Source organism: Geobacillus sp. YHL, from assembly GCF_022341265.1.
Classification (GTDB): Bacteria; Bacillota; Bacilli; order Bacillales; family Anoxybacillaceae; genus Geobacillus; species Geobacillus thermoleovorans.
This window is the reverse complement of the sequence record NZ_JAEIGB010000003.1, coordinates 226922-281975: the sequence shown is the minus strand read 5'-3', so window position 1 is coordinate 281975 and position 55054 is coordinate 226922. Positions and strand designations below refer to the sequence as shown.

Annotated in this window: 63 protein-coding genes, 1 tRNA gene, 3 pseudogenes, 1 riboswitch and 1 other annotated feature (2 of these 69 cut by a window edge); of the genes and pseudogenes, 26 read left to right on the top strand and 41 right to left on the bottom strand. The window is 52.1% G+C overall.

Annotated elements, in window-relative coordinates; translation table 11 throughout:
• From JCR24_RS05865 to JCR24_RS05830, 8 genes and pseudogenes are all read right to left on the bottom strand, one after another.
• Positions 1-692, bottom strand: the 5' portion of a protein-coding gene (locus JCR24_RS05865; RefSeq protein WP_238980261.1) for an ExeA family protein. Its footprint begins 109 nt before the window's first position; only the first 692 of its 801 coding nucleotides appear in the window; it begins with the start codon at positions 690-692; the stop codon falls past the left edge of the window.
• Positions 685-1938 (bottom strand): IS481 family transposase, encoded by a 1254-nt coding sequence (locus JCR24_RS05860; RefSeq protein WP_238980260.1) that lies wholly within the window; start codon positions 1936-1938, stop codon positions 685-687. Before JCR24_RS05860 ends, JCR24_RS05865 begins: the two co-directional genes overlap by 8 nt.
• Positions 1939-2078: 140 nt before the next feature.
• On the bottom strand, positions 2079-2636 hold the full coding sequence (locus JCR24_RS05855) for a DUF6431 domain-containing protein (protein ID WP_238980259.1): 558 nt from the start codon (positions 2634-2636) through the stop codon (positions 2079-2081).
• A 109-nt stretch (positions 2637-2745) separates the two neighbouring features.
• Positions 2746-2979 (bottom strand): annotated as a pseudogene (locus tag JCR24_RS05850) (UPF0236 family transposase-like protein); the annotation flags it as partial.
• Positions 2980-3464: 485 nt separating this feature from the next.
• A tRNA-Val gene (locus JCR24_RS05845) sits at positions 3465-3536 on the bottom strand.
• 112 nt (positions 3537-3648) lie between these two features.
• Entirely contained in the window at positions 3649-4707 is a 1059-nt protein-coding gene (locus tag JCR24_RS05840; protein WP_011230373.1) for a polysaccharide pyruvyl transferase family protein, read from the bottom strand.
• Positions 4704-5819, bottom strand: a complete 1116-nt coding sequence (locus tag JCR24_RS05835; protein WP_021321893.1) for a glycosyltransferase family 4 protein — start codon at positions 5817-5819, stop codon at positions 4704-4706. Before JCR24_RS05835 ends, JCR24_RS05840 begins: the two co-directional genes overlap by 4 nt.
• Positions 5820-5821: 2 nt before the next feature.
• On the bottom strand, positions 5822-6517 hold the full coding sequence (locus JCR24_RS05830; RefSeq protein WP_021321892.1) for a glycosyltransferase family 2 protein: 696 nt from the start codon (positions 6515-6517) through the stop codon (positions 5822-5824).
• 248 nt (positions 6518-6765) lie between these two features.
• Between JCR24_RS05830 and JCR24_RS05825 the strand changes: the two genes are divergently transcribed.
• Positions 6766-7209 (top strand): hypothetical protein, encoded by a 444-nt coding sequence (locus JCR24_RS05825; RefSeq protein WP_011230370.1) that lies wholly within the window; start codon positions 6766-6768, stop codon positions 7207-7209.
• Positions 7210-7357: 148 nt separating this feature from the next.
• Positions 7358-7567: an LSm family protein gene (locus JCR24_RS05820; protein WP_011230369.1), complete on the top strand. Its 210-nt coding sequence runs from the start codon at positions 7358-7360 to the stop codon at positions 7565-7567.
• Between the two features lie 49 nt (positions 7568-7616).
• On the opposite strand, the gene metC is transcribed toward JCR24_RS05820, so the two are convergent.
• Together metC and JCR24_RS05810 are read right to left on the bottom strand one after the other, a co-directional pair.
• Positions 7617-8798: a cystathionine beta-lyase gene (gene metC, locus JCR24_RS05815; RefSeq protein ID WP_238980258.1), complete on the bottom strand. Its 1182-nt coding sequence runs from the start codon at positions 8796-8798 to the stop codon at positions 7617-7619.
• 3 nt (positions 8799-8801) lie between these two features.
• The gene (locus JCR24_RS05810; protein ID WP_238980257.1) at positions 8802-9905 is read right to left on the bottom strand and encodes a methionine biosynthesis PLP-dependent protein; all 1104 of its coding nucleotides are present in this window, start codon (positions 9903-9905) and stop codon (positions 8802-8804) included.
• Positions 9906-10106: 201 nt separating this feature from the next.
• A riboswitch (SAM riboswitch) is annotated at positions 10107-10217 on the bottom strand.
• 186 nt (positions 10218-10403) lie between these two features.
• On the opposite strand from JCR24_RS05810, the gene JCR24_RS05805 reads away from it, so the two are divergent.
• The 3 genes from JCR24_RS05805 to JCR24_RS05795 all read left to right on the top strand — a co-directional run bounded on the left by JCR24_RS05805 (position 10404) and on the right by JCR24_RS05795 (position 12188).
• Positions 10404-11132 (top strand): alpha/beta hydrolase, encoded by a 729-nt coding sequence (locus JCR24_RS05805; protein ID WP_011230366.1) that lies wholly within the window; start codon positions 10404-10406, stop codon positions 11130-11132.
• 98 nt (positions 11133-11230) lie between these two features.
• Complete coding sequence (locus JCR24_RS05800; protein ID WP_011230365.1) at positions 11231-11752, top strand: YjcG family protein; 522 nt, start codon at positions 11231-11233, stop codon at positions 11750-11752.
• A 1-nt stretch (position 11753) separates the two neighbouring features.
• Positions 11754-12188 carry a GNAT family N-acetyltransferase gene (locus JCR24_RS05795; protein ID WP_013146036.1) on the top strand — a complete coding sequence of 145 codons (435 nt, stop codon included), beginning with the start codon at positions 11754-11756 and terminating at the stop codon, positions 12186-12188.
• Positions 12189-12311: 123 nt separating this feature from the next.
• Here JCR24_RS05795 and spoVIF read toward each other — a convergent pair whose 3' ends face one another.
• The 3 genes from spoVIF to JCR24_RS05780 all read right to left on the bottom strand — a co-directional run bounded on the left by spoVIF (position 12312) and on the right by JCR24_RS05780 (position 13137).
• Positions 12312-12569, bottom strand: a complete 258-nt coding sequence (gene spoVIF, locus JCR24_RS05790; protein WP_011230363.1) for a sporulation-specific transcription regulator SpoVIF — start codon at positions 12567-12569, stop codon at positions 12312-12314.
• 126 nt (positions 12570-12695) lie between these two features.
• Positions 12696-12824 (bottom strand): YjcZ family sporulation protein, encoded by a 129-nt coding sequence (locus JCR24_RS05785; RefSeq protein ID WP_013146038.1) that lies wholly within the window; start codon positions 12822-12824, stop codon positions 12696-12698.
• Between the two features lie 76 nt (positions 12825-12900).
• Complete coding sequence (locus JCR24_RS05780; protein WP_015374185.1) at positions 12901-13137, bottom strand: hypothetical protein; 237 nt, start codon at positions 13135-13137, stop codon at positions 12901-12903.
• A gap of 113 nt (positions 13138-13250) precedes the next feature.
• On the opposite strand from JCR24_RS05780, the pseudogene JCR24_RS05775 reads away from it, so the two are divergent.
• Positions 13251-13586, top strand: a pseudogene (locus JCR24_RS05775) (thioredoxin family protein); the annotation flags it as partial.
• 140 nt (positions 13587-13726) lie between these two features.
• Here the strand turns inward: JCR24_RS05775 and JCR24_RS05770 are convergent.
• The 11 genes and pseudogenes from JCR24_RS05770 to JCR24_RS05720 form a co-directional block, all read right to left on the bottom strand.
• Positions 13727-13897: a hypothetical protein gene (locus JCR24_RS05770; protein ID WP_238980255.1), complete on the bottom strand. Its 171-nt coding sequence runs from the start codon at positions 13895-13897 to the stop codon at positions 13727-13729.
• A 20-nt stretch (positions 13898-13917) separates the two neighbouring features.
• On the bottom strand, positions 13918-14778 hold the full coding sequence (locus JCR24_RS05765) for a DUF421 domain-containing protein (protein WP_013523193.1): 861 nt from the start codon (positions 14776-14778) through the stop codon (positions 13918-13920).
• Positions 14779-14790: 12 nt separating this feature from the next.
• Positions 14791-14997 (bottom strand): DUF1657 domain-containing protein, encoded by a 207-nt coding sequence (locus JCR24_RS05760; RefSeq protein ID WP_011230357.1) that lies wholly within the window; start codon positions 14995-14997, stop codon positions 14791-14793.
• A gap of 12 nt (positions 14998-15009) precedes the next feature.
• Positions 15010-15366: a stage V sporulation protein AE gene (gene spoVAE, locus JCR24_RS05755; RefSeq protein ID WP_013146042.1), complete on the bottom strand. Its 357-nt coding sequence runs from the start codon at positions 15364-15366 to the stop codon at positions 15010-15012.
• A gap of 1 nt (position 15367) precedes the next feature.
• A complete protein-coding gene (spoVAD, locus tag JCR24_RS05750) occupies positions 15368-16381 on the bottom strand; it encodes a stage V sporulation protein AD (protein WP_238980254.1) in 1014 nt (337 codons plus the stop codon).
• A complete protein-coding gene (spoVAC, locus tag JCR24_RS05745) occupies positions 16381-16860 on the bottom strand; it encodes a stage V sporulation protein AC (RefSeq protein WP_094239724.1) in 480 nt (159 codons plus the stop codon). Before spoVAC ends, spoVAD begins: the two co-directional genes overlap by 1 nt.
• 11 nt (positions 16861-16871) lie before the next feature.
• Positions 16872-17348, bottom strand: coding sequence for a YhcN/YlaJ family sporulation lipoprotein (locus tag JCR24_RS05740; RefSeq protein WP_238980253.1), 477 nt, complete (start codon positions 17346-17348; stop codon positions 16872-16874).
• Positions 17349-17445: 97 nt separating this feature from the next.
• Positions 17446-17652: a DUF1657 domain-containing protein gene (locus JCR24_RS05735; RefSeq protein ID WP_011230352.1), complete on the bottom strand. Its 207-nt coding sequence runs from the start codon at positions 17650-17652 to the stop codon at positions 17446-17448.
• A 159-nt stretch (positions 17653-17811) separates the two neighbouring features.
• Positions 17812-18014, bottom strand: a pseudogene (locus JCR24_RS05730) (holin).
• Positions 18015-18041: 27 nt separating this feature from the next.
• On the bottom strand, positions 18042-18272 hold the full coding sequence (locus JCR24_RS05725) for a hypothetical protein (RefSeq protein ID WP_238980252.1): 231 nt from the start codon (positions 18270-18272) through the stop codon (positions 18042-18044).
• 357 nt (positions 18273-18629) lie between these two features.
• Positions 18630-18965 carry a spore coat protein regulator protein YlbO gene (locus JCR24_RS05720; protein WP_238980251.1) on the bottom strand — a complete coding sequence of 112 codons (336 nt, stop codon included), beginning with the start codon at positions 18963-18965 and terminating at the stop codon, positions 18630-18632.
• Positions 18966-19120: 155 nt separating this feature from the next.
• On the opposite strand from JCR24_RS05720, the gene JCR24_RS05715 reads away from it, so the two are divergent.
• Positions 19121-19840, top strand: coding sequence for a BMQ_0737 family morphogenetic spore coat protein (locus JCR24_RS05715; protein ID WP_238980250.1), 720 nt, complete (start codon positions 19121-19123; stop codon positions 19838-19840).
• A gap of 101 nt (positions 19841-19941) precedes the next feature.
• On the top strand, positions 19942-20706 hold the full coding sequence (locus JCR24_RS05710) for a hypothetical protein (RefSeq protein WP_060788640.1): 765 nt from the start codon (positions 19942-19944) through the stop codon (positions 20704-20706).
• A 321-nt stretch (positions 20707-21027) separates the two neighbouring features.
• On the opposite strand, the gene JCR24_RS05705 is transcribed toward JCR24_RS05710, so the two are convergent.
• Positions 21028-21378, bottom strand: a complete 351-nt coding sequence (locus JCR24_RS05705; RefSeq protein WP_013146050.1) for a DUF1360 domain-containing protein — start codon at positions 21376-21378, stop codon at positions 21028-21030.
• Positions 21379-21556: 178 nt separating this feature from the next.
• Here JCR24_RS05705 and JCR24_RS05700 point away from each other — a divergent pair, with 178 nt between their 5' ends.
• The 8 genes from JCR24_RS05700 to JCR24_RS05665 all read left to right on the top strand — a co-directional run bounded on the left by JCR24_RS05700 (position 21557) and on the right by JCR24_RS05665 (position 30690).
• Complete coding sequence (locus tag JCR24_RS05700) at positions 21557-21859, top strand: hypothetical protein (RefSeq protein WP_013146051.1); 303 nt, start codon at positions 21557-21559, stop codon at positions 21857-21859.
• A gap of 161 nt (positions 21860-22020) precedes the next feature.
• Entirely contained in the window at positions 22021-23016 is a 996-nt protein-coding gene (locus JCR24_RS05695) for an aminoglycoside phosphotransferase family protein (RefSeq protein WP_238980249.1), read from the top strand.
• A gap of 6 nt (positions 23017-23022) precedes the next feature.
• A complete protein-coding gene (locus tag JCR24_RS05690; protein ID WP_238980248.1) occupies positions 23023-24102 on the top strand; it encodes a glycosyltransferase in 1080 nt (359 codons plus the stop codon).
• A gap of 276 nt (positions 24103-24378) precedes the next feature.
• Positions 24379-25662: a UDP-glucose dehydrogenase family protein gene (locus JCR24_RS05685; protein WP_238980247.1), complete on the top strand. Its 1284-nt coding sequence runs from the start codon at positions 24379-24381 to the stop codon at positions 25660-25662.
• Positions 25659-26615, top strand: a complete 957-nt coding sequence (locus tag JCR24_RS05680) for an NAD-dependent epimerase/dehydratase family protein (protein WP_238980246.1) — start codon at positions 25659-25661, stop codon at positions 26613-26615. Before JCR24_RS05685 ends, JCR24_RS05680 begins: the two co-directional genes overlap by 4 nt.
• Entirely contained in the window at positions 26612-27766 is a 1155-nt protein-coding gene (locus JCR24_RS05675; protein WP_138188003.1) for a glycosyltransferase family 4 protein, read from the top strand. The genes JCR24_RS05680 and JCR24_RS05675 overlap by 4 nt, the downstream gene beginning before the upstream one ends.
• A 255-nt stretch (positions 27767-28021) precedes the next feature.
• Positions 28022-29116: a CotS family spore coat protein gene (locus JCR24_RS05670; RefSeq protein WP_014195186.1), complete on the top strand. Its 1095-nt coding sequence runs from the start codon at positions 28022-28024 to the stop codon at positions 29114-29116.
• 2 nt (positions 29117-29118) lie between these two features.
• A complete protein-coding gene (locus JCR24_RS05665; protein WP_238980245.1) occupies positions 29119-30690 on the top strand; it encodes a glycosyltransferase family 4 protein in 1572 nt (523 codons plus the stop codon).
• A 155-nt stretch (positions 30691-30845) separates the two neighbouring features.
• On the opposite strand, the gene JCR24_RS05660 is transcribed toward JCR24_RS05665, so the two are convergent.
• Both JCR24_RS05660 and fabI read right to left on the bottom strand, forming a co-directional pair.
• Entirely contained in the window at positions 30846-31256 is a 411-nt protein-coding gene (locus JCR24_RS05660; protein WP_063193775.1) for a CotO family spore coat protein, read from the bottom strand.
• Positions 31257-31374: 118 nt separating this feature from the next.
• Positions 31375-32151: an enoyl-ACP reductase FabI gene (gene fabI / locus JCR24_RS05655; RefSeq protein WP_053414526.1), complete on the bottom strand. Its 777-nt coding sequence runs from the start codon at positions 32149-32151 to the stop codon at positions 31375-31377.
• A 198-nt stretch (positions 32152-32349) separates the two neighbouring features.
• Here fabI and JCR24_RS05650 point away from each other — a divergent pair, with 198 nt between their 5' ends.
• Both JCR24_RS05650 and prpE read left to right on the top strand, forming a co-directional pair.
• Positions 32350-33525, top strand: a complete 1176-nt coding sequence (locus JCR24_RS05650) for an FtsW/RodA/SpoVE family cell cycle protein (RefSeq protein ID WP_238980244.1) — start codon at positions 32350-32352, stop codon at positions 33523-33525.
• Between the two features lie 201 nt (positions 33526-33726).
• Positions 33727-34464 carry a bis(5'-nucleosyl)-tetraphosphatase PrpE gene (prpE, locus tag JCR24_RS05645; RefSeq protein WP_013146062.1) on the top strand — a complete coding sequence of 246 codons (738 nt, stop codon included), beginning with the start codon at positions 33727-33729 and terminating at the stop codon, positions 34462-34464.
• Here the strand turns inward: prpE and JCR24_RS05640 are convergent.
• The 4 genes from JCR24_RS05640 to JCR24_RS05625 all read right to left on the bottom strand — a co-directional run bounded on the left by JCR24_RS05640 (position 34461) and on the right by JCR24_RS05625 (position 37493).
• Entirely contained in the window at positions 34461-35372 is a 912-nt protein-coding gene (locus JCR24_RS05640; RefSeq protein WP_063192221.1) for an RluA family pseudouridine synthase, read from the bottom strand. The genes prpE and JCR24_RS05640 overlap by 4 nt on opposite strands.
• A 156-nt stretch (positions 35373-35528) precedes the next feature.
• On the bottom strand, positions 35529-36344 hold the full coding sequence (locus JCR24_RS05635) for an NAD kinase (protein ID WP_011230331.1): 816 nt from the start codon (positions 36342-36344) through the stop codon (positions 35529-35531).
• Positions 36341-36979, bottom strand: coding sequence for a GTP diphosphokinase (yjbM, locus tag JCR24_RS05630; protein ID WP_011230330.1), 639 nt, complete (start codon positions 36977-36979; stop codon positions 36341-36343). Before yjbM ends, JCR24_RS05635 begins: the two co-directional genes overlap by 4 nt.
• A gap of 136 nt (positions 36980-37115) precedes the next feature.
• The gene (locus JCR24_RS05625; RefSeq protein WP_020278707.1) at positions 37116-37493 is read right to left on the bottom strand and encodes a UPF0738 family protein; all 378 of its coding nucleotides are present in this window, start codon (positions 37491-37493) and stop codon (positions 37116-37118) included.
• A 135-nt stretch (positions 37494-37628) separates the two neighbouring features.
• On the opposite strand from JCR24_RS05625, the gene JCR24_RS05620 reads away from it, so the two are divergent.
• The 5 genes from JCR24_RS05620 to JCR24_RS05600 all read left to right on the top strand — a co-directional run bounded on the left by JCR24_RS05620 (position 37629) and on the right by JCR24_RS05600 (position 40867).
• Positions 37629-38222: a CYTH domain-containing protein gene (locus JCR24_RS05620; RefSeq protein ID WP_011230328.1), complete on the top strand. Its 594-nt coding sequence runs from the start codon at positions 37629-37631 to the stop codon at positions 38220-38222.
• Positions 38219-38842: a lytic transglycosylase domain-containing protein gene (locus tag JCR24_RS05615; RefSeq protein WP_081132972.1), complete on the top strand. Its 624-nt coding sequence runs from the start codon at positions 38219-38221 to the stop codon at positions 38840-38842. The genes JCR24_RS05620 and JCR24_RS05615 overlap by 4 nt, the downstream gene beginning before the upstream one ends.
• Positions 38843-38944: 102 nt before the next feature.
• Positions 38945-39358 carry a globin domain-containing protein gene (locus JCR24_RS05610; protein WP_011230326.1) on the top strand — a complete coding sequence of 138 codons (414 nt, stop codon included), beginning with the start codon at positions 38945-38947 and terminating at the stop codon, positions 39356-39358.
• Complete coding sequence (gene spxH / locus JCR24_RS05605) at positions 39351-40244, top strand: ClpXP adapter protein SpxH (protein WP_011230325.1); 894 nt, start codon at positions 39351-39353, stop codon at positions 40242-40244. Before JCR24_RS05610 ends, spxH begins: the two co-directional genes overlap by 8 nt.
• A 425-nt stretch (positions 40245-40669) precedes the next feature.
• Positions 40670-40867 (top strand): hypothetical protein, encoded by a 198-nt coding sequence (locus tag JCR24_RS05600; RefSeq protein ID WP_011230324.1) that lies wholly within the window; start codon positions 40670-40672, stop codon positions 40865-40867.
• Positions 40868-40880: 13 nt separating this feature from the next.
• On the opposite strand, the gene pepF is transcribed toward JCR24_RS05600, so the two are convergent.
• The 4 genes from pepF to mecA all read right to left on the bottom strand — a co-directional run bounded on the left by pepF (position 40881) and on the right by mecA (position 46506).
• Positions 40881-42704: an oligoendopeptidase F gene (gene pepF, locus JCR24_RS05595; RefSeq protein WP_068894950.1), complete on the bottom strand. Its 1824-nt coding sequence runs from the start codon at positions 42702-42704 to the stop codon at positions 40881-40883.
• On the bottom strand, positions 42704-44032 hold the full coding sequence (locus JCR24_RS05590) for a competence protein CoiA (protein ID WP_011230322.1): 1329 nt from the start codon (positions 44030-44032) through the stop codon (positions 42704-42706). The genes pepF and JCR24_RS05590 overlap by 1 nt, the downstream gene beginning before the upstream one ends.
• 188 nt (positions 44033-44220) lie before the next feature.
• The gene (gene cls, locus JCR24_RS05585) at positions 44221-45729 is read right to left on the bottom strand and encodes a cardiolipin synthase (RefSeq protein ID WP_011230321.1); all 1509 of its coding nucleotides are present in this window, start codon (positions 45727-45729) and stop codon (positions 44221-44223) included.
• Positions 45730-45825: 96 nt separating this feature from the next.
• A complete protein-coding gene (gene mecA, locus JCR24_RS05580; RefSeq protein ID WP_011230320.1) occupies positions 45826-46506 on the bottom strand; it encodes an adaptor protein MecA in 681 nt (226 codons plus the stop codon).
• Between the two features lie 210 nt (positions 46507-46716).
• On the opposite strand from mecA, the gene JCR24_RS05575 reads away from it, so the two are divergent.
• On the top strand, positions 46717-47376 hold the full coding sequence (locus JCR24_RS05575) for a TerC family protein (RefSeq protein ID WP_014195176.1): 660 nt from the start codon (positions 46717-46719) through the stop codon (positions 47374-47376).
• A 50-nt stretch (positions 47377-47426) separates the two neighbouring features.
• Here JCR24_RS05575 and spxA read toward each other — a convergent pair whose 3' ends face one another.
• Positions 47427-47825 carry a transcriptional regulator SpxA gene (spxA, locus tag JCR24_RS05570; protein WP_011230318.1) on the bottom strand — a complete coding sequence of 133 codons (399 nt, stop codon included), beginning with the start codon at positions 47823-47825 and terminating at the stop codon, positions 47427-47429.
• Between the two features lie 302 nt (positions 47826-48127).
• Between spxA and JCR24_RS05565 the strand changes: the two genes are divergently transcribed.
• On the top strand, positions 48128-48310 hold the full coding sequence (locus tag JCR24_RS05565) for a hypothetical protein (RefSeq protein WP_011230317.1): 183 nt from the start codon (positions 48128-48130) through the stop codon (positions 48308-48310).
• 88 nt (positions 48311-48398) lie between these two features.
• Here JCR24_RS05565 and JCR24_RS05560 read toward each other — a convergent pair whose 3' ends face one another.
• From JCR24_RS05560 to JCR24_RS05540, 5 genes are all read right to left on the bottom strand, one after another.
• Positions 48399-49334, bottom strand: coding sequence for an ABC transporter ATP-binding protein (locus JCR24_RS05560; protein WP_020278701.1), 936 nt, complete (start codon positions 49332-49334; stop codon positions 48399-48401).
• A complete protein-coding gene (locus JCR24_RS05555) occupies positions 49327-50388 on the bottom strand; it encodes an ABC transporter ATP-binding protein (RefSeq protein ID WP_014195173.1) in 1062 nt (353 codons plus the stop codon). The genes JCR24_RS05560 and JCR24_RS05555 overlap by 8 nt, the downstream gene beginning before the upstream one ends.
• 21 nt (positions 50389-50409) lie before the next feature.
• The gene (gene opp3C, locus JCR24_RS05550; protein ID WP_013146073.1) at positions 50410-51432 is read right to left on the bottom strand and encodes an oligopeptide ABC transporter permease; all 1023 of its coding nucleotides are present in this window, start codon (positions 51430-51432) and stop codon (positions 50410-50412) included.
• Positions 51429-52358 (bottom strand): oligopeptide ABC transporter permease, encoded by a 930-nt coding sequence (gene opp3b / locus JCR24_RS05545; protein ID WP_011230313.1) that lies wholly within the window; start codon positions 52356-52358, stop codon positions 51429-51431. The genes opp3C and opp3b overlap by 4 nt, the downstream gene beginning before the upstream one ends.
• A gap of 123 nt (positions 52359-52481) precedes the next feature.
• Complete coding sequence (locus JCR24_RS05540) at positions 52482-54134, bottom strand: peptide ABC transporter substrate-binding protein (protein ID WP_238980243.1); 1653 nt, start codon at positions 54132-54134, stop codon at positions 52482-52484.
• A 424-nt stretch (positions 54135-54558) separates the two neighbouring features.
• Between JCR24_RS05540 and JCR24_RS05535 the strand changes: the two genes are divergently transcribed.
• Entirely contained in the window at positions 54559-54933 is a 375-nt protein-coding gene (locus JCR24_RS05535; RefSeq protein WP_238980242.1) for a DUF3899 domain-containing protein, read from the top strand.
• A 50-nt stretch (positions 54934-54983) separates the two neighbouring features.
• Positions 54984-55054: a binding site (T-box leader), on the top strand; it runs 162 nt beyond the window's last position.

Genomic DNA, 55054 nt, shown 5'->3' with positions numbered 1-55054 from the left:
CGAGGCCATCCCCGCGACTGCAGGGCAATCGCCTCTAACGCCGATGGGGTGAAGATCGGGTGCTTCGCCCCGGCCTGTTTCATCCGATGCTTGATGTAGCCCGCCACCTCTTCCTTCTCCAGCGGCCCCATCCGGTATCGCATGATGATCCGCTGGTCGAGAGGGCGGTGCTGATTGAGCCGCAGCTTCCCCTGTAAATGGGGCAGCCCGGCCAAAATCAAGACAAATGGGTTGGTCGAATCCATCTCAAAGTTGAACAAGATCGCGATGTCCTGTAAAAATGCATCCTTCGCTAAATGCATCTCGTCCAAAATGAACACCGGCGTGATCCGCCGTTCATGATACAATCGCTCGATCGCCTGCTGGATTTGGCGGAAGAGGTCTACCTTGCGGTACTTCGGTTCCTCTCCTAATCCCAAGGCCAAACCACGGTAAAAATCCATCACGCCTCCGGTGGATAACGGAAAGTAGACGACATGATACAATGATGGATTCAATGATTCTTTCAGCGCCCGAAGGGCGAACGTCTTGCCCGCCCCCGGCTCTCCGATCAACAGCCCGATCCCCCGGGTTCGTTTCACGTACTCCAGCGCCCGCAACGCTTCCTGAAACGGCGCCCCTTGATACGCCTCGGACGGGTCTGTTTCTTTCGCAAACGGCTCCCGCGAAAGGGAGTAAAACGATTTATACACCGTGTTCTCCCTCCTTCGCCGGAATCGCCGCAAACGGGGACCGATGGCGTTTTACATAGGCGTTGTCCTCCAAACGAACCCGAACGGCCTCCGCCACCTTCCTTCCATCTTCGTACACATAGACGCCCCGTTCGTCATAGCGGAGTTCAATCGATTGCCCAATGAACCGGGGCGGCACTTCATACAGCTGCTTGTTCAAGGTGATCGTTCCATCGGCTTTGACCTTGCGGTGCTCCCGCTTCAGAAAAATCGCATCCAGCCAATCGCTATCTTCGATGAACGACACGAGATGCACTTGCGATTGAAACACCTCATGCGGCGTTTTTCCGTCCAGCGAGGCGTGCGGTTTTCGATGATACTCCTCTTCAAGCCACCTCCAAAAGCGCTCGTTCAGCTCTTCGAGCGACTTCGGGGGATCCAACTCCAGCAGCGGATAAAACCGCGTCTGTACGGTGCGGAAGAACCGTTCGATTTTCCCTTTGCTTTGCGGGTCATACGGCTGGGTGTGGATGAGCGTAATTCCCATCTCGGCGCACGCATACTGCAGCACCTCGGATCGATAAATTTTCCCGTTGTCCGAGTAAATGCGCTTCGGCTTCCCGCAACGAAGCACCGCTTCCTTCGTGACGATCCGCAGCCCGTCAAACTTCTCCGAAGGGAAAAACTGCGCGTACGGCACAAACCGCGAGCAGTCATCGATATAGGCGATCAAAAACGTTTTCTGGGCTTTCCCATTGACTCGAATCGTTGGTCCATGGGATAAGTCCCCTTGCCAAAGCTCATTGATCTGGTCATACGCAAAGCGCTTTCGCTCCGGCATGGGCAAGATTTCTTTCCCGACAAGGTTGTGTTTTTTCAACAATCGGTATATAGTAAAGTAAGAGGTATGATTTTCTGGGATTTCCCCCTGCTCGATCAGGTGTTCGTAGAACACCGTCACGGGCATGGTGGGATGTTCTTTTCTTAGGGCTAAAATATGATCCTCATCATCGGGCGACAGACGCCTTGAGTGGCCGCGGTCCGAACGGCGCTTCGGCTTTAAGGCGTCAAAGCCCCCTTTTTTGTATCGGGTGCACCAATCGAGGATCGTCTTGGCTGCGATTCGTTTGTCGCCCTGGTGGGGAACATGGTGCACTCGCTCGCTCACCTCTTTCAGATACGCCTTCGGTTCCACCTGCCCATTCACCAACGGAGCGATTAGCCCGTACCGAAACAGGGCAATGTCGTGTCTCATCGACTCATCCATTCGAATCTCCTCCTTGTCTCACTTGGAATCAGGACCGTTCCGGTCCGTCTGCCCTTATCGTACCGGATCGCTTTTTCTCCGTCGATAGGAAAGGTTTGTGGGAACCTCAACCATTTCCAATTTAGGATATGTATGTAAAATCAGGATCCCATTTGATTCGCAAAAGGGTGTCGGAATCCGTCCTCCCACATGTCTCTGATGACCGAATAGAGACCGTGTTTCTCCAACGTCCGGATCCACCAGGAAGCCCGTTCCTTTTCTTTTTTCACGATAGGGCCTATGATCCTCCACCGCCTCGCAAAAAAGCTGTGAAGGCTTGATAGGTTTCGGCAGAACCGCCGGACATAAAAGATGATGCCGTCCTTTGTCGGGAGAAACGGAGCCCGGTTCGTCCCCTCGGTCAATCCCAACTGCTCTTTCACGACTTGCCATATGGCGGACAACGTATACTGAAAATACGGGAGGAGAAAGGAAGGCAGCACACTCACCGTCTTCAAGCATTCCCGACAGCGATACCGGACAATCCAAATACGATAATCACCATGTGGGGTCAATGCGTTTCGCTCATAGTAACCGTGGCGGTGTAACGGGCGCTTGGCCCGGCAATGCGGACACTGTGTCAGAAGAGGGAAGTCGTTTTCTTTTCCACGCTCTGCATACGTTTGGACGTCAATGCCAAAGTCATGAAATTGAATCACGTCCTCCTCCCCCTCCTCTGAATCGATGGATTTTCTCTTCCGAAATAATTCACAAAAAATTTAGCACATTCTTTCAGAAAAGGGGAGAGGGCTTTCTGAAGGAATGTGCAAAAAAATGGCTCTTTTGTTCCGAAATAAAGTGATAATTTACAAACAGCGTTTGGATCGTGGTCGGCCGTTTATCTTTCAGCTGATACCGCCGCTTGTCCCGCGCTTCCGCCAGTTGTTGATCAATCTCCTCCAAAAGGGCGGCCAACAAGACAGCGAACACCTTTTGAAGAGTTCTTACTATATAGATGCAATTTGAAGCTTTACCATTTGCAACTTTTACCCAGTATTTGATCGACTGTCGGGCGACCGAACAACGCCGCTTAAAGACCCATATATGGGTCTGTGAAGCAGGCGGTTGTTCGGTCCTCCGTCACGCCTTGGCGTGACAGAGAAGCCTGTGGCTTTCCTCCGACAGTCGAAAAGAGGCCAACCGCTTTTCCGTCAAGGATATGTTAAACTTCTTCGTTGCATCTATATAATTGCTCCTCCAACTCTTTTAATAGGGGCCATTATGTGGTAAGAAGTTTCATGGACTCCCTCCCTCCTGTTTTATGGATGTTGGTCATCACCATCATAGCAGGGAGAGAGTCCTTTTTACATGAGATTTGTTTTTGGATTGGTGGCCCCGACGAGCGTGGCGAACAAAAATTCGCTATGCTCGTCGGGGATCCTTCCTGAATTTCACCCACAAATATTTTACTCACACTTTGTGTTCGCATAGGCGGCGGGGCAATAAAAAAACACCTCGATCTCCATCGAGATCGAGGTGTTTTGTGATGACCTGTGAGGGACTTGAACCCCCGACCCCTTCCCTGTCAAGGAAGTGCTCTCCCACTGAGCTAACAGGTCATATCGCTTTCAAACACATTTTTTATTATATATATGCCTTCCTCGTTTGTCAAACACTTTTTTAAAAAAATTAGTGTTCATCATGAAAAAAGGGAAAGCCCGCGCCTCCCCCTTATCGAAACAACCCGCGCTCAAACGGCTCGAGCAAGAGCGGAATGTACTGGCGGCGGGCGGTTTCGTATTGTTCCATGATCCGGCGGCGGTGTTGTTCCGCGAGGGCGACGGTGTCGATCAAATCTGTTTCAAGCTGCGGGCTCGCGGTCGAGACGACATACCGGTCAAGGCCGAGCAAGGCGGCGAAGTCGAACACTTTAAACCGGTAGCCGAGCATGACGGCCGGGACGCCGGCGGCCAGGGACAACAAATTAGCGTGGAGTTTGAAGTTGACGGTGGCGGCAAGAGGCTGAAGCCGCTCGATGAACTGCCGTTCGTCATATAGTGCGCGGTCGAAGGTGACGCGCTCCGGGCAGTTAATTTTTTTGTACAGCCGCTCGCAGGCGGAGCGGTCGTTCGGCCAGACGATGTACAAGTGAATCCGGTAGCCGGAGGCGATCCACATTTTGGCAGCGCGGGCGAGGGTGTCTTCGACGAGTGTTTCGTGTTGGCCGAATAGGCGATTGTATGTCGTCCCCCAGTTGATGCCGATCGTTTTTTCTTTGTTTGGCGGTTCGGCTGAGGCGGGAGTCTGCAATAACAGCCCTGGATCGCCGATGACGCGGACGTTTGCAGGATAGGCGCCTAACGTTTTTAATACCGCTTCGCTGAGCGGGCCGCGAATGCCGGCAAAGGCGGCCGAGGCGAGGACGGTGCGGAACAGCTCGACGTCGTTGGCGGAAAAGTGGCGGTGAAGCGCTGGCTTAGCGCCTGCACACAAGGCGTCGGTTTCAGCTTCACCGATCCAGTCAATGCCGCTTCCCCATATCCATATTGGTTTTCCAGCTTCGTGCGCCTCTTGCAAAACGGCCATGTAGCCTGGAAGCAAGAGCGAACCGCCGCCGAGCACGACGGCGTCGTACGGGCTCGTATCTTTCCAGTTGACCTTGGGCGTCGATGGGATGATTTGAACGTCCGGGGCGTATTGGCGGGCATAGGAGGCAAAAAGATTCCATAACAGCTCGTCGCCTACGTTTTGAAAGCCGATCCAACCGATATACAACACCTTTTTCATCATGACGATTCCCCTTTCAACAAGGATGCATATACGCCAAGCACTTGGTCGACACACGTTTTGATATGAAACTGCTGTCTCACCCACTCCCGTCCGGCCGTGCCTAGTTGTTCGCGGTATGAGGGGGAGGCAAGCAGCCGTTTTAAGTCTTGGGAAAGAAGATAGCGGCTGCACCCTTGGCGCGAGCCGTGATCGCCAAAGTAACACTCCCATGCTTCGGCATAACCGCTTGGCTCGACAACGCCGAAGTAGCCGTGGTTGCCAGCGGCGAGCACCGGTTTGCCGCATGCCATCGCTTCTAGAGCGACACGGCCGGTGCCGACAACAACGTCAGCGAGTGAGTAATACACAGCCATATCGCTTTGTTCGCCAACGAGATGGAGAAACGACTCGCGGCACGTTTGGTGAATGAGGCGGACAAGGCTCTGCACGTCAGAAAAGCGCGGGCCGTCTCCGACAACGACGGCGTGCAAGTTCGGAAACAGCCGTTTGACATCTTTGCACGCTTTTAAAAACATAAAACAAATGCCAGCTTTCGCCCAGGCGAGGCGGCTGCTATAGACGATGACCAAGGCGTCGTCCGGGATGCCAAGCGTCTGCCGCCCTCCGCGGCCGAGCGGGGCAAACTCGTTCGTGTCAATGCCGTTCGGGATGAGAACCCGTTTGGAAATGAGCGGGACAATATGCCGCTCGACGGGCGGACTGACAGCAATCGCAGCAGAAGCAAGACGGAGCATCTCTTCAAGCTCGGCTGGCGGATAGTACGTGCCATGGGCGGTAAAGACGACCGGGATGCCGCGGCGGCGCGCAGCGGTGGCAGCGAGGATGCCGGATGGCGTCTGGTGGGCATGAACGATCGAGATGTTTTCCTTCTTCATCACCGCCTCAAGCTGCTGAATGAGCTGTTCTTTCCGTTGTTCGTCTATCTCGATCGCTGTTGGAAAATCGATGAAATAAATTGAACAGCCGGCTTCCCTAAAACGATCGGCCAGTGACCCGCCGCGGGCGGCGACGGCCACATGAACGCCGCGGGCGGCCATTTCTTTCGCTAGGCTGAAGGCGTGCGTTTCCGTTCCTCCAAAGTCAAGGCCATCTAGCACCATGAATACGCGCATGATCAGCTCCCTCCTTTCTTATAAAACTGGCGCGAGCGCTGTTGCGGATGGCTGCGGTAGTAGTACAAAATGTCAGGCAAATTTTCCACTTCCAGCTTGGCGTTTAAACATTTGACAATAAACTCATAATCTTCGGCGCCGCGAATCCGCCTTGTCGGCCCGCCGAGTTGGTCAAACACGGCGCCGCGGAACATGATCGTGCCGTGGCAAATGCAATGTTTCCCTTCCGCATAGACGCGGCGGATGTCGCGCCCGTAAGCGAGCCAGTTGGCGGGCGTCTTTCGGTCGAAGTGTCCGTCGGGAAAGGCGGCGTAATTCGTGCCGATTAAAGCGATGTGCGGGTGCTCGTTCAAAAATTTCCATTGTTTTTCGAACCGCTCCGGATGGGAAATATCGTCGGCGTCATGGACAGCGATGTACTCACCTTTGCTTAAAAAGTAGCCGACATTGAGCGCCCCGGCAAAACCGACGTTGCGCGGGAGTTTGATATAGACGACCGGGAAGAACGGGGAATGGTCGTTCATCCACCGCTTCACGACTTCTTCGCTCCCATCGTCCGATCCGTCATCGACAATAATCGCTTCAAACTGGCGATATGTTTGATTGAACAGCCCATTTAGGCAGTCCTCAATATAACGGGATGCGTTATAACACGGAATGACGACGCTGATGAAGTCTTTTTTTCGCTCTGGCACCATCATCATTCACCTCATCCACTATATATCCATTTTTTCTCTTAACGGTGAGAGGCAATCGTTGATTTTTTAGGAAAACAGTAGAATTGTCCTATCATTTACCTGTCATTCCCCCGACAAAGTTCAACCGTTTTCCCCATGCCCGTGGCTAAAAAAATCGTTCTTTCTTCCTCGGATACGCACCCGTGTCGAATGAAAGAGCGGTGCATAACGTAGTTAACGAATGGAAGAAAAGGAAGGAGGAAGAGGCGTTGGGACATAAACATTTGCGCGAAGCAGTGAAAGAGCTGAAAAAGATCCGCAAATGGCTTGAAAAACTAGATTTGGATGATTCGGCCGTCGAACAAATTGTCTCTCTATTAGAAGCCATCGCCGATCACGGGGAAGATGCCGAACGAATTTTGCGCCGCATTCTTGATGAGGAGCAAGAACAGCGGGACATTTTGGAGGACGAGCGCGAACTGTTGCAAGCCATTTTGACCGAGTTGCGCACAGGGGCGCCACCCGCGGAAGATATTGGCGACGAGCTCGAGGACTTGATTGGGGAGAGAGTAGAAATTACGGTCAATTTCGGCCCGGTGAGCGGCACAGTCATCGCCGTCCGAAACGATTATGCCGTGCTTGAGGATGCGCTCGGGCGTTTCGTTTACATTCCGTTTGCCAGCATTCAAGCCATCACCCGTTTAGAAGGCTGATGAAAAACAATGGATTCGCTCGATTTATGAGAAATCACAAGGAATGAAGTGATGGTGTTGCAAGGTTTTTCAATTTGAGAAACACTGTTGGAGAGCAGTATTTCCCCTTAAATCACCGGCCTTTTAGACTGAAAGGAGGGAGGAGACAATGGACTTTGCGACCACATTCGAAGAGCAGCTCCGCCGCCTCATCGGGGAAACGATCCAAGTCGCGACGGACAACAACTTAATAGAGGGACGACTCACCGATGTCGAGGACGGAACGATCGAGCTTAGGGCGGAAGCGGGCGGATACGAGCGGGAAACGCGCACGGTGCTCATTCCGCTGACAGCCGTCAACTTTGTTCGGGAAGTGTAACGAAAAAAACAAAGGTATGCATCCGCCGAAACGATGCATACCTTTGTCGTTACCGCGTCGGAACGACCGATGGATGCTCATTGACAAACGACAGCGCCTGCTCAAAATCGGCGATCAAATCGTTGACATCCTCCAGTCCGACGCTCAGCCGCAACAAGCCGTCGGTAATGCCGCGCCGGAGCCTCTCTTCTTTTGGCATCGCCGCATGCGACATTTTCGCCGGGTGCGATAAAATTGACTCGACCGCGCCAAGGCTGACGGCGAACACGGGCAGGCGGACGTTGCGGACGAACGTCCGGGCCGCTTCTTCATCGGCTAAACGGAACGACAGCACAGCGCCAAACCCGGCCGCCTGATGGCGCTGGATGTCATGGCCTGGGTGATTCTCCAGCCCCGGATAATACACTTCTTCGACCTTTGGATGACAAGCCAAATACTTGGCGATGGCGGCCGCTGATTCAGACGACTGCTTCAGCCGAACGTGGAGCGTTTTTAATCCGCGCAGCACAAGCCACGCATCTTGGACGCCAAGGACGGCGCCAAACGCGTTTTGCAGTTTGTACAATTCTTTTCCCAATTCCTCGTCTTTCACGACCGCCAGCCCGGCGACGACGTCGCTATGGCCGGCTAAAAATTTCGTGGCGCTGTGAAGGACGACATCGACTCCAAGATCAAGCGGCCGCTGCAACGCCGGCGTCATGAACGTATTATCCAAGAATGTCAAACAGCCATGCGCCTTCGCCAACTTGACGACGCCTTGAATATCGGTCACTTTTAACAATGGATTGGACGGCGTTTCCATATAAATGACTTTCGTGTTCGGCCGGATGTTTTCCGCCACTGCGTTTAAATCGGTCATATCGACAAACGTATATTCAATGCCAAAGCGGCCGAGCACCTCCGTAATCATCCGGTACGTGCCGCCGTAGACGTCTTCGGTCACGAGCACGTGGTCGCCTTTTGAGAGAAGCAAAAACGCCGTTGAAATAGCCGCCATGCCAGAGGCGAACGCAAACCCGCGCGTTCCGCCTTCTAACGCCGCGATCGTTTCCTCAAGCGCCTCGCGCGTCGGGTTGCCGGAGCGGCTGTAGTCGTATTTGCCGAATGAATCGAAATCGAACTGATGGAACGTGGAGGCGTGCTGGATCGGCACGCTCACCGCCCCGGTTGCGCGGTCGACTTTCCATTCGTTATGGAGCAGTTTCGTCGAAAACGACCATTCCTGTTCCATCGCTTACACCTCTTTCATGTTTTTCAATGCCTGCGCCAAGTCGGCGATCAAATCGTCAGCGTGCTCAATGCCGACCGAGAAACGGAGCAGCCGGTTGCAAATACCGTTTTGGATGCGGATTTCCTCAGGAATGTCCGCATGCGTCTGCGTCGCTGGGTACGTAATAAAGCTTTCGACTCCGCCCAGGCTTTCCGCGAACGTAATGAGGCTCAAGCTTTTTAAAAACCCGTTCACCCACTTTTCATCGGCAATCCGGAACGACAGCATCCCGCCTCTTCCTGGATATAAGACGTCTGTAACATCTTCATGTTCGCGCAAAAAGGCGCTGATGCGCTTGGCGTTTTCTTCATGCTGGCGCATCCTTAGCGCCAGCGTTTTCATCCCGCGAATCAACAGCCACGAATCAAACGGCGACAAAACCGCGCCGATGGCGTTCTGATACTCGGCCAGGCGTTGACAGAGCTCCTCGCCCTTGGCGACGACAAGGCCGGCCAGCACATCGTTATGGCCGCCTAAATATTTCGTCGCGCTGTGGATGACAATATCCGCTCCTTGTTCGATTGGGCGTTGGAGCACCGGCGTGTAAAACGTGTTATCGACGATCAGCAGCAGCCCATGCCGTTTGGCGAGCTTGGCGACCGCCGAAATATCCGCCTCCTGCATCAATGGGTTCGTCGGCGTTTCCAAAAAGATGGCTTTCGTTTTTTCCGTTATGGTTTCTTCCACTGCATCGAGGTCAGCAAAGTCAACGTAATGAAACCCAAGACCGTACTTGCGCCAGCCGCGCTCAAACAGGCGGTACGTGCCGCCGTAAAGGTCGGCCGATACGAGAAACTCATCTCCGCTCTCAAACAAGGCGAGCACCGTCTGAATGGCGGCCATGCCGGAGCTGAACGCATAGCCTTGGTCGCCGCCTTCCAGTCTCGCGATTGCTTCTTCGACGATTTTGCGCGTCGGGTTGCCGGTGCGGATGTAGTCAAACCCAGTCGACTCTCCGATGCCGGCATGGCGGTAGGCGGTGGAAAAATAAACCGGCGGGTTGACCGTCCCCGTCACCGTTTCGCTCCGGTTGCCAATTTGCGCTAACAACGTCTCCAGTTTCTCCATCTCATCTCTCTCCTTCTGCTGAAAATTCCATCATGGATCAACGGCCGACCACTTAATGCCCAACGAAGCACCACTGTCCGTTGGGCAGCGGCCAAGCGCCTTCGTCCGAAACCGCCTCGCGGTTGATGGAAGCGGCCGCTTGAATAAATAAAAAAAGTCTTCTAAGAAGAAGACTTTTCCATACACATGGGGTCATGCTTCTTCTTATCTGCCGAATTGAATGCTCAATTCGCTGGATTTAGCACCTGGCCGTCGGGCGGCTGGTTGCTGAAGCTTCATTGGGCCAGTTCCCTCCGCTTCTCTTGATAAGAATGGGACGCGTATTCAATTTTTTTAAATTTAATAAAAATGTAACGCATTCCCCACGTTTTTGCAAGCCATTTTTTTGTCAGCGGTGCGATTCGGCAAATTCGCGAAAAATTCGAGCCCTTCATTAACATCTTTGGGCGCAAATATGTTACAATAACAGATGAACTTACGCTTTCATGGAGGATGGTCATGGCGACAGCAACAGGAACGATGCGCGACTGCAAGTTGTACAGCGGAGAGCTGCAAGAAGAAATCGAACTGCTCATCTACTTGCCAAGCAATTTTTCGCCGCTTTACAAATATTCTTTATTAATCGCGCAAGACGGCAAAGATTATTTTATGTATGGAAAAATGAAAACCGTCATCGAAACGCTGATGGAAGAAGGAACAATCGACCGGACGATCGTCGTCGGCATCCCGTATCGGAACGTCAACGACCGCTACGAGAAATACCACCCGGAAGGACGAAAGCACGAAGCATACCTTCGTTTTTTAGCCCATGAGCTCGTCCCGTTTTTGGACCGCGAACTGCCGACATACCAAATGGGCAAAGGCCGGGCGCTGATCGGCGATTCGCTCGGCGGAACGGTGTCGCTTCTAGCCGGGTTGTTGTATCCGCATACATTTGGGAAAATCGCCATGCAGTCCCCCTATATCGATGACTCGGTATTGGCGCGCATCCGCTCATTCCGCGATCCATCGCTCCTTTCGCTTTACCATTCTGTTGGCACAGAGGAAACAGCGGTGAAAACGACGGATGGCCATGTGCGCGATTTTATCACCCCGAATCGAATGGCGCGGGACTTGTTTATGGAAAAACGGTTTGCTTATACGTACCATGAGTTCGAAGGCGGCCATGCGTGGACGTATTGGCAGCCGGATGTACCCCGGGCCGTAGCCGCTGTTTTATCATTATAGGACAAAACGGAGCAACTTCAAAGATGTCGAAGCCGCCGCATCCATTCCGTGCGTTTCCTGTGCATGGAAAAAGAACTGGTTCAAGGAGGGAAAACAAAATGAAGTACGGCATTGTGATCTTTCCGCCAAAACGGATTCAGGACTTCGCCAACTCGTACCGGAAACGGTACGACAGCCATTACGCCCTCATCCCGCCGCATATTACGCTGAAATACCCATTTGAAGCGGATGAGGAGCAAATAAAAAAAATGGCGAAAGAGTTGCGCCGCATTGCGGCGGAAACACCTCCCATTCCGATCAAAGTGACGAAATTCAGCTCGTTTTACCCGACAAGCAACATCATTTATTTGAAGGTGGAACCAAACGACGTGCTCGAGCGCCTTCATGAACAACTGCACAGCGGCTTGTTCGCCGGAAAGCCGGAGTTTGTGTTCGTGCCTCACATTACGATCGGCCGCGATTTGCCGGGCGCAGAATATGCGGACGTCTACAGCCAGCTGAAGCTGCAAGATGTGCACTTCGAGGAGACCGTCGACCGCTTCCATCTTCTCTATCAGCTGGAAAACGGCTCGTGGACCGTCTATGAAACGTTTATCGTCGGAGGAAAGGAAACGGTCTGAGATGAACATTGCGATTGGCACAACGCAAGATCGCGCTTTGTACGAAGACGCCTTGCGCGTCCGCCGGCTCGTATTCATTGAGGAGCAAAACGTGCCGGAAGACGAGGAAATCGACGCATTCGAGGACGACTCGTTCCACCTCGTCCTGTATGATGGCCAAACACCGGTCGGTGCTGGGCGACTCCGTTTCATTGACGAAGGCGTCGGCAAAATCGAGCGCATTTGCGTCCTGCCGTCCTACCGCGGCCGCGGCGCCGGACGGATGGTGATGGAAGCGATCGAACAGCTGGCGAAAACAAAAGGGGCGAAAACGGCGAAACTGAACGCCCAGACGCACGCGGAACCGTTTTACAAAAAGCTCGGCTACACGACCGTCTCCGGTGTCTTTATGGACGCTGGCATCCCACATGTGACAATGGTGAAATCGCTCGAATAACCAGCTGATTGAGCGTCCTTCGCCTACATGGCATCAAGTGCTAGGGGATCTGTAGAAACCTTTTCTTTTGCTTAGGCAGAGAGGGCAAAAAAGGGAGCTGTGCACACGCAAGCTCCCTTTCGCTTATTTTTTGTTGTTCAGCATATTGGCAATCGTATTGAAATCAATTTGCTTGCCGTTATGGACGATGGCCTTGACGATTTGGTCTTCGAGCTCCTTTGGCACTTTTCGATTAGCGATTTGCGCCACCCGTTTCACGACTTGGCGCACCGTTTTTTCGTCGCTGAAATTGGCGTTTTGCAGCGAGTTGGCGAGCTCAAAAACGTCTTTCATATTGACACCTGTTTTCTTTTCGATGTTTTTAAAAAATTGCTGATCCATCGTTCCGCCTCCTTCTCCCTGCTATATCGTATGATGCTCCCGCCTCGGCGTGCATCAAATTAGGGAAAGAAAAATACGAGCCGCTCCGTGGCGCCGAAACGGCCCGTATCCCATTCGCTTTTTCCGTTAGGCGACAAATGCCGCGCCGACAATAATCAACAAAATGAACAACACGACAATCAGCACAAAGCCACCGCCATAGCCACCGCCATAGCCGTAGCCGTAAGGATAACCATAACCGCAGAAGCCCATCATAATGTGCACCTCCTTCTCCGTTTACTGTATCGTATTCACCGGCTTAGCGGGGCGTATGGGCGCAAAGGCCATTTTGTCATCCAAATCGGCGGAACAGCTCGGCAAATTCCCGCTCCTTCTTCGCAAACCATTGCTCGATGTAGTCCAAGTTGCCTTGCACACTTTTTAAAAATCCATTGTTCAATTTTTCGATTTCTTGCAGCTGTTTGTTAAAGTCCTTTCCCCATTGTTCAAACAGGCGGATGAACGTTTCATGCCCTTCTTTGCGCGACGCAACCCAATTTTCGAGCGCTTTTTCCAACTCTTTGCTCACACTTTCCCCTCCTTTCTTACTGTTGTATGCAAAAACGACTGCCCGAGGTGAAGGCGTCCCCGTTCTTTTTTTGCCTTGCCATATGGTAAAGTAAAGATGAACGGCAACATGAAAGGGAGGGAACGAATGTGAGACAAATTGAAACAGTTGAGCAATTCGAGGCGGCCATTTCCGGCGATAAGCCAGCGATTATGAAGTTTTACACAACTTGGTGTCCGGACTGCGTGCGCCTCAATATGTTCATCGATGACATCGTTCGCGACTATGGACAATATGATTGGTTTGAAATCGACCGTGACCAGTTTCCGGAACTTGGCGAGAAATACCAGGTGCTTGGCATCCCGAGCCTGCTGGTCTTCCGCAACGGAAAAAAAATAGCTCATCTGCACAGCGCTGACGCCAAAACGCCGGAAGAGGTGCGCGCCTTTTTGCAGTCTCTGCCGGAGTAAGGCGGGGCGGCGCCCTTGCGTCGCCAGAGAAGAAGGGCAACAAAAAGAGGCTGTCCGAGAAGGAAGCTTTCCTTCCCGGACAGCCAATGCGAATGAACAGACAGCTCCTTATGGATCGCCGATTGTGGAAACGGAAGCCGTCAATATTCGATTTCGTCGTAGTCTTTCGGCTGGCGCGTCAGCTGCGGGCTGTCAACCATCAATTCAATCGAAATTTCCTCATCGGTCGTCCGCGTCCGCTCGGAGCGGTCGTTCGTTTTCAATTGGATTTGAATTTCCTCATCCGTCGTTTTTGTCCGTTTGTCTTCCATCGTCTTTTCCTCCTGTGTCATCAGTTTCGCAAGAGCGGTTCGACTTTTTGCACAAGCTCTGCCATTTTTGCGGCGTTTCGTTCATACAGCGCCTTCGCCTCTTCGGAATTCGTCTGCAACGCATACAGCTCCAGATCAGCCTGCACTTTTTTCATCGCGGCCAAGAGCAGCTTTTTCTCCTGTGGCTCGGCAATTTGGATCTTATCATCGTACAAATCGATCGTCAGCTGTCCGTATGAATCGACTTGGGCGAGAAACACATTTTCAATCGCCACTCCTTGTTTGTCAAGCTGTTCCTTCAGCCAGCCGCGGCCAAGCCCCATCGTAGCGAGCGGCTCATCCAAAATCATGCCGTCCATAATGACCGTTTGCGGCTCTTTTTCCCGCGGCGGGTTTGGGAACACATCTCCAACGGTGAGCGGCTGCTTTTCCCGCTTCAGCAACACGTTCAAGTCGCCGTTTGGCTCAAGCACCGCAAACTCGACGTCGGCGACGCGGAACACATCTTTTTTGCGCAGCTGTTCGAGCAGCTCGTCAACCGTATATTTCTCCCGTTTCAAATTTTCCTCTAAAATTTTGCCGTTTTTAATAAAAACCGTGGAATTGCCCTCGACAAAATCGCGAAATTTCTTGTTGCGCAGCGAGAGACGAGCGACAGCCACTGGAAACAGCGACCAAATCAAAATGCTGGTGATGCCTTCTTGCAACGAAATTCCTAAGTCGACCGACATCGTTCCAGCGATATCGCCGACGGTAATGCCGACGATGTATTCAAAAAACGACAATTTTGATAATTGCTTTTTGCCGAGAATGCGGGTGATCACAAACAACCCGATTAAAATGCAAATCGAACGAATGGCGGTTTCTAACCATATAGGCATCGATCATGCTCCTTACTTTCCGTGGTATTGCGGCTCTTCGAACTCGAGCCGGCCGATCCGGTCTTTGATGTCCGCGATGATCTCCTCTGTCGCAAGCATCGCTTCATGAAACGTCCGCTGCGCCGTTTCATCCTGGGAAGTGAGCGCCAGCTGTTGCAGCCCAGCGTGAATGCCTTTTAAGCTCGCCAACGTTTGTTTCACCTGCGAAGCAACGGTCATGGAAGATCCCTCCTATCCTTTCGGGCGGAACAAGAGCGCCCCGATAAACCCAAAGACGATCGCCGCGGAGATGCCGGCGCTCGTCACTTCAAACATGCCGGTCAATACGCCGATAATGCCGTGTTTTTCCGCCTCTTGCATCGCGCCGTGAACGAGCGCGTTTCCAAAGCTCGTAATCGGAATCGTCGCCCCGGCGCCGGCAAAATCAATGAGCGGCTCATACAAACCGAATCCATCCAAAATCGCCCCGACGACGACGAGAATCGTCAACGTATGCGCAGGTGTCAGTTTAAACACATCCATCAAAATTTGCCCGATCACGCAAATCAGCCCGCCGACGACAAACGCCCAAAAAAACATAGCCAACACGCTACGCCTCACCTCCATACTCGATCGCCACCGCGTGGGCGATGCACGGGATCGTTTCGTTTTGCTGAAACGACAATGGCGACAACAGCGCCCCTGTCGCCACCACCAAAATGCGCTTCAGTTCGCCGCGGCGCATCCGTTTGATGAGATGCCCGTAAACGACGACAGCGGAACAAGCCGCCCCACTTGCGCCGGACAAAACCGGCTGCCCATCGCGGTAAATGAGCAACCCGCAATCTTGGTAGCGCTCTTCATCGATGTCAATGCCGTGCTGACGCAACAAGTCAAGGGAGACTTGGCGTCCGATTCGCCCTAGATCGCCGGTGACGATCAAATCGTAATACGATGCATCGATTTGCATGTCGCGCAAATGCGCCTCAATCGTATCGACCGCCGCCGGCGCCATCGCTCCACCCATGTTGAACGGGTCGGCAAGCCCCATATCCACAACGCGGCCGATCGTCGCTGCCGTCACGCGCGGCCCGTCCCCTTTCGGGCTGACGATCGCCACGCCAGCTCCCGTTACCGTCCACTGCGCTGTCGGCGGCTTTTGCCCGCCGTATTCGGTTGGATAGCGGAACTGCTTTTCGACAGCGGTGTTATGGCTTGACGCACCGGTTAAGATATAGTCTGCCCCACCATAGTTGGCAATAAAAGCGCTGAGCGCAAGCCCTTCCATGGAGGTTGAGCAGGCGCCAAAAATGCCAAGGTACGGCATGCCGAGCGTTCGGGCGGCAAAACTTGTCGGCGTCATCTGGTTGATCAAATCGCCGGCGATGAGAAATTGCACTTTTTCTTTCTCTAGGCCGGCTTTTTCCATCGCCTGAAACGCTGCTTCTTCCATGAGCACGCGGTGCGCCTTCTCGTACGACTCCTCTCCGAGCCATAAATCTTCGTGAAGAAGATCAAAGTCTTCCGCGAGGCGGCCGTTCGCCTCAAACGGCCCGCCGACCGCCGCTGTTGCGATGATTGCCGGCTTGTTCGCAAACACCCATGTTCGGTGCCCTTTGAGCATTACAATCCCCCCCACTGGGTCGCAATCGTTTTGACAAGGGCGATGACAAACGCGGCAAACGTGCCGAACAAAATGACCGAGCCGGCCAGTTTAAACATGTTCGACCCGACGCCGAGCACAAACCCTTCTGTCCGATGCTCAATAGCAGCGGAAATGACGGCGTTGCCAAATCCCGTCACCGGCACAGCGCTCCCCGCCCCAGCGAATTGGGCGATCCGGTCATAAACGCCAAACCCAGTTAAAATCATCGACAAAAAGACCATCGTCGCCACCGTCGGATTGCCTGCCGTTTGCTCGGTGAAATCAAAGAAGTACATATAGAAATAAGAGATCGCCTGCCCGATCGTGCAAATGATTCCGCCAACGAGAAACGCGCAAACACAGTTGCGAACGATAGGGCGCTTCGTTTCCCGCTCTTTTTCGAATAAATGATATTCCTGCTGAACCGGGGTCAGCTTTTTCCGTTTTTCATTCGCCATAATGACACCTCTTATGTTTGCTCTTTGCTTAGCTTCTCAATACGCCTGATTTCCCGATTGACTTTTCGTTCATCCCAGCGTCGATTGTCCATGTTGGCTTTTAATTCCTTCGTCTTCCAAAAAATTTTCAAATCGCTCGAGGAAACGACATGGTAGCCGGGAAACATGCCACGCAGTTTTTGATCAATATCTTTCTCGATTTGTTTTCGACTCCACCGCTTCATATGGGGAATTTGATAAGCAATGAGCAACCGATCCCCGCTGTTGACCGCCACCACGTCCCGAACATCGTCGCGCCCGCGCAAATAGCTGGCCGCCCGCTCGGCCGGACCTTGGTTCAGCTCCGCATGTTTCGCCGTCCCGGACGTTTGGGTTCTCAGCAGGTTTGCCCCTTGCAGCGATTGTTTTTGTTCCGTTTCTTCTTTGGCGCAGCCGCCGACCGCGATCATCGCAACGACGGCCGCCAACCACCATTTTTTCATCTTCATCAACCCATTCGTTTTTATGTATTTCCGCCAAGTCGGGAAAGGTTGGCGTGCTGTGCCAACCTTTCCGCCTGAATCATCCCATTCGCTTCAGCGAAGGTTATTGTTGTTTATATTGTGGCTCTTCGTTTTGAATTTCTTGCATGCGCGAGTTCACCAAATCAATGACCGCCTGCGTTTGTTGGGCAGCTTGTTGGTAAAGCTGTTTCGCGGCTTGGTTTTCGGTTTGCAAAGCAAACGTTTCGAAGCTCGCTTGAGCCGATTTTAACCCCGCCAATGTTTGTTTCACTTGTGTTGCAACCGTCATGATTCATGTCCTCCTTATATGGTGTAAGATTGGTGGTGACAATGTTTAGAATGGTTTTTTCGCCGCCAAATTATAATTGTCATTTTCTGCAAAACGTTCTGCCGCCTTTCCAGCCTTTCCGGGCACGAAAAGGGCGCCTTCTGCAGGCGCCCATGCGGTTTACGACTTGTCATCAACTTTATCGGAATAACCGCGGCCGAGCGACGGTTGTTTAAAATACCGGCTATCACCAAAATGCTTAAGAAGGCATGGTACAGTTGTTCATATTTGCCAAGATCAATGTCGACGCCGAATGTCTCAAGCGCAATCACGGCAAACGATCCGATTGCCAGCCAAAGCCCGTAATTTTTAAAACGCTCCACCGTTTGCGTCCCCCATTTGCTTTATGGCTAGATCCACGAGAACGGTCTCCGTTCTCCTTCGTTTCGATCATAGCCTCCTTCACCATGTTCTTCCTTATCCCGGTCCCGCGCATCTTCAACGGCTTCCATTTCCGTATCATCGCGGTGCGGGAACAACCATGGATCGCGGATGCGGCCGCGCGGCATAATGACGATGTCATCGGCATGAATGATCAATTTATCGACATGAATCACTTTCGCTTTTTTCCGATCCGACATGCCCTTCCCCCCTTCCTTTCGCCTAGTTGCACTGTTAGACTATGCAAGGAGGCGAAGCGAAGTATAGGCATCTCTCACGGATTTCCGTTATTTCTTCTTGATGACGGCTGGCCGACCGCATCCGCATCCGCTCGGACGCCGCACAGGCTGCGTTGTCGAAGAAAGCACCCTTGTCACCGGTTTCGACGGAGTTGGCTTCTTCATTCCTCATCCCTCCATCCCGAAAAAGTGTAGCCCTCGCCGATCAACTATTTGCAAACTCTTCTCCAGTCAGAGCAATATAAAACAAAGTTCAACGGCGAGAGGAAAAGCGAGCGGCTACTGCTATTGTATGGCTTGGCGAGCCAAGGGTGCCTCTCATTTTTCGTTTCGCTCCGGGTGTGGCATGATGGCATTTTCTTGCCTCAGTGTGCGGAAAAACCAGCTGTCCGGCCGTTCGTCCTCATCCGTCTTGCCCGTTTTTTCGCTCCATGGCGATTGCAGCAGCTGGCGGCGAAGCTCGTCATTTTCCTTCGCCAGCTGTTTGAGCTGCTCGTAGCGCTTGGCGCTTTGGTAAGCCAGTTCCTTTAACACAATGTTTTCGGCTTCCACCTCTTTCAGCCGGCGCTCCAGTTCCGCCATTCGCTCAGCAAGCCGCTGTTCACCTGTCCCCCTTCTCTCTTCATTCATCGCCCCGTGTTTGTCTTTCATCATTCGACATCTCCCCCTTTGATTCATCGTTGTCTGCACCCACCAGCAAAAAATCCGCATCTGTCCCAACACATTTACCTAAGCCGTTCCATAGTATACAGTAGTCCCAAACCACCAGGCGTTGGGGAACAACTGAACGATAGGAGGAACGAAGAAAAATGGGTCATCATCACCGTCGCGATACAGAAAGAGTATGCATCAGAACGCGCAAAATTTACGACTGGGTGACGCGCCAAGTCGATGTGCCATTGCGAAGCTTCAGCGGCGAGGATTTGGAAGCGATTTTCCCGATGAATCACTGCCATCGGGAAGGAACGATTTGCGATTTTTTGGGAGCGCAACATACAAACCCGCAACACTTGACAATCCGTTGCTTCCTGACAGATGCTGAAGGCAATCCGATCGACTCAGTCGTTGACCAGGACGCCTTGATTTGCCAGGAAATTACGCAGCCAAACGGCCGGCAGTCCGTAAACGTCACCCTTCCTTCTGGGGAAACGGTGACGTTGCAAAAAGTCAAAGCGCTCATCAAAGGGCATGTCGTCGTGCAAATTGTCAGCCCAGCCGGCACGGTCATTTGCCAATCGAAGCCAATTCCGTTCGCTACAGCACAAACGTTCATCTTGTGCGCCCCGGAAGGCACGCAGCTCAACTGCCATATTTCGTTCTTCGAATGCGACACGAGCCTAGTCTGCACAGACAACTTTGCACAACTTGATGTTTCCATCACCTTATGCCTTGAAGTCCAAGTGGAAGCTGATGTCAAAATCGAAGTCGAAGCTCGTTTCTGCCAACCGCGCGAAGAATTGGCCGAAGCCGTGCTTTGCCCGACAACCAAATTCCCGCCGCAATGCCCGGACGTATTCCCGGCCATGTAGCGTCCTGCACCGTTCAGGCTGTTGTTCCAACAACAGCCTTTTTTATATGGCATGCACCCGCAATGGATACATAAGATGAGAATGGAAGGGGTGGAAACCATATGAAAAACAAAAACGACCAACATCTCCGTCTGCAGCAACAAATCATCCACTACCGGTCGGAAGCGGCCTCATGCCGGCAACAAGTGCAACAGCTGGAAGCCGAGCTGGCCAAAGAAAAAATGCGCAGCGCCTATTGGAAAGAAAAGTTCCGCGAAGCAGAAACCGTCAACGTTGAAACGTATAAGAAAAAAATCGCCGCCTTGGAACGCCAACTTCTGTTGTGTGAAATTGCACTCGAAGAAACGCGATCCAACATCTCCAAAGAAGCACAGACACCAGCGTTTGAACGAGCTGCCGCCGTGTCGTCGTTGTTTCACTACTCTGTCGTCATTCCGACGCATCTTGATGAGGAGGAGCTGACCATCATCGGCGATTTCATCATTCGCAATCACGGAACAGCGCCGCTTCACCATTTGATTGTCTGTCTCCGCCTTTCGCCTCCAAAAACGGCGGTGCTCAGCGGGAAAATTGTTTTGCCAAACAGCGGACGGGCCGAGCAGGAAGCGCTGATCTCCAATAGCGCGGAAAGCTGGACGTTCACCCAAGAAAACTGGCGGGAAAAAGTGCGGCAAAGCGGGGAATACTGGCTTGCCCCGCTTTATGACGCCCCGCTTGAACCAGGCGAGGAGCGGCGCTTTTCCCAGTTTGAAATCACTGTTCCCCCGTCCAGCAATGCCCGCTCATTGACGGTTGATGGATTCGTGTATTGCGCAGAACTGCCAAAGGGCGTTCCTGCCGCCAACCATATTGCCATTCAATGGTGACCCGCTCGTTTTCCGCCTTCATGCCGACCAGCGGCGCACCTGCTGTTTGGGCCGGCCGTTTTGGGCCGGCTCCGCTATTTCCTATTTCAAACAATAGGAGTTGGACGTTTCCTTCCATCAACGTCATCCCGACAAGCTGCGCTGCTGTTTTTGCATCACCGGCTGACGACGGCTTGACGACTTCCATCCACACCGCCAGCCATTCCTTCAGCGAACGTTGCCCAACCAGCATCAGCGGTTCGCTGTCCATTTTTTGACCAAAACGACGCCCGCCGGCATCCCTCATTGGCTGTGTCATGATCTCAATAGCCGCCTTTCTCCTTACGACAGCCATTTACTGACGATCGTCTCCATGATCGCCGCCCCGCCGGCAATCGCTAGAAGCATAATGAGCGGCTCAAAAACATTCGGCCAAAGCATTAGGCCAGTATAACAAAACGCCGCACACCAGATCCCCGTGCACCAGTAGCAGCTCAGCAGTTCGCCAAACCAGCGACGCAGCCCGCCTCCCTTGAAAGAAAGAAATGCTTGTTTGCTTCCGTCTGGAAGTTCCTGCTCCGTCCATTCGTGAAATGGACGGCGAATCCAGGCGGTGATCGCATCATATACAATCAGCCGTGTCAGGCGAAAGCTGGCTAAACAAAGAAGGACAAATGAAAATGGATCGTCCATGCTCCCCTCCCCCTTTCCGTCGGTCATGACCGCTAAAAAACCGATTACCTCTCCGTCGTTCCAACTTGGCAGCCAGTGAATTCTCTTTGACGCGGACGTTTGCCCAAACGCTCTCCTAAGCCAATCATATGATGGAGTATAGGTTTTTAACACAAGGGACAAGAAAGGAGGCGACGCGATGTACCATGTCTTTTTCAACCGACGCCCAACCCGACCCCGCCTTCCCCGTGCTCTTTACGAACAGCTGGCCGCGCTTCCACTCAACACTGAGGTTAACGTGCACACCACCAACGAGACGCATTACAATGCGCTTTTTCTCGGCTTCGAGCCGCGGACGAACAACGTCTCACTGTTGGTTGACCGCTTTTATAAAGACGGGGGGCGCTCCCTTGCGATCGATGCAACCACAATCACCGCAATCGATCTCCCTGTTTCCATGCGGCCGGCTTCATCCGCTGATTCGGATGACGAGGAAGAATAACCAAGAAAGAAAGCACAGCCGGCTGACGCCAACCAGCGCGGTCGGCGCTTATTTTTTTGGCGGCGCCGTTTTCTCATTGACTAGTGCGCTTGTCCATACATTCTCTTCTCGTATTACATACACTTTTACTAATCGACAATGGATGCTAGGAGGAACTGATCTTGGCTTCGAAACGATCTCGCTTGTTGTTTGACATTTTAAGCCGTTACGACCTGACTGGAACTGAAGTCGATATCATGAAGGAACTAAAAAAAGAAAAAGTATGGCTTGTGCGAAACAAAAAAACGAGGGAACGGTACGTGCTGAAACGGCTGAGCGAAGACAAAACGAATTTTCCGATTTTGCTTCATTCAAAGCTGTACCAAGAAGGATTTCATGTCCCAAAAATCTTCCAAACGAAAACAGACCAATATTACATCCACCGAAAAGGCCATTACTACTATTTGATGGACTACATCGTCCCAAGCGGAACGAAGCCCTCTTTCCAACAACGGATCGAAGGGCTCGCCCGCTTTCATGCTCACAGTCTGTTTGCCGATTGGATCGGCCCCTGCCCTTCATCGTTTCCGGAGCCGAAAGACGTGCTGAGCGCACATCGGCAAAAAGCAGCACAGTTAGAGGAGCAGGCAAAGGCCATCGATCATGGTGACACTCTTTCTCATATAATGGAACAGATGGCCCGGATCGCTAATCAAAGTTATGCATGGCTTGAAAAAAGCAATCTAGCTGATTTTTGCCGCACAGCGAAAGAACGAAAGGCCATTTGCCACGGGGATTACAACAGCAACAACCTTTTATTGGCGGAAAACCACGAAGTCATCATGATCGACTTTGACCTCGCCTACTATGGTCTTCCGCTTGATGATTTTCGCTTTTTGCTTATTTCTTTGACGAAAAACCCGAAAAACGATGCGGTAAAACGAACGGAGCTGCTATTTGACCTTTATTTCTCCGTTTGTTCCCTGTATGCTCCATACAAAAGTGTCTATTCAGCTGATGCCATGTTTCCGCACGTGTTTTACAGCGAAACGGTCGGCCAAGAAAAGCAAAGGCGGGCGGTAAACAGCCCAGCGTCCTTGAACTTGCTCACCCGCCTCGCCGAACAGGAAACAAAAAAATTCGCATTCTTGTCCGATTTTTTCAAAAGCGAGGGATAGAGAAAAATGAAACAAACGATCGCCCACTTTCTTCATGAAAAAATGAAAATCAATCAACGTTTTATTTACAACCAAATGGTTCATTTAAAAAAATACCGCCCGATCATGATCGGGTCATTCGCCGATGACGGCAGCCATCCGTTTCCTCTCATCAACTATTATCACCTCAACGACATCGACGATTTCGGCCGCTTCGCCAAAGAACAAAATATTGTCGCCATTCACGCTCACCATGGAAAGCATGCCGTCGAAATTCTTCCGCTTTGCATCGCCCATCGCATTCCGCTTGTCGTCAGCATCCGCGGCCGCGATGGATCGGCGAAATATCAAAGCTTGCGGCGCAATCAAAAACGGTACAATTTGCTCAAACAGCACGGGGCGCTCTTTCTTCCTGTCTGCCGCTATCTTGCCAATGAACTGACCACACTAGGCTTTCCGCCGGAAAAAATCCAAGTTCTCTACGGCGGCATCGAGCTCGATTTATTTCCGTACCGAGAGCGGACGATTCCTGAGAACGGAGACATCATCATTCTCTCAATCGGCCGGCTCGTCGAGAAAAAAGGCTTTTTAACGCTCGTGCGCGCCTTTTGGCGCGTGCATGCGGTTCATCCGCGCTGCCGCCTCCGCATCATCGGCAGCGGCAAAGAGGAAGAAAACATCCGACGGCTTGTCAGCGAGCTGAAGCTCGATCCGTTTGTCGACCTGCTGGGTGCCATGGATGCCACTTCAATCGCCCGCGAAATGGAACGCGCCCATCTATTTTGCCTGGCGAGCGAGACCGCTTCTGATGGAGACATCGAAGGCATCCCCAACGTGTTGAAAGAGGCGATGGCAAGCGGACTGCCGGTCGTCTCAACGAATCACGCCGGCATCCCCGAATTGATCGAACACAAACGCACCGGCTATCTCGCACCAGAAAGAGACGATATTGAGCTAGCGAACGGCATTCGCTTTTTTCTGGAACATCCGGAACGAATTCCATCCTTCACGAAAAAAGCGCGCAAAGTGATTGAACAGCGGTTTGATATCACGAAACAAATCAAAGTGCAGGAGCGGTTGTATGATGAGTTCATCAAAAGGGGCTGACCCAAAAGGCTGTCTGCCTTCAGGATAGACACAAAATATAGTGCGAAAGAAGCGGTCAGTACGTATATATAGAGACGAAAGAGGGTGTCCCGATCCTTTTGGGACACCCCCTTTGTTGCTTAATTCTTCCCCTTTCCTTTCCAAACAGCAGAAAGGTTGTCCGCCGAAAATAGACCGCACCATTTCCAGTGTTTTAGGCGCTTGCCATGTAGCAAACCACGCTTGTCTGTTAATACGCTATAAAAGCCGGAGATTTCACGAAGGAGGCCTATTAGGATGAACATTTGCATCATTGGCGCTGGCTACGTCGGACTAACCACCGCTGCCGTCCTTGCTGAACTTGGGCATGAAGTGCATTGCATCGATCATGATGAACGGAAAATCCGCCTGCTCAATAACGGGGAAGTTCCGTTTTATGAGCCAGGGCTCGAAGAATTGATTGTCAAAAACTATAATGATCTGACGTTCAGCGGCCGCTGGGATGATATCAAACGGGCGACCGTCGTTGTCATTTGTGTCAGCACCCCGCCGCGGCCCGACGGCGGCACCGACTTGCGCTATATTGAAGCGGTGCTCGACCGCTTGGCAACAACGATCAAATCGTACAAAACGATCGTCACGAAAAGCACCGTCCCTCCGGGGACGAATGAATGGATGCGTGCCGAGCTCATCCGCAAAGGAGTGAAACCGCAGTTGTTCCGCATCGTATCCAACCCAGAGTTTTTGCGGGAAGGGTCGGCTGTCTACGATATGTTTCACCCAGACAAAATCGTCGTCGGACTCGAACCGGATGATGACCAATCGCTTGCCGTCATGCAGGCGGTGTATGCCGGCATCAATGCCCCTTACCTCACAACAAGCCTGACCGGCGCGGAACTGATCAAATACGCCGCCAACGCGTTTTTGGCGACCAAAATTTCCTTTATTAACGAAATGGCGCGCATCTGTGACGCGTTTGCCGTCGATGTCAATGACATCGCCCGCGGGATCGGCCTCGACCCGCGCATCGGCCCGCATTTTTTGCGGGCCGGCCTCGGCTATGGAGGATCTTGTTTTCCAAAAGATATCAAAGCGCTCGAACATGCGGCGCGCTCGCGCCAAGTGGAGCCGCATTTGCTGAAGGCAGTGCAGACCATCAACGCCACCCAGCTTGACGTTTGCTTCCAAAAACTCAATGAGCAACTTGCCCCATTGACGGACAAAAAGATCGCCGTGCTTGGCATCTCCTTCAAGCCGAATACAGACGATACGCGTTTTTCCCCCGCTGAAGCGCTCATCCGCCGATTGAGTGAAAACGGCTGTACGGTTGCCGCCTACGACCCGAAGGCAACGCTCTCGGAGCCGCTCGCCCGCGTCACACAAGTCCAGTCGGTGCACGAAGCGATCCAAGGGGCGGATGGCTTGGTCATCGCCACCGATTGGGACGAATTCCGCACGCTTGACTGGGGGCAAGTGAAAGCGGCGATGAATGGGACGCTCGTGTTTGACGGTCGAAACTGTTTGGATCGCCATGCAGTCGAACAAAGCGGTTTGCGCTACATGGGGGTGGGGCGCCCGTGAACATTCTCGTCACCGGTGCGGCTGGATTTATCGGCTCCCATTTATGCGAGAAACTGCTCGAAAACGACGAGCATCATGTGATTGGCGTCGACGGCTTTCTCGGACCGACGCCGGCGCCGCTAAAAGCGAAGAACATTGCCCATTTGCAGTCTCATCCACGGTTTACCTTTCTTGAGCTGGATTTGTTGACAGCCGATTTGCCGTCCTTGCTGCAAAACGTCGAAGCGGTCTACCACTTAGCCGGCATGCCCGGTGTGCGAACGAGCTGGGGGACGGAGTTTGCCGCCTATGCTGCACACAACATTTCCACTACCCAGCGGTTGCTTGAGGCATGCAAAGACCGGCCACTCAAACGGTTCATCTACGCTTCGACCTCATCCGTCTACGGCGAGCGGAGCGGCCCGTTGTCGGAAACGCTTGAACCGGCCCCGCTCTCCCCATATGGCATTACGAAGCTCACCGGCGAACATTTATGCCGCGTCTATTTTCGCGAGTTCGCCGTACCGATCGTCATTTTGCGCTATTTCACCGTCTATGGCCCGCGCCAGCGCCCAGACATGTCGTTTCACCGCTTCATCCGCCAGCTGCTCGCTAGACAACCGCTCACCGTGTTCGGCGACGGAACACAATCGCGCGATTTCACCTATATTTCTGACTGCGTTGATGGAACGATCGCCGCGCTCGAGCGGGATGGCGTCATTGGAGAAACGATCAATATCGGCGGAAAAGAACGAGCATCGGTCAATGAGGTGATCCGTCTGCTGGAAACGCTGACGGGAAAACAAGCGATCATTCAGTATACCCCCGCCGCCCGCGGAGAGCCGAAACAAACGTGGGCCGATTTGGCAAAAGCGGAGCGGCTGCTTGGGTACAAGCCGGTTGTAACGCTTGAGGGCGGCCTACAAAAAGAGATCGAATACATCCGTTCGCTGTATGAGGGTGAGCATTCATGAAAATCGCCTATGTCTGCACGGAAAAGCTGCCCGCCCCGGCAGTGCGGGGCGGGGCCATTCAAATGATGATCGATGGGATTGCTCCATTGATCGCCCGACGCCACGAACTGACGATTTTTTCAATCGCTGATCCGCTTTTGCCGCCTGAAGAGACAGACGGAGACATCCACTACATCCGTTTTCCAAAAGCCACGTATGAAACGGATGTGGCACGTGCGTTGGCCGCGCACAAATTCGATGTCGTCCACGTCTTCAATCGTCCTGTTCCGCTCATCGATTACCAAGCGGCGGCTCCGCAAAGCGCCTTTGTGCTAAGCCTGCATAACGACATGTTTTCCCCGCTGAAAATTACAGCAGAACAGGCGAAGCGGGCGCTAGACGCCTGCACCTTGCTGACCGCCGTCAGTGAATACATCAAACGGACGGTGACAAACCGTTACCCAATCGATCCTCAGAAAGTAAAAGTCGTTTATTCTGGAGTCGATGCTTCCCAATACATCCCCGTCTGGACGGAAGAAGGCAGGCGCATCCGCCAAGCGGAACGCGAAGCGTACGGACTCACCGATAAAAAAGTCGTTCTCTTTCTCGGCCGACTCAGCAAAACAAAAGGACCGCATTTGCTGATTCAATGCCTGCCATCCCTTTTGATCCGCCATCCCGAGGCAGCGCTTGTCATCGTCGGCGGAAAATGGTTCGGCGACACCGGCCGAAGCGAATACATCGACTGGCTTCATGAGCTCGCGGCGCCGATGGCCGATCGCGTTCTGTTTACGAATTACGTTCCGCACAGTCATATCCCCAAACTGCTCTTAATGGCCGATGTGTTTGTATGCAGCTCGCAATGGCACGAGCCGCTCGCCCGCGTTCATTACGAAGCGATGGCCGCCGGCATTCCGGTCGTGACAACCAACCGCGGCGGCAACACCGAAATCGTCCGCCACGGCGAAACCGGCTTTGTCATCGATGACTACCAAAACCCGCACGCTTTTTTTGAAGCGATTGATTACATGCTTGTGAACAAACATGAAGCGGAAACCATGGCGAAAAAGGCAAGAACGCTCGTTGAACAGCAATTTCAATTCCACCATGTGGCCAAGCGGTTTGAAACGGTTTATATCGAAGCATGTTCCTCTCTTTCCCCAAACCAATAAGGGCTGTCTAAGAGAAATGTTTTCGGGACAGCCTTTTTCTCTTTCTCCGATGAAATCAACCATGCCGCTCCTTGTGCATCTATCCCCACTCGTCACACTTTCGCCGCCCCCTAGTTCGTCAAACTGCAGAGGCTTCGGGAAATATCCTCTATTTAATGAGCTTACCCAGTCCAATTTCGTTCTCCATACATATCCTAGTAGCAATCACACATATTTCACTTCGTCCATTCCCAAATACCTGACAGGAGGGATAGCATGAAAGACATCGTTATTGAACCATGGCTCGTCGATGAAACGACCCATGAATTTTTTATCCCTGAGTATATCATCCAGCTGGCAGAGGAAGTGCTGAAAAACTACGATTTATCCGTTCAAAACATGCAAATCGTTACGACAAAACCGGACAAGGGAGGAGCGATTTGGAAGCTCGAAACGAAATCAGGCCCGAAAAGTTTGAAGCTGCTGCACCGGAGGCCGACAAGGAGCCTATTCAGCCTAGGAGCACAAGAATATTTAGTGGAAGTGCGCAAGGCAAGAGTGCCGCCAATTGTAAAAACAAAGGATGGAAAAAGTTATGTCGAGGCAGGAGGAAAACTATGGTTTGTGGCGGAATGGATTGAACCGTTGACGCCAGTTACAAAGGATTTGGAAGGAGCAAGAAAGCTTTGTTATGCCCTTGGTGAATTCCATCGGCTAAGCAAAGGGTATGTCCCCCCAAAACAGGCGGAAATGGCTTCGCGGCTGCACAAATGGCCAAAAAACTATGAAAAAATGATTACGAAAATGAGCTGGTTTCGGAACATTGCCAAATACTACCCTGAAATGCCGGCAAGCCCACCATTATTAGAGGTAGTTGACCGATTTGAAGAACAGGCGCGAAAAGGCATGGAACGATTCCTGCAATCCAGCTATGTTGAATTCGTCAAGCAAGGAACGGCTCATTGGGGGTTGGTTCACCAAGACTACGGTTGGTCCAACGGCCAAATGGGCGCGGACGGAATGTGGATTATTGATCTCGACGGAGTTGCCTTTGACCTTCCGATTCGTGATTTACGAAAACTCATTAGCGGCACAATGGCGGATTTATACAAATGGGATGCAACATGGGTGCGGGAAATGATTCTAGCGTACCACGAAGCAAATCCAATCACACCTGAATTATACGAGCTTTTGATGATTGACTTGGCCATGCCAAACGAATTTTATAAAAATATGAAAGAAGTCGTCTATGAACCGGAAATCTTTCTCAATGAACAAACAGCACAGTTAATTCAAACGATTGTCGAAACCGACCAGTCAAAGTGGCCTGTATTGGCAGAAATCGAAAATGACTGGAAAGGAGTGGGATAAATATGAGGATTTTGATGGTTTGTACAGAAAAACTCCCCGTTCCCCCTTTATTAGGCGGGGCCATTCAAACGTATATTTCCGGCATTCTTCCACATGTAAGCCAATTCCATGATATTACCGTTTTAGGCATCAGCGATTCGTCGCTTCCCGAGCAAGAAACGATCCATGGCGTTCACTACGTGCGCGTACCGGGAAAAATATTTGAAATATACCGGGAAAACGTTGTTCGTTATGTGGAAGCGAACAAGTTCGATCTCATCCATATCTTTAACCGCCCCCGCCTTGTTCTGCCCATCCGGCAGGCAGCGCCCGACGCCAAAATGACGTTAAGTATGCACAATGATATGTTTCAACCGGAAAAAATCGATCCAGAAGAAGCAACGGCGGCCATCGCAGAAGTGGCCTACATCGTAACCGTGAGCGATTATATTGGCAATGTCATCCGCAGTCTATATCCGCAGGCATCGCCAAAATTGCGCACGATTTATTCTGGAGTAGACAGCGAACGATTTTTGCCGGGAAATCATCCAAAAATGCAGAAAATACGCAACGACATTCGGCGGGCACATGGGTTGGAAAACAAAACGGTCATTTTGTTCGCCGGAAGGCTGTCGCGCAATAAAGGGGTCGATAAACTCATTCTAGCATTGCCGGAGCTGGCAAAAAAATTTAAAAACTTAGCCCTGGTGATTGTCGGGAGCAACTGGTTTAGCGAAAATGACATTACTGATTATGTCGCATATGTAAGAGCACTGGCGAAACGAATGCCTGTCCCCGTTGTCACGACAGGCTTTGTCCCACCGAATGAAATCCAAAATTGGTTTGCGGCGGCTGATTTGTTTGTATGCACCTCGCAATGGCAGGAACCGTTGGCGCGCGTCCACTACGAGGCCATGGCAGCAGGCCTTCCGATCGTAACGACCGCGAGAGGCGGCAATCCGGAAGTCATTTTCGCCAATGAAAACGGCCTTATCGTAGAAAATCCGGAGGACCCGAGTGATTTTGCCAACAAGATTGCCCAAATATTATCGGATCAATCATTGATGAGAAGAATGGGAGAAAAAGGCCGGCAGCTTGCGATTTCGATCTATCATTGGGAGCGAGTCGCTTCCGAGTTATTGGAAGTTTGGGAGCAGGCGGAGAAAACAGAACAAGCTGTAGTGAGTGAAGAACAAGCAGCCGGCATGACAATAGAACCGCTGAAAGAAGATGCAACAGAACAACGGAACCGGCCAACCCCTAAAGCGGATGCAAAAGAAAAAGTCCACTCGAAAAAGAACGCGGCAGCGTCATCCGACAAAACGAAAAAGGGAAAAGCCAAAAAAGAGCGTGCCATATCAATGGAAGACCATCAACAAACAGCCAAACAAAAAGAAGCTGCGGCAGAGCGAACTGAACTCGCGAAAAGCGCCCCAGCTCCTAAACAGCCCCAAACCGGCCGCCACATAAAACCTTTTACCATTGCAAGCGGCAACCAACAAACGCTGGACGCGTCGCCTAAAACGCATTTGAACCGCAAATTGGCTCAAGCGAAACATGACACCAAACATTTTACGATTGCAAGCTCACACTAACACGAATCGAAAATCGCCAACGAAGAAAATGACGGACATCCAAAATAAAAATGAGAATACACTCCCACAGCAAATGAAGGAAACAAACCCTCATCATCCTTTCCTGGCGCCGCAACGCATTCAGGCAAAGATGCGTTTCAACGCAAGGAAATGCGTTACTGCACAAACCCGATCATCGTCACCGCGAGAAGCTGCGCGCGCCCGATGACCGTTTCGTTTCCCTGTTCATCGGCGATCGTCAACTCGGTCGCCGTGCACTTCTTTAATATGCCTTCATAGCTCTTATCCTTCATGACAAATTGGCATTTCAGCGGCGGCAAATGGCCGGGCAGCTCCGCCAAAAAGGCCAGCCGCTCGTCGAGCGCCATCGCTTGGAATTCTTTTTTGGCAAAAAATTCAGTCGGTTCCTCCTCGCCGCCTCGTTCATCGCTGGAACTCCCTTCCTCTTCCTGTTGCATTCGGCTAGTCCACATAAACGTTTCTTGCATATGCGCCGCCGCCCGCATCGCTTTTGGCTGCACAATGTAAAGCAACGGCTCCGTCTCCACAACGTTTTGTTTCCGCACGTCGATCCCCCTTTCCATGCTTGCCTTACCTTATATATGTATGCCCGTGATCTCAATAATTGCCCAAGTCAAGCAAAAAACAGCCGCTCCATCAACAGGAACGGCTGCTCGCACGTTTTTAATATCCTAAAATGTGGTATCCCGAGTCGACGTGAATAATTTCCCCGGTGATGCCGCGCGACAAGTCGCTGAACAAAAACAGCGCCGCATCGCCGACTTCTTCTTGGGTCGTCGTCCGGCGGAGCGGAGCGCGTTCTTCGATTTGCTTTAAAATCGAGTTGAAATCGCTCACCCCTTTGGCCGACAGTGTGCGAATCGGTCCAGCGGAAATGGCATTGACGCGGATGCCGTATTTGCCTAAATCGTTCGCCAAATATTTCACGCTCGCATCAAGCGACGCTTTCGCCACACCCATAATGTTGTAGTTTTGCACGACGCGCTCGCCGCCTAAGTACGTGAGGGTGACGATGCTGCCGCCTTCCGTCATCAGTCCTTTCGCCTCGCGCGCGACCGCGGTGAGCGAGTAGGCGCTGATGTTGTGGGCGAGCAAAAAGCCTTCGCGGCTGACGTTCATATACTCACCGCTCAAGTCTTCTTTATTGGCATAGGCGATGCAATGAGCGACGCCATGGATGACGCCGACTTGTTGTTTGATTTGCGCGAAACATTGAACGATGTCTTCGTCTTTTGCCACATCGCATGGCAGCAGAAGCGAACGTTCATCCCCAAGCGTATCCACAAGCGCCCGCACCTCTTTTTCAAACCGCTCTCCGGCATACGTAAACACCAACCGAGCGCCGGCAGCGTGAAGCGAACGAGCAATGCCCCAGGCGATGCTTCGTTTGTTCGCCACCCCCATCACGACATATGTACGTCCTTCCAACGATAAGACCATTCGTTCATCCTCCCAATTATCATTTATTCTTAGCACCAGGTGTTAATTCTATTATAGGCGATGCGGCGGGCGATGTAAATGCACGCTTCCCTTTTGCCTTCCGATTCCTTCATGCTGGCGGCGGTTTTTCCCACTTTGCAAAACCGGCGCGATTCGCTAATATGGTATATGGCACATTTGAATGGAGAGGATCGTTCCATGGATCATGATCGTTTTTCCAAATCGAAGCTGGATTACCATATGCTGTTCCTTTTATTCTTGATGGCGGTCGTCAGCGCCATCGCCATCCATAGCGCAGAACCGATGCTGCCGGAGAAACTGCAAAACGTCAACTTCGCTTCGAAACAGCTGCAATGGTACGCCATCGGCGCTGTCGTGATCGCCTTGACGATGATCATTGACTATGATCGGCTGTTTCAAATCGCTTGGTATTTGTATGGATTCGGGATGTTGCTGTTGCTTGGGCTGGAATTGAACGTCCCAGGATCAGTAACCATTAAGGGGGCGACGAGCTGGTATCATCTACCTGGAGGCAACTTTCAACCATCCGAGCTGATGAAAATTTTTATGATCATCGTCCTAAGTCGCATCATCGTCAACCATCGGGAAAAATATCCCGAACCGACGATCAGCGATGATTTTAAATTGCTTGGCAAAATCGCTTTGACCGTCTTGCCGCCGCTTATTTTGCTCGCCAAGCAGCCGGACATGGGCATGTCGATGGTGTTTATGGCCATCACCGCCACCTTGGTGCTCGTTTCCGGCATCCGCTGGCGCATCATTTTCGGCATTGTCCTTTCCGGTGTAACAATGGTGGCAGTCGTTGTGTTCATTTTCTTTTATTTCCCTGATTTCTTCCATAAGTACATTATTAAAGAAGATTACCAGTTGAACCGGTTTTACGGCTGGCTGGCTCCATATGAATATTCCAACGAACAAGGCTTCCAGCTCATCCGTTCGCTTATGGCCATTGGGTCAGGGGAACTGTATGGGAAAGGATTGGGCAACTTACAAGTCTATTTGCCGGAGGCGCACACAGACTTTGTGTTTGGCGTCATCTCAGAACAGTTCGGATTTGTCGGCTCAAGCATCGTCGTGTCTCTCTTTTTCCTGCTCATTTATCGCATGATCCATATTGCCTTGGAGAGCAACGATTTATACGGCAGCTATTTATGCGCCGGCGTCGCGGGCATGATTACGTTCCAAGTGTTCCAAAACATTGGCATGACGATTGGACTTTTGCCGATCACGGGGTTGCCGCTTCCGTTCATCAGCTATGGAGGAAGCTCGCTGGCGACTTATATGCTGGCGATCGGCCTCGTCTTAAACGTTCATTCGCGAACGCGGAAGTTTATGTTCTCGAGCGATGAATAAAGCCGCTTGCTGTGTCCGCAGGCGGCTTTATTTTGGCCGTCACCCGGGCCAAGGCCCCTTCTTTGTTCCACTCTCCGCCGCGGCCACTGCTTTTTGAACAGCGCCTTCGATGGGTAGGGCAAGGCTGTCTCATCTTTTCTTTTCCTTGTCGAACGGACATACTGGTAGTATAACGATTCGGGCTAGAAAGGAGCTCATCCTATGCAGGTGGACATCATCGGCGACATTCATGGCTGCTTCCGCGAATTCGCCGCATTGACGGAAACACTCGGCTACCATTGGGACGAAGGGGTGCCGATTCATCCCGACGGACGAAAGCTCGGCTTCGTCGGCGATTTGACCGACCGCGGTCCTGAATCGCTGAACATGATCGAGATCGTCTGCGCCCTTGTTGAGCGAAATTTGGCTTACTACGTGCCAGGCAACCATTGCAATAAACTGTACCGCTTTTTTTTAGGACGAAACGTGCAAATCGCCCACGGGCTTGAGACGACCGTCTCCGAGTACCGCACCTTGCCTCCAAGCGAACAGGAGATGATCCGCCGCAAGTTCATCCGCCTGTATGAACAGGCGCCGCTGTATGCGGTGCTCGATGAGGGGCGCCTTGTCATCGCCCACGCCGGCATCCGTCACGACTATATCGGGCGGACGGACAAAAAAGTCAAGACGTTCGTCCTGTATGGGGACATCACCGGCGAAACGAACCCGGACGGGACGCCGGTGCGCCGCGACTGGGCGAAACGGTATCACGGCAGCGCATGGGTTGTATATGGCCACACGCCGGTCGAAAAACCGCGGTTTGTCGGGCGGACGGTCAACATCGACACCGGCTGCGTATTCGGCGGCGCGCTGACCGCCTTGCGCTATCCGGAAATGGAAACGGTCTCCGTTCCCTCCTCGATGCCGTTCGTCCCGGAAAAATTCCGCACGTTCTCCTAATCAGCGCACCGTCTGCGCGTTGCCTCGAGGAGGAGTTCCATATCGTCAGGAAGCGGGGCGGAACATGTATACCAGCGCCCGGCAAACGGGTGAAAAAACGACAGCTGCCGGCTATGAAGCGCCTGGCGGCCGATCATCTCCCGGCTCCCGCCGTACAGTTCATCGCCGGCGAGCGGGTGGCCGAGATAAGCCAAATGAACGCGGATTTGGTGCGTGCGCCCCGTCTCCAGCCGGAGCGAAACGTATGTATAGCCATAAAGCCGCTCAAGTACACGAAAATGAGTGACAGCCGGCTTCCCGTCTTCCCGCACTTCGCGGGCAATGATGCTGTCGCTTTGGCGGCCGATGGGGGCATCAATCGTCCCTTCATCCTCGACGATGACGCCATGGCAAATGGCCTCATACGTGCGCACAACGTGCCCTTTTTGCTGCAATGCCGACAACAAATGATGAACGTGGCGGTGCTTGGCGACGAGCACGAGCCCGGACGTGTCGCGGTCAAGCCGGGTGACGATATGGACGGTCGAGTCGAGCTGCTGCTTTCGATAATGGTGAAGCAAGCCATTGGCGAGCGTCCCGCCCGGATGGTGGCGAGACGGAATCGTCGCCAATCCCGCTGGTTTGTTGACAACAAGGACGTAATCGTCTTCATACAGAATGTCAAGCGGCATCGCTTCTGCGTCCATCCAATCGCTTGTCCGCTCCGGCGGAAAGACAACCGACAGCGTCTCGCCGGCGCGCAGCACATGGCGGACGGTGACGGGCCGACCGTCAACCAACAGCGCCCCGCCATGGAATTTAATATCGGTAAGCGCCGTCCGCGAAATGCCGTTCTCTTGCAAAAACTGGCGCAGCAGCTTTCCGTCGTGCTGTTCATCGATGGAAAAGGTCATGGTAAACGGCGGCAATGTTCGTCACCTTTCTGATCAAAAATCTCCGTCTTGCTCATCGTGTTCCATCCACTTTTCTTTGGAGCCGCGAAAACGGAATCGGCATCCGCGCCAAAAGACCATCACCTCGCCGCAAACAGGAAGCGTTGCCTAACCAAGGAGGCGGGCTTTCCCTCAGTCAGCGATAAACGAGTCGCGCACCCGCCGCCAAAACGGAAACGGCCGAAAGCGGGCGAAACGCACCTTTTCATCGGCCACCCGGCATTGAATCGACTTCACTTCTTTATGCAACAGTGACAAATGGTCGATCGTAATTTGAAAATCGACGTGGTTGACCGGCTTGAGTAAACACGTATGGTGCGCCGGCAGCACGAGCGGCGAACCGATTGTCCGAAACACGCGGTTGTTGATCGACGCCATCTCGGTCACTTGAATCGCCTCAAGCGAAGGATGCAAAATCGCGCCGCCGAGCGCTTTATTGTAAGCCGTGCTGCCGGTCGGCGTCGAAATGCACAACCCGTCGCCGCGGAACCGCTCAAACAAGTCGCCGCGAATCTCGACATCCATCACGAGCGTCCCGCTGACGCACTTGACTGTGCATTCATTGAGCGCTAAATACTTTGCCTCGCTTCCGCCGTTGAGATAGCGGATCGTCACCTCAAGGAGCGGGTATTCGACCACTTGGTACGGCGTCTTAGCGATGGCGATGACGAGCTTTTCGAGTTCCTCCGGCACCCAGTCCGCGTAAAAGCCGAGATGGCCAGTATGGACTCCGACAAACGCCGTCTTGTCCAACCGATGGCAATAGCGATGGAACGCATACAACAGCGTTCCATCACCGCCAACCGAAATGACGAGATCAGGTTCCTCTTCATCGTAACGCAAGTCAAAGTCAAGCAAATACGTTTTCATTTTTTGCGCCAGAGCGTTTGATATGTCGTCGCCTTTGGACGTGATGGCGAACACGAGCGGCGCGTCCGTCCGTTTCATTGCCCTTCTCCTTTTGCTTCTTGTTTTCGAGAAAAAGCAGCCTGCGCTTCTTGAATTTCAAAGCGGATTTTCGACATCTCCTCATCGAGGCGATAGGCCGCCTCCGCGGCGCGCTGCAGCCGAACTTTGATATCTTCGGGGAAACGCCCGCTGTACTTATAGTTCAACGAATGCTCAATCGTCGCCCAAAAGTTCATCGCCAACGTTCGAATTTGAATCTCCGCCAAGATGTTTTTTTCACCGCGGATCGTCTGCACTGGATAGCGGATGACGACATGGTACGAGCGGTAGCCGCTCTCTTTTTTTTGCGTGATGTAATCGCGTTCTTCGACAATCGTAAAATCGTTGCGCTGGCGCAATAGCTCGACGACGGTCTTAATGTCATCGACAAACTGGCACATGATGCGCAGCCCCGCAATATCTTGCATCTCTTCCTCGAGACGGTCGAGCGGGATGTTTTTCTTTTGCGCCTTATCCAAAATGCTGGCGACGGGTTTCACCCGTCCGGTGACAAACTCAATCGGCGAGTGCGCTTCAATCATCTCGAATTGGGCGCGAATACCCCTTAGCTTCACTTTCAGCTCCTCAACCGCCTGCTTATACGGGGCTAAAAACAAATCCCAATGGTTGACCATCGTACCACCTGCCTACATGTTTTCGATCTCCCGCGGCTTACGTCAAGAGAGCGCAACCGCGCCTCTTTCTTGCTGCTCGATGCGAATTCACCGGGCCGCTCCCTGTTCGAACGCGCCGGAAAGGGAAACCCCCGGCTTATTGCTCAAAAAACACGTCTTGCACCGCCTGTTCAAGCGCCTCGCCATAGTTGGCGTTGCCGCGAATATTTTCAAGCAAATAAGACAGTTCATCGTGAAACTGTTCAAGCTCAAGCGTCCTCTCTCCACATCGAAGCCAGACCGGCTCCTTGGCGTCAAGCGCCGCCTTTAGCTCAGGCCACCACGGCTTCGGAATCATGACATATAGAAAGCGGTCATCGGTTTCCAAAATGTACGCAAACGCCAACGCATCCGAATCGACAAGCATATGGCGTTTCGGCGTTACGCGGGCAAGCGGAACCGGAGCATCATTGACATACAGCCAAAGCCGGCCGCCTTCCCGCTCCGCCCGCTCGACGATCCATTTTTCGTTCATGTTTTCTCTCCTTCCGCATCAACCATCCGCCCTTTATTTTACCATATTCACCCTATACAGGCGAAATAATTGATATTCGCCGGAAAACAGCTGATAATAGAAGGAGACGACTATCCTGTCTGAAGGGGATTCACGATGCATCAAGAAATCGAAATCGAATTAAAAAACTTGTTAACGGCAGCGGAGTTTGCTGCCGTCCGCGCCGCCTTCCGCCTTGATGATGGCGCTTTCTTCCGCCAGGAAAACCATTACTTTGACACCCCGTCATTCGCCCTGAAAGAACGAGCGGCAGCGCTGCGCATCCGGGCGAAAGAGGGACGCCTGACCTTGACGCTGAAACAAACGCGGGCGGACGGGACCATTTTGGAAATCCATGAGCCGCTTTCGCTGTCTGAAGCGGAAGCGTTGCTTGCTGGTATAGCGGCGCCGCGCGGGGCGATCGCCGATTTGCTTGCAGAACTGGGCATCAACCCACACGAGGTGCGCTGCTTTGGCTCCCTTGTCACCGACCGAGCCGAATGGCCGCATGAAGGCGGCACGCTATGCCTTGACCATAACTGTTACTTGCAAAGCGAAGATTACGAACTTGAGTATGAAGTGGATCACGTGGAAGCGGGTGAAAAGCGGTTTTTGCGCCTGCTTGAGGCGCTCGGCATCCCGCGCCGCCCGGCGCCAAACAAAATCGCCCGCTTTTACGCCCGCATGAAAGAAATGGAGGAAAGACGATGACCGTTTCGCCATTAAAGCTGCTCATCGAATGGCAGGCGCTCAATGCGTTCTCACCCGGACGCTCCAGCCTGTTGCCATCGCCGGTGCCATCCTTGTTTTCAAGCTTGCTTGCCGAATCTCTCAGCCGCGGTGAGGAATCTTCTGCCGAGGCGCCTCAAGCTGCCCTAAGCGGTCAGCCCCCGGCGCCCGCCGGCCATCGCAGCGCCCCGCTCGAACATGAAGCGGGTGCTGCAACCAACTCATCTTCTTCCATCGATGCTTTCATCGCGGCGGCAGCGGAAAAATACGATGTTGACCCGCAGCTCATCCGCGCCGTCATTCGCCATGAGTCAAATTTCCGTCCCGATGCGAAAAGCCCGGCTGGAGCGCTTGGACTCATGCAGCTCATGCCAAGCACGGCAAAAATGCTCGGCGTCAACAACCCGCTTGATCCGGCGCAAAACATCGACGGCGGCGTAAAATATTTGCGCCAGCTCCTTGACCGGTACAGCGGCAATATCACTCTCGCCTTAGCCGCCTACAACGCCGGGCCCGGGCACGTCGACCGCTATGGGGGCGTGCCGCCATTTGCCGAAACGCGGGCGTATGTCGAACGCGTGTTGAAAAGCTACCGCACATAAACGAGCGGCGCTCGAGTCACTTTGTTTGAGATCCATGCGTGCTGTTGATAAAATAGCAATCAAACGACAACGAATGATTTTCAAACAAAAGGAGCATCCGCGATGGGTGAACAATGGCAAACTCTTTATGAGGCGATCGGCGGAGAGGAGACGGTTGCGAAACTTGTCGAAGCATTTTACCGTCGCGTGGCCGCGCATCCGGACTTGCGGCCCATTTTCCCTGACGATTTGACGGAAACCGCCCGCAAGCAAAAACAGTTTTTAACACAATATTTAGGCGGCCCCCCTCTTTACACGGCAGAGCATGGACACCCCATGCTGAGGGCGCGCCATCTCCGCTTTGAAATCACGCCGAAGCGGGCGGAAGCGTGGCTTGCCTGCATGCGGGCAGCCATGGACGAAATCGGCTTGTCCGGGCCGGCGCGCGAACAGTTTTATCACCGGCTCGTACTCACCGCCCATCATATGGTCAATACCCCAGATCATCTGGACAGAAAGGAGCATACCCTTGAGTGAGAAGTTTGCTGGGAAGACGACATCAACTTGCTACCCTTCCCAGCCGCTAGGCAACACGAACAAACCGCTCGAGCTGTATTTGTTTATCGATCCTTTATGCCCGGAATGCTGGGGGCTTGAACCAGTCATCAAAAAACTGACGATCGAATACGGCCGTTTTTTTACCTTAAGGCACATATTGAGCGGAACATGGGCGACATGGAGCGCGCGCAAAGGAACGAAGCCGGAGGCAATGGCCAAAGCGTGGGAGTGGGCGGCGAACCGCACCGGCATGTCATGCGACGGCAGCGTTTGGCTCGAAAACCCGATTTCGAGCCCGTTCGCCCCATCGCTCGCCATTAAAGCGGCGGAAATGCAAGGAAAGCGGGCTGGCCTTCGCTTTTTGCGCAAGCTGCAAGAACAGCTCTTTCTCGAAAAACAAAATGTCGCCGATTTGTCGGTGCTCGCCGAATGCGCCGTCAAAGCGGGCTTGGATGTCGATGAATTTTTGCGCGACATGCACTCGCCGGGAGCGGCGAAAGCGTTCCAATGCGATTTAAAAATCACCTCGGAAATGGACGTTGACGAAATTCCGACGCTTGTGTTGTTTAATGAAAACATTGAAGACGAAGGCATTAAAATTTCCGGATGCTATCCGTACGACATCTACGTCGAATTGATCGCTGAAATGCTCGGCTTCCATCCTGAACCGTCCTCTCCTCCTCCGCTGGAATCATTTTTAAGCCATTTTAAATTCGTCGCCACAAAGGAAGTTGCCGTTGTGTACAACTGGACGATCCAAGAAGCGGAAACGGAAATGAAAAAGCTGCAGCTAAAGCAAAAAGTGGAGCGGGTGCCCGTCAAACACGGAACATTTTGGCGCTATATCGATGATTCCCGTCCCTAGCAGCAGGGATGGGCGCAAGAAAAAGCCCGGCTGACGCCGGGCTTTTTCTTGTTGCCAAGACAACAAAGGGGATGGGAGAAATTGTTCACGGTCAAACAAAGGGGTATCAGGTTTTGTCTTCCGTTCACATCTATATCTTAACAAACGGCCGATCAAATTGGCAACCCGTTTGCTCGTTTGTTCACATTATTGTCATAATTCGCCCTGCGTCATGATCAGGCAGACAAACAGCATATAATCAACTAGGCTCTTCACCAAAAGTTGTACTTGATTTTTTCTGAACATACCCTATTTACGCTTGTGAGGGAAAATCAACAAATCAGTGATTTTTGCACATCTTTGTGCAGGAAACCGTATTGCTTGTCAAGTACATGTTGTGGTGAAGAGCCATCAACTAAAGCAAATGGGAAGAGGTGGCCATCGCCATGAAGCAGCGCATCGTCTTATCCCTTTGGGCGGCGGCATCCACTGCCGCCTTTATTCTGAACTTGTTGGGCCTCATGCAGCTCCTTCCGCTTTGGGCGACCATGCCGCTTTTGTTTCTCTCCTTGCTTGGATTGGCAGCAACATGGAACCGCCGCCATCAGTTTCGTGGATTTCCGTCCAAACGAATGCGGCTGTAGCGCCGCATTCGTTTCATTTCTCAAGCAGCCGTTCCATCTCATCAAGCTTCTCCGCAAACACTTGGCACGCTTGGCGGATCGGCTCGGCGCTCGTCATGTCGACGCCGGCTTTTTTCAACACTTCAATCGGGTAATCAGAGCTGCCGGCTTTCAAAAAGTCGATGTACCGTCTCACCGCCGGTTCGCCTTCTTCCAAAATTTGTTTACTGAGTGCAGTCGCCGCGCTGAAGCCGGTTGCGTATTGGTACACGTAGTAGTTGTAATAAAAATGCGGAATGCGCGCCCACTCGAGGCCGATTTCTTTGTCCACGACAATATCATCGCCAAAATACGTTTTATTTAAGTCGTAATAAAGGGCGCTCAACGTTTCGGCCGTCAACGCTTCGCCTTGTTGCGCCTTCAAATGGATCAAATGCTCAAACTCCGCGAACATCGTCTGGCGAAAAACCGTGCCGCGGAACCCCTCAAGATAATGGTTGAGCAAATAGAGCCGCTTTTTCTCATCATCGATCGTTCTCAGCAAATAGTCGTTCAACAGCGCCTCATTGCACGTCGACGCCACTTCGGCGACGAAAATTGAATAATGCGCATATGGATACGGCTGCGTTTTGCGCGTATAGTAGCTGTGCACCGAATGGCCAAACTCATGCACAAGTGTAAACAAATTGTTCACATTGTCCTGCCAGTTGAGCAAAATGTACGGATGGGTGCCGTACGCTCCCGACGAATAGGCGCCGCTTCGCTTTCCTTTGTTTTCGCGCACATCGACCCAACGGTTGTCAAGACCTTCTTTCACGATCGCCACATATTCCTCGCCAAGCGGCGCGAGCCCTTCAAGCATATATTGCTTCGCTTCCTCGTACGTCACTTCCATTTTCACTTCTTGCACAAGCGGCGTGTACAAATCGTACATATGCAGCTCATCAAGCCCAAGCACTCGTTTGCGCAGCCGCACGTACCGATGCAACAGCGGCAAATGTTCGTGAATCGCGGCGATTAGATTGTCATAGACGCTCTCCGGAATGTTGTTCGCATCCAACGCCGCTTCCCGCGCCGAACGGTAGCGGCGGATGCGGGCGAAAAAGTTGTCTTTTTTCACCGTGCCGGCAAGCGTATTGGCGAACGTATTTTGAAACTTCTCATACGTATGGTATACGGCGTAAAACGCATCGCGGCGGACGCGGCGGTCCGTGCTTTCTAAAAAGCGAATGAACCGGCCGTGCGTGACTTCGACTTCCTCGCCGTTTTCATCGATGATCGTCGGAAACGTCAAATCAGCGTTGTTCAACGCGCTGAACGTGTCGGATGTCGCCTGCATCACCTCGGCTGCCTGCGCCAAGATCGCCTCCTCTTCCGCCGACAGCACGTGCGGGCGCTGGCGCGTAATTTCGTCTAACGCGTGCGCATACAAGCGAAGCGGCTCGTATTGTTCCAAAAACGAGCGCAGCACCGCTTCATCGATCGCCAAAATTTCCGGCACGATAAACGCCATCGCGCTCGATGCTTCGCTGTACAAGCTTTTCGCCCGGGCGTCGAGCCCTTGGTAAAACGAGTTAGTCGTATCTTGATCATAGCGCATATGGGCGTATGTATACAGCTTGCCGAGGCGCATCGATACGTCATCTTGGCATTGCAATGCTTCATACAGCACTTCCGGCGATTCGCCAAGCCGCCCTTTGTATTCGCCAAGCTTTGGAATCATTGCCTTCACTTGTTTGAATTCTTCTTCCCAGGCGTCATCGGTGGGAAAAATGTCCTCAAGCCGCCACGTTTCTTCCACAGGAATCTCGCTTCGCAGCGGCAGCGACTTTTTCGCTTTCTTTTCCTCCACCGTCATCATTCCTCCTTATACAAATAATCGATACACGAATTATTATTCACCATTCCGTTCATCTTTTCCTGTTTTCTGCTCATTTTTTCCACTCTCCCGAACTCAAGTGTTGACCAATAGCAGCTAAGCGCCGACGTTTGGTGAATTTGCTCAAGAAGCGCAGCATCTTGATGAATCATCTGATCGACGGTCGACGGAAACGACAGCGGCTTCACCAAATGAAGCTGGTCGCCCTCTTCGCGGCGGAGATAGCCGAGCAGGCTCAACCAATGCAAATACTCGCCGACGGCCTCACGATACGTATCCCGGCCGACAAGCGGCAGCCGGCGCGGAACGAGGCGGCCGGTGCGGATTTTGTCGTCGAGCCACTGAAATAAAGATACTGCCGTTGCCGGCCGTCCGGTCTTTCCAAGAAGAAACAAAAGGACATACGTTTGCCAAATGAACGGCGCCGTCTCCCATAAATACCCCCGCGGCACTGGCCAGCCTGCTTCGGTCGGAAACAGTGACGGAACGATGCCCGCCTGGTAAAAATCAGCACAAATGCGGCGCACGGTTTGGTTCGGATAAAGCGGAAACGTCCGCCGCCATTGTTTTTTTCGTTCGAGCCATCGCTCCCAAAACTCGGATGGAAGCGGCAGCGGGCAGGGGGCCATCCAATCGGGGAACGAAAACGACGAAAGCGGAATCGAATCGACCGCGGCCAATGTTCGCTGCACCGATAGCGGCAACGGGCGAAAAAGACGGATAAAGCGTTTCGTCTCTGGACTGTAGTACCATATATGTGGAACGACTGAATGTGGAGCGCGATGGGCAAACAACCATTGAAACCGGGAGAGCTGCACTTCCCCCGAATATTTTGGCGAACGCCGCAAATGATGGGCTCCTAACACCCACAACGGGCGGATGCCAAGGAGACGGTAGCCGTCATTGCGTTCGCGAAACAGCGATTCATCGATCGTGGAACATTGGTATTCGAGGGCATAAAGGTGTGGGCCATGGCGGAACAATACGTCAGGACGCTGCTTGATGGCGGGCAAATACGGCTCGAGCTTCGCCTCCATGCCTTGGCGAATGAGCCACGCGAACAAGTCTCGCTTCCCAGTTAAGTGACGCTCCGACTCCGGTTCGTGCTCGACCGGGCAGGCCGCCCCTTTTCGATGGGCGAAATGCGGCAAACGGTAGCGGCCCGACCGGAGCACCACTTCTTGACGGCACGCGGGACAAAAAAACGGTTCCTGTCGTTTCAGGCGCATCAGCCCCTCTCGTTCCCATCTTTCCGCCCCGGCAAGCGAAACCGTCCTGCCATCAGCGGCGAGAGCGACAAACAACATGATCACTTCCTTTCCAGTAAAAAATAGTTGTCCGTGAGCGGGAACAGCTGGAATTGTTCTCTGCTGCCCCCCTTCACCGTTCGGTTCTTCCCTTTTATTCGTTGACCATCGCCGGTTTTCCTGCCCAAAGCCAAACTGCGTCGAAAAAAGTCCGCCGATTCGGCGGACTGGCGTTTACAAGCGGTTGGTTACAACAGAGGCGACAACAGCCGGGAGACCGATTCAGCGATACGCACCCGGAACGGGCGCTGTTGAAACTGTTCGTAGTCGATCATGGAAGCGTGGCGAAAATCTTCCAAAAAGTCGCGGACGAGTTTATGAATGCTGTCGGTATAATACAAAAAGGCGTTCACTTCAAAGTTTAAATGGAAACTGCGCATATCCATGTTCGCCGTGCCGATCGAGGCGAGCTCGCCATCGACGACGATGACTTTGCTGTGCAAAAACCCTTTCTCATACTCGTAAATTTTCACCCCAGCCTCGAGCAGCTCGGGAAAATACGAGCGCGAAGCGTAAAAGACAATTTTTTTATCCGGACGCTTTGGCGCCAGCAGGCGAACATCGATGCCGCTTAACGCCGCCACTTTGAGCGCCGTCAAAATGTCTTCATCCGGCACAAAGTACGGCGAGGCAACCCAAATCGACCGTTTGGCCGACGTAATCATGGCAAAATACAGCTGTTTGATCACTTCCCACTTTTGGTCCGGACCGCCGGCAATGAGCTGCACCCCGCCTTGCCCTTCCTCGACGATGAGCGGCGGCGACAAATAGTCCGGCGTCAACAAGCGTTCTCCCGTCATGTAATACCAATCTTGCAAAAAAATGAGCTGGAGCGTCCGGACGGCTTCACCGCGGATCAATAAGTGCGTATCGCGCCAAAATCCGAAATATTTGTTTTTTCCTAAATACTCATCTCCGATGTTCAGCCCGCCGACAAAGCCGACGCCTCCATCGATGACAATGATCTTTCGGTGATTGCGGAAATTGATTTGGTTGCTTAAAAACGGGAGGCGCACTGGTGAAAACGGGATCATCTCGACTCCAGCCGCGCGCAGCTCCTCGATATAGGCGTTTGACAACTTCCAACTTCCAACGGCGTCGTACAAAAAACGGACGCGCACACCTTGACGCGCTTTTTCCATCAAGACGCGCTTCAACTGTTGGCCGATTTCATCATGACGGACAATATAATATTCTAAATGAATATGGTGTTCCGCTTTTTCCAGTTCAGCAAAAATAGAAGAAAATGTCTCCTCTCCGTTCGTCAACACCGCCGTCTGCGAAGCAAGTGAAACCGGATGCTGGCCGATGCGATAAGCAAGGCGCAAAAGCGGACGCTGATGGGGCGCCATCGGCAGCCGTTCGACGGCAATCGGCGACGGCTCTTGAAACTTGAGCAGCACCGCCTCATCAAAATCGGCTTTCTTTTTATAGCGCCGTTGTTGCCAATAGTTGCGTCCGAACAATAAATAAAACAAAAAGCCGACAATCGGAAAGCTCCCCAGCACCGCCAGCCAAGCGATCGTCTGCGCCGGCTTTCGATTCTCAAGAGAAATGACCAGCGCAATAAAGATGACGGAACAAGACATCAATACGCTGAAAAGACCAAGCAGCTTCCCTTCCCAAAACCCGTTCGTCAATGCCAGCAACGCGCCGACAATGACGACGAGAATCGCCACTCTCGATGTGTTTCGCAACAAAACCCCTCCACCCGGCTCTTCATGATGGCCGTTTTTCTTCCGCTAACGTAGAAAACGCCGATTTCTGGCGGCGAAATCGGCGGAATGGAAACATTATAAGGCTGGAAAATACGTTTTGATCGTTTCGAGTGCATTGTCGCCCATAATTTCAGTCCCGTATTCTTCAAGTCGATAAATCGTCAGCTGGGAATCGCTTCCGTATTCCAACAGAAGGCTGAGCATATTGTCCACTTCCTGCTCGGTGTAGCGCTCGTCAAACTCCACGAACAAGTAATAGCGGCCTTCAAATTGGAACAGGCGATTCGACAACCGAGAGAAGTCAGCGCGATGGGCCAAGGAAATGACATCCTCGATATCCTTGAACGAAAGGATGAATTGAAGGACATCTTGCTCTTCTCTCTCCTCGGCGTCCCCGTTTTGACCAAAGTGGAAATGGTGGCCGAACAGCGATTCCACCTTTTCACCAGCTGACAGCGAAAACTCGCGCCATTTCTCTTCTGGAAGCGGCAGCTCGAGCTTGCTTCCGTCTTTGGACAACTGCGCTTTCGTCACGACGACTTCAAGCCCTTTTTCGAGCGCCTGCACTTGGATCCAAAGCGGGCCATCGAGCGAAAAATCGCTTTCCCCGTGAACTTCATCCATCATTTCCCAAAATAATTCTTCGCTTCGTTCCCGATTGTACCAAATTTCCTCGCGGTCAAAGCCGCGCTCCTCTATATCAACATAGGAAATGTAGAACTTCACCGTATGTTCATTGATGCGTTCGATTTCCATTTCTCAACTCTCCCTTCTAAAACAGAGAAATAAAAAAGGAAGGGATTGTGCCCCTGAAACTATTTAAATCAAAACTTATGATCTTGTACTTTTATTTTATGATAAAAAGCGAAAGAAGGGAAATAAAAAAACGCATTTTTAAAAATTGGTTATGAAACCGGCCATGCCCTACTATAATGATGATGAACACGGACGGAATGAGGGACGCCTATGGTGGATGAATACATCGTTTCCATCTTGCTGATTATCGGCATTGATGTCATTCTTGGCGGGGACAATGCGGTTGTCATTGCGCTGGCAAGCCGCAACTTGCCGGAACAAAAGCGGAATGTGGCCATCATTGTCGGCACCGCGCTGGCGATCGCTGTTCGCATTGTCTTGACGGTGGCCGTCGTTTGGCTGTTGACGATTCCGTTCTTGCAGCTCGCTGGAGGCGTCGTCCTCTTTTGGATCGCCTTGAAACTGATCGGGCAAAAAGACGAAAAACCGACTATGATCAAAGCCGAACCGTCGCTTTGGAAAGCCATCCAGACGATCGTCGCCGCCGATGTCGCCATGGGTCTTGACAACGTCATCGCCATCGCTGGAGCGGCTCAAGGCCATATCGGACTTGTTGTGTTCGGTTTTCTCTGTTCCGTTCCTATCATCATTTTAGGCAGCAAAATCATCCTTTATGCCATGGAACGGTTCCCGATTCTCATTTATGCCGGCGGCGCCCTCTTGGCGTACACCGCTGGAAAGATGATCGCTGCCGAAGAGCGGTTGCGCCCGTTTTACCCCCCGAATGGGGAGGCGCTGTTTCCAATGGCGGCGGCCGTTCTTGCCGTTTTGCTCGGCTTGGCGGCCCACCGCCGGTCGCGCGCCGCATAAAGCAAATGATAAAAAACTTCTACATGGCAGACCATGTAGAAGTTTTTTTATTACCCGTTCACCAGCCGCTGCGCTTCACGAAGCTGATACGCCCGCACTTTGCGCGGCAGAAAGCGGCGGATTTCATCTTCGTTGTAGCCGACTTGAAGCCGCTTTTCATCAATGATGATCGGCCGGCGCAAAATGCCTGGGTTTTTTTGAATGAGTTCGTACAAATCTTGCAGCGGCAGAGCTTCCAAGTTAATGTTCAGCTTCTGGAATACTTTCGAACGGGTGGAAATGATCTCATCCGTTCCCGTTTCCGTCATCCGCAAAATCTCTTTAATCTCCTCGACCGTGAGCGGCTCGGAGAAAATATTGCGCTCGACATAAGGAATATTGTGCTTCTCGAGCCACGCCTTCGCCTTCCGGCATGACGTGCAGCTCGGTGATGTGTATAGCTTGACCACTTCGATCACTCCTTTTGACAAGGAATCCCTTGCTTCCCTCGTCCGTCAGACGACAGACGTGCACCGCTATGCCGGTTTGACGTCTGACAGCATAGCGACACGGCCTGAACGCCAGTCTGGCGATCAGCCGCTTTGCCAATCGTTTGCAAATTGAAATGACTTTAACATGATATATTATACAATACATCGGCCAAGAAAGATATAGTTTTTCGATGATAAATGCAATTTTCTTTCTTTCCTCTTCCAAAGTAAAGGCAAATCCTCTACAATCAAAGTAGAAAAGGAAAAGGGAGGAAGAACCGATGGCCGGCTATTTCATCGACTTTGCCATTGCTTCGGCATTGATCGTCGTCCTCACCGCATTGATGGGAAACATCAGCAACACGATCGGAGAGCGGATGTTCGGCCGAAACAAAAGTGGAAAGCATGTCGAGGCCTCTCGCCGCATCCAACAAGGATGGAAAGTCGTCGGGGGAAAAAAATAACGCGCCGAGACAGGCGCATAGGTGGGCGCCGCCTCTTTCACCGTTCGCATCATGCGGCGATGAAGGAGCGGCGCTTTTTTCGATTCGGCTAGGCATACATCGCCCGATACCGCTTATACTCTTCCTCCGAACAAAGCACAAAATGGCCAGGCGTAATTTCACGGAATTCAAGTTCCTCTCCATCTTTGTAGCCATGTTGCGCCGGGTCGTAAACGATCCGCTTGCGCGTCCGCTCCGTTTCCGGATCCGGAAGCGGAATGGCCGACAAGAGCGCCTTCGTGTATGGGTGGATCGGATTGCGGTACAGCTCTTCCGATTCAGCGAGCTCGACCATTTTCCCGAAATACATGACGCCGATCCGGTCGCTGATGTATTTGACCATCGACAAGTCATGGGCAATAAACAAGTACGTCAACCCTTTTTCACGCTGCAGGCGCTTCAATAAGTTCACGACTTGCGCCTGAATGGAAACGTCAAGCGCCGAAATCGGCTCATCGGCGATGATGAATTCCGGCTCGACGGCAAGCGCCCGGGCGATGCCGATCCGCTGGCGCTGACCGCCGGAAAACTCATGCGGGTAGCGGCTGGCATGCTCGCGGTTCAAGCCAACCGTCTCAAGCAATTCATACACGCGTTGCATCCGTTCTTCTTTCGTTTTCGCCAGCCCATGGATGTCGATGCCCTCAGCGATAATATCCGCGACCGTCATCCGCGGATTCAACGACGCATACGGATCTTGGAAAATCATCTGCATTTTCCGATTTAACTCTTTCAGCTCTTTTTTGGATTTTTTGCCGTGCACATTGACGCCGTTAAACAGCACTTCTCCTTCCGTCGCTTCGTACAGCCGGATGATCGTCCGCCCCGTTGTCGACTTGCCGCAGCCCGACTCGCCGACAAGGCCGAACGTTTCACCTTTATAAATGTCAAAGGTGACGCCGTCGACTGCTTTCACCACCTGACCGCGTCCAGCTGGGAAATACTGTTTCAAATTTTTGACCTCAAGCAGCTTTTGTCTAGCCACGCGGTTTTCCTCCTTTCCGGGCGACGATGTCAGCAAACCGTTTCATCCGTTCACGCACGATAGCCGGCGGTTCCACTTTCGGCGCCATTTCATGCAACAGCCATGTCGCCGCATAGTGCGTATCAGACACTTGGAACATCGGCGGCTCGAGCTCATAGTCAATTTTGAGCGCATACGGATTGCGCGGCGCAAACGCATCGCCTTTTGGCGGATTTAACAAATCCGGCGGCGAACCCGGAATCGAATACAGCTCCGTATCTTTATGATCAAGGCTCGGCATCGAGGCCAGCAATCCCCACGTGTACGGATGTTTCGGATTGTAAAAAATTTCATCCACCGTGCCGATCTCCACGATTTTCCCGGCATACATCACGGCCACTCGGTCGGCCATGTTGGCGACGACCCCTAAATCATGGGTGATGAAAATAATCGACATGCCGAGCTTTTTCTGAATGTCTTTCATCAACTCCAAAATTTGCGCCTGAATCGTCACATCAAGCGCTGTCGTCGGTTCATCGGCGATCAAAATTTTCGGATTGCACGCCAAGGCGATGGCGATGACAACACGCTGGCGCATCCCGCCGGAAAATTGGTGCGGGTATTGCTTCATGCGCAGCTCGGCGTTTTTAATGCCGACCAGCTGCAATAGTTCAATCGCCCGTTTGCGCGCTTCATCTTTCGACAGCTTTTGATGCTTTAAAATCGCTTCCATAATTTGTTTCCCAATCGTCATCGTCGGATTGAGCGACGTCATCGGATCTTGGAAAATCATTGAAATTTCCGCACCGCGGATCGATTGCATCTCTTTCTCCGACAGCTTGGTCAAGTCTTTGCCTTCAAATAAAATTTCCCCTTGCTTAATCCGGCTCGGCGGTGTCGGCAACAGGCGCATCAACGCTTTTGAAGTCACTGATTTCCCAGACCCTGACTCGCCGACGATCGCCAGCGTTTCTCCCTTATACAAGTCGAACGTGACGCCGCGAACCGCCTGCACTTCACCGGCGTGGATGTCAAAGGAAATATGCAAATCGTTCACCTGCAAAATTTTCTCCATCGGTTTCACCCCTTCCGTCGGTTATTTGCGCATTTTCGGGTCAAGCGCATCGCGGATTCCGTCTGCCACCAAGTTGAAGCTTAAAATGAGCAAGCTGATGACAACGGCCGGAATAATCATCAAATGCGGATATGTTTGGATCGATTTGTATCCATCATTGACAAGCGAGCCAAGCGACGCTTCCGGCGGACGGATGCCAAGGCCGATAAAGCTCAAAAACGCCTCAGTGAAGATGGCCGATGGAATCGTGAACATCGTCGTAATAATGATCGGGCCGATGACGTTCGGGATCAAATGTTTGAAAATGAGCCGTGATGTCGGCGCTCCGAGCGTCCTTGCCGCCAACACGTATTCCATGTTCTTTAATTTCAACACTTGTCCGCGCACGATCCGCGCCATCGTCGTCCAACCGGTAATGACCATCGCCAACGTGATGGAAATGATTCCAGGCTCAAAAATCAAAATGAACAAAATGACCATAATTAAATACGGAATGCCGTTTAAAATTTCGATGATCCGCTGCATCACATTGTCGACGCGGCCGCCATAGTAGCCGGAAATGCCGCCGTACGCAATCCCGATCAATAAGTCGATCAACGCCGCGAGCAAACCAATGTAAAGTGAGATGCGCGTGCCATACCACGTTCTCACCCACAAGTCGCGTCCTAAGTCATCCGTGCCAAACCAATAGTACTCTTTCACGCCGCGCTGTTTATATACATCAACGCCGTTCGCATCCCGGCCGTCAAACGGAAGCCAATGAACATGCTCGAGCACCGGGATTTTCGGCGGAAGTTTCGCATGCCGCAAGTTTTGATCTTTATACGTCCGGTCGCTCGCCATCGGGGCGATGATCGCCATGAGCGTCAAAATGATAATCATCACGAGCCCCACGATCGCTGCCTTGTTTTCCCGAAGGCGAAGCCAAGCATCCTGCCAAAACGTCAAGCTCGGACGATTGATTTTTTCCTGCTCACCGACGTTCGGCGGGGCGGGCTGAAACCATTCCGGTGAAAGTTGTTCGTATTGTTGTTTCGCCATCATTTTTTCCCTCCCGCTAACCGGATGCGTGGGTCGACAACCCCGTACAACACATCAACGATAAAGACGGCCAAAATCAACAAGGCGGAATAAAACAACGTCGTTCCCATAATAACCGGGTAATCGTTCAGTTCGATCGAACGGACAAACTGCTCTCCAAGACCAGGGACAGCAAACAGTTTCTCAATGACAAGCGTTCCCGTCATTAAATTGACGGTCATCGGTCCTAAAATGGTAATGACGGGGATAAGCGAGTTGCGGATGGCGTGCTTGATGATAACCCCCGCCTGGCTGATCCCTTTCGCCCGAGCCGTCAAAATGTAGTCAGAGCTTAACACTTCAAGCATTTCCGTGCGCATAAAGCGGGCGATGCTAGCGATGACCCCGACAGACAGCGCCAATGTCGGGAGAATCGTATATTTGAAGCCTTCCCAAAAAGCGACCGGAAGCCATTGCAGTTTCACAGCGATAAAATATTGCAAAAACCCCCCTAACACAAACGACGGGATCGAGGCGCCCAACACCGCAATGACCGTAGCGGTGTAATCTTCCCAATGATTATGTCGAATCGCCGCGACAATTCCGAGAATCAACCCAACGATCGTCCCAAAAACAATCGCCTGAAACCCGAGCTGGGCCGACGGGCCGATTCGATCGCTGATGAGCTCTGTCACTGGGCGGTTGTCATATTGGAACGATACCCCCAAGTCTCCTTTCAACAAATTCCCTAAATATTGAATGTATTGAACAGGCACGGGCTTATCCAATCCGTACTCTTTTAAAATAAGCGCCTTCTGTTCCGGCGTTAATTTCTCTTGGTTCTGAAGCGGCGAACCAGGCAACAGCTTCATTAAAAAGAACGTCAACGTCGCAATGATAAATAACGTGATAATCATATAAACGAACCGCTGAAGCGTATACCGCGCCATGACCGCACCTCCTCTGCTTTTCTATAATCTTCGTTGTTTTTCGACATTTTTCGCCTTGGCAGGCAAAAGGAGAGTATATGCCTAGGCATATACTCTCCTCCGCATTTTCAAGAGAACAACGGATTACTCGACATACGCCCATTTCAAGCTGTAGTCGGCGCCGAATGTATGCGTGACGAAGTCTTTGACATACTCGCGTTGCAAATAGGCAGCGCCGCGTTGGTACAGCGGAGCGATCGGCATTCCTTCAAAGACGATTTTTTCTGCTTTCAGCATCGCATCCCAACGAGCTTGCTGATCGTTGGCAAGCGTCGTTTGCGCGTCTTTGATCAGCTTGTCGTACTCAGGATTCGACCAGCCTGTTTCGTTGTGCGGGCTTGTCGACGTCCAAAGCTGCAGGAACGTCATTGGGTCTTGATAGTCCGGACCCCAGCCGGAGAACGACAAATCATATTGCATGTTGCTTTCGAGCTTCAGTTTTTGTGCAAACGGTTGTTGCTTAATGTTGATCGTCAAGCCCGGCAAGTTTTGTTCAAGCTGCGCTTTCACATACTCGCCGATTTTCTTCGCGTTGTCGGTGTCATAGTTCAGCAATTCAAGCGTAAATTTGTCTTTGCCCAGCTCTTTTTTCGCTTGCTCCCACAATTTTTTCGCTTCATCCGGATTGTAATTGACCAAATCGCCATTCACATCGCGGAAGTCTTTGCCATCCGGACCGGTGACGAAGTCTTTCGGAACGGTGAACTTCGCCGGAATCGAACCGTTGTTCAAGAGCGTATCGACCATCGCTTGCGTGTCGATGGCCATCGCAATCGCTTTGCGGGCGTTGACGTTGTTCAACGGTTCTTTTTTCGTGTTCATGCGCAGCCAATAGAGCGACGGATCCAATTTCGTATGGAAGTTTTTGTCGTTTTTGTACTTATCCACGAACTCCGCCGTCAAGCCGACGCGGTCCGCTTGTTTTGTTTCATACAAGTTGACGGCTGTCGCCGTGTCTTTCACGACTTTCACATTGACTTTTTCCAGCTTGACGTTGTCTTTGTCCCAGTAGTTCGGGTTTTTCGTATATACCCAACCTTGTTCGTGCTTCCACTCGCTCAACACGAACGGGCCGTTGTACAATGTTGTATTCGCTTCCAATCCATATTTGTCGCCTTGAGCTTTGACAAATTTTTCGTTTTGCGGCATAAACGTGCCAAACGCTGTCAAGCCGACGAAATACGGAACTGGGTTTTTCAGCTCGACTTTCAAGGTGTAGTCATCAAGGGCTTTGACGCCGACTTGGTCAAGCGGCACCTTGCCTGTGTTGGCTTCTTCCGCGTTTTTAATGTCGTACATGATGTACGCATATTCCGATTTCGTCTTCGGATCAAGCACGCGCTTCCAGGCGAATTCGAAATCGTGCGCCGTCACCGGATCGCCGTTGGACCATTTCGCATCTTTGCGAAGCTTGAATGTATACGTTTTGCCGTCTTGGCTCACTTCATAGCTTTCCGCGATCCCTGGCACCGGCTTGTTGTCTTTGCCTAAACGGTACAGACCTTCCATGACGTTGTTCAAAACAATGAACGACACCGCATCAGTGGCGAGCGCCGAATCAAGCGACGGGATCTCTTGGATTTCAAGCAAGTTCAGCACCTGCTCCTTCTTCTCCGCCGGCTTTTCGCCGCCCTGGCCGCCTTGGGCGTTGTCGTTGTCCTTGCCCCCGCCGCAAGCCGCGAGGAACGTTGACAGCGCGAGAAGCAGGACGAGGAAGAAAGAAAATCGCTTCTTCACTAAAAAACCCCCCTTAGGTTTATGTAGTGTATTACAAATCTTCTGAACTATTTGGTTTCAGAAGATTGTACTTACATCGCTTATTATATCCTGTGTTAGTATATTTGAAAAGGATTTTTTTATTTCCTTAAATAAAAAAATTTCAAACTAATTAAAAACAAGATAGGGATCGGATTCATTTACATTTGCATTGTAATGACTTTTTCCGCAATTGTAAACAAAAAATTTCTGCTACAGAAAAAAAGAAAACGCTTACAATATAATTTTTTTGCCCTTCCCCTTGGCTCCAAAGCAAATCCCTCCTTAAATTCCATATTTCTTCTATATTTTTTAATATAATTTTGTTAATAATTTTGATAATCTTCCCGCCCACACGATTTATGATAAAATAAGCAGTGAGAAGGGAAAGGCGGGAACAGACGATATGAAACAAACGGCTGTGCGGACTGGATGGCTCGTCGCCGCGATGCTGGCGGCAAGCGCACTCATCGTAATAGGGCAAGGAGCATGGAGTACGGTGGCTTTTATTAACGTTTCGTTTTTGCTCTCCCTTTTGCCTCTGTCGCTCGGCGGGCTTTTGTTTGTTTATGAACGCGGGTTTTTCAGCGGATTCGCATACGGGTTTCGCCGATTGCGCAGAAGCAGCGCGAGGGTGGAGCGGTATCTTGAGGAAGCGGCAGCAGAACATGAATCGGATGAGCTGCTCGGTCCGCGGCGTTTCGCCATCACGTATCCGCTTCTCTTTTCTGGTCTGCTTCTGTTTCTGGCGATGATTGCCGCCGGATATGCCGTGCAATAAGGTTGCAACAGCTGAATGTTTTTCGTATAATATAAGGCAAATCTCGAATAAACCGAGCGATGAGAAAGAAAAGTACATATGGCGATGCCTTCAGAGAGCTTGTGGACGGTGCGAACAAGCG

What these genes read in the sequence shown, in the direction of transcription:
- JCR24_RS05860 (WP_238980260.1), bottom strand. Translation starts at nt 1,938, where the DNA reads ATGGATGAGTCGATGAGACACGACATTGCCCTGTTTCGGTACGGGCTA.
- JCR24_RS05840 (WP_011230373.1), bottom strand. Translation starts at nt 4,707, where the DNA reads ATGATGAAAAAGGTGTTGTATATCGGTTGGATCGGCTTTCAAAACGTA.
- JCR24_RS05835 (WP_021321893.1), bottom strand. Translation starts at nt 5,819, where the DNA reads ATGCGCGTATTCATGGTGCTAGATGGCCTTGACTTTGGAGGAACGGAA.
- JCR24_RS05830 (WP_021321892.1), bottom strand. Translation starts at nt 6,517, where the DNA reads ATGGTGCCAGAGCGAAAAAAAGACTTCATCAGCGTCGTCATTCCGTGT.
- JCR24_RS05820 (WP_011230369.1), top strand. Translation starts at nt 7,358, where the DNA reads ATGGACTTTGCGACCACATTCGAAGAGCAGCTCCGCCGCCTCATCGGG.
- metC (WP_238980258.1), bottom strand. Translation starts at nt 8,798, where the DNA reads ATGGAACAGGAATGGTCGTTTTCGACGAAACTGCTCCATAACGAATGG.
- JCR24_RS05810 (WP_238980257.1), bottom strand. Translation starts at nt 9,905, where the DNA reads ATGGAGAAACTGGAGACGTTGTTAGCGCAAATTGGCAACCGGAGCGAA.
- JCR24_RS05805 (WP_011230366.1), top strand. Translation starts at nt 10,404, where the DNA reads ATGGCGACAGCAACAGGAACGATGCGCGACTGCAAGTTGTACAGCGGA.
- JCR24_RS05800 (WP_011230365.1), top strand. Translation starts at nt 11,231, where the DNA reads ATGAAGTACGGCATTGTGATCTTTCCGCCAAAACGGATTCAGGACTTC.
- JCR24_RS05795 (WP_013146036.1), top strand. Translation starts at nt 11,754, where the DNA reads ATGAACATTGCGATTGGCACAACGCAAGATCGCGCTTTGTACGAAGAC.
- spoVIF (WP_011230363.1), bottom strand. Translation starts at nt 12,569, where the DNA reads ATGGATCAGCAATTTTTTAAAAACATCGAAAAGAAAACAGGTGTCAAT.
- JCR24_RS05785 (WP_013146038.1), bottom strand. Translation starts at nt 12,824, where the DNA reads ATGATGGGCTTCTGCGGTTATGGTTATCCTTACGGCTACGGCTATGGC.
- JCR24_RS05770 (WP_238980255.1), bottom strand. Translation starts at nt 13,897, where the DNA reads ATGGAAGACAAACGGACAAAAACGACGGATGAGGAAATTCAAATCCAA.
- JCR24_RS05765 (WP_013523193.1), bottom strand. Translation starts at nt 14,778, where the DNA reads ATGCCTATATGGTTAGAAACCGCCATTCGTTCGATTTGCATTTTAATC.
- JCR24_RS05760 (WP_011230357.1), bottom strand. Translation starts at nt 14,997, where the DNA reads ATGACCGTTGCTTCGCAGGTGAAACAAACGTTGGCGAGCTTAAAAGGC.
- spoVAD (WP_238980254.1), bottom strand. Translation starts at nt 16,381, where the DNA reads ATGCTCAAAGGGCACCGAACATGGGTGTTTGCGAACAAGCCGGCAATC.
- spoVAC (WP_094239724.1), bottom strand. Translation starts at nt 16,860, where the DNA reads ATGGCGAATGAAAAACGGAAAAAGCTGACCCCGGTTCAGCAGGAATAT.
- JCR24_RS05740 (WP_238980253.1), bottom strand. Translation starts at nt 17,348, where the DNA reads ATGAAGATGAAAAAATGGTGGTTGGCGGCCGTCGTTGCGATGATCGCG.
- JCR24_RS05735 (WP_011230352.1), bottom strand. Translation starts at nt 17,652, where the DNA reads ATGACGGTTGCAACACAAGTGAAACAAACATTGGCGGGGTTAAAATCG.
- JCR24_RS05725 (WP_238980252.1), bottom strand. Translation starts at nt 18,272, where the DNA reads ATGTCGGATCGGAAAAAAGCGAAAGTGATTCATGTCGATAAATTGATC.
- JCR24_RS05720 (WP_238980251.1), bottom strand. Translation starts at nt 18,965, where the DNA reads ATGATGAAAGACAAACACGGGGCGATGAATGAAGAGAGAAGGGGGACA.
- JCR24_RS05715 (WP_238980250.1), top strand. Translation starts at nt 19,121, where the DNA reads ATGGGTCATCATCACCGTCGCGATACAGAAAGAGTATGCATCAGAACG.
- JCR24_RS05710 (WP_060788640.1), top strand. Translation starts at nt 19,942, where the DNA reads ATGAAAAACAAAAACGACCAACATCTCCGTCTGCAGCAACAAATCATC.
- JCR24_RS05705 (WP_013146050.1), bottom strand. Translation starts at nt 21,378, where the DNA reads ATGGACGATCCATTTTCATTTGTCCTTCTTTGTTTAGCCAGCTTTCGC.
- JCR24_RS05700 (WP_013146051.1), top strand. Translation starts at nt 21,557, where the DNA reads ATGTACCATGTCTTTTTCAACCGACGCCCAACCCGACCCCGCCTTCCC.
- JCR24_RS05690 (WP_238980248.1), top strand. Translation starts at nt 23,023, where the DNA reads ATGAAACAAACGATCGCCCACTTTCTTCATGAAAAAATGAAAATCAAT.
- JCR24_RS05685 (WP_238980247.1), top strand. Translation starts at nt 24,379, where the DNA reads ATGAACATTTGCATCATTGGCGCTGGCTACGTCGGACTAACCACCGCT.
- JCR24_RS05675 (WP_138188003.1), top strand. Translation starts at nt 26,612, where the DNA reads ATGAAAATCGCCTATGTCTGCACGGAAAAGCTGCCCGCCCCGGCAGTG.
- JCR24_RS05670 (WP_014195186.1), top strand. Translation starts at nt 28,022, where the DNA reads ATGAAAGACATCGTTATTGAACCATGGCTCGTCGATGAAACGACCCAT.
- JCR24_RS05665 (WP_238980245.1), top strand. Translation starts at nt 29,119, where the DNA reads ATGAGGATTTTGATGGTTTGTACAGAAAAACTCCCCGTTCCCCCTTTA.
- fabI (WP_053414526.1), bottom strand. Translation starts at nt 32,151, where the DNA reads ATGGTCTTATCGTTGGAAGGACGTACATATGTCGTGATGGGGGTGGCG.
- JCR24_RS05650 (WP_238980244.1), top strand. Translation starts at nt 32,350, where the DNA reads ATGGATCATGATCGTTTTTCCAAATCGAAGCTGGATTACCATATGCTG.
- prpE (WP_013146062.1), top strand. Translation starts at nt 33,727, where the DNA reads ATGCAGGTGGACATCATCGGCGACATTCATGGCTGCTTCCGCGAATTC.
- JCR24_RS05635 (WP_011230331.1), bottom strand. Translation starts at nt 36,344, where the DNA reads ATGAAACGGACGGACGCGCCGCTCGTGTTCGCCATCACGTCCAAAGGC.
- yjbM (WP_011230330.1), bottom strand. Translation starts at nt 36,979, where the DNA reads ATGGTCAACCATTGGGATTTGTTTTTAGCCCCGTATAAGCAGGCGGTT.
- JCR24_RS05625 (WP_020278707.1), bottom strand. Translation starts at nt 37,493, where the DNA reads ATGAACGAAAAATGGATCGTCGAGCGGGCGGAGCGGGAAGGCGGCCGG.
- JCR24_RS05620 (WP_011230328.1), top strand. Translation starts at nt 37,629, where the DNA reads ATGCATCAAGAAATCGAAATCGAATTAAAAAACTTGTTAACGGCAGCG.
- JCR24_RS05615 (WP_081132972.1), top strand. Translation starts at nt 38,219, where the DNA reads ATGACCGTTTCGCCATTAAAGCTGCTCATCGAATGGCAGGCGCTCAAT.
- JCR24_RS05610 (WP_011230326.1), top strand. Translation starts at nt 38,945, where the DNA reads ATGGGTGAACAATGGCAAACTCTTTATGAGGCGATCGGCGGAGAGGAG.
- JCR24_RS05600 (WP_011230324.1), top strand. Translation starts at nt 40,670, where the DNA reads ATGAAGCAGCGCATCGTCTTATCCCTTTGGGCGGCGGCATCCACTGCC.
- pepF (WP_068894950.1), bottom strand. Translation starts at nt 42,704, where the DNA reads ATGACGGTGGAGGAAAAGAAAGCGAAAAAGTCGCTGCCGCTGCGAAGC.
- JCR24_RS05590 (WP_011230322.1), bottom strand. Translation starts at nt 44,032, where the DNA reads ATGTTGTTTGTCGCTCTCGCCGCTGATGGCAGGACGGTTTCGCTTGCC.
- mecA (WP_011230320.1), bottom strand. Translation starts at nt 46,506, where the DNA reads ATGGAAATCGAACGCATCAATGAACATACGGTGAAGTTCTACATTTCC.
- JCR24_RS05575 (WP_014195176.1), top strand. Translation starts at nt 46,717, where the DNA reads ATGGTGGATGAATACATCGTTTCCATCTTGCTGATTATCGGCATTGAT.
- JCR24_RS05565 (WP_011230317.1), top strand. Translation starts at nt 48,128, where the DNA reads ATGGCCGGCTATTTCATCGACTTTGCCATTGCTTCGGCATTGATCGTC.
- JCR24_RS05555 (WP_014195173.1), bottom strand. Translation starts at nt 50,388, where the DNA reads ATGGAGAAAATTTTGCAGGTGAACGATTTGCATATTTCCTTTGACATC.
- opp3C (WP_013146073.1), bottom strand. Translation starts at nt 51,432, where the DNA reads ATGATGGCGAAACAACAATACGAACAACTTTCACCGGAATGGTTTCAG.
- opp3b (WP_011230313.1), bottom strand. Translation starts at nt 52,358, where the DNA reads ATGGCGCGGTATACGCTTCAGCGGTTCGTTTATATGATTATCACGTTA.
- JCR24_RS05535 (WP_238980242.1), top strand. Translation starts at nt 54,559, where the DNA reads ATGAAACAAACGGCTGTGCGGACTGGATGGCTCGTCGCCGCGATGCTG.